The organism is Kitasatospora sp. NPDC096140 (assembly GCF_040303045.1).
In the GTDB taxonomy this organism is placed as follows: domain Bacteria; phylum Actinomycetota; class Actinomycetes; order Streptomycetales; family Streptomycetaceae; genus Kitasatospora.
In genome coordinates, this window is the sequence record NZ_JBEOUW010000005.1 from 194542 (window position 1) to 251702 (window position 57161).

Annotated in this window: 48 protein-coding genes (1 of these 48 running past the window's edge); 20 read left to right on the top strand and 28 right to left on the bottom strand. The window is 74.9% G+C overall.

Annotated elements, in window-relative coordinates:
* Positions 1-66: 66 nt before the first annotated feature.
* The 3 genes from ABT048_RS06970 to ABT048_RS06980 are packed head-to-tail and all read right to left on the bottom strand — an operon-like array spanning position 67 to position 1707.
* A complete protein-coding gene (locus ABT048_RS06970) occupies positions 67-915 on the bottom strand; it encodes a helix-turn-helix domain-containing protein (protein WP_350520249.1) in 849 nt (282 codons plus the stop codon).
* A 26-nt stretch (positions 916-941) separates the two neighbouring features.
* On the bottom strand, positions 942-1472 hold the full coding sequence (locus ABT048_RS06975; protein WP_350520250.1) for a DUF6879 family protein: 531 nt from the start codon (positions 1470-1472) through the stop codon (positions 942-944).
* Entirely contained in the window at positions 1447-1707 is a 261-nt protein-coding gene (locus ABT048_RS06980; protein WP_350520251.1) for a hypothetical protein, read from the bottom strand. The genes ABT048_RS06975 and ABT048_RS06980 overlap by 26 nt, the downstream gene beginning before the upstream one ends.
* Positions 1708-2016: 309 nt before the next feature.
* Here ABT048_RS06980 and ABT048_RS06985 point away from each other — a divergent pair, with 309 nt between their 5' ends.
* Entirely contained in the window at positions 2017-3084 is a 1068-nt protein-coding gene (locus tag ABT048_RS06985; RefSeq protein ID WP_350520252.1) for a bile acid:sodium symporter family protein, read from the top strand.
* Here the strand turns inward: ABT048_RS06985 and ABT048_RS06990 are convergent.
* The 6 genes from ABT048_RS06990 to ABT048_RS07015 form a co-directional block, all read right to left on the bottom strand.
* Positions 3050-3517 carry a hypothetical protein gene (locus ABT048_RS06990; protein WP_350520253.1) on the bottom strand — a complete coding sequence of 156 codons (468 nt, stop codon included), beginning with the start codon at positions 3515-3517 and terminating at the stop codon, positions 3050-3052. The genes ABT048_RS06985 and ABT048_RS06990 overlap by 35 nt on opposite strands.
* A gap of 34 nt (positions 3518-3551) precedes the next feature.
* The gene (locus tag ABT048_RS06995; protein ID WP_350520254.1) at positions 3552-4226 is read right to left on the bottom strand and encodes a ribonuclease FAU-1 family protein; all 675 of its coding nucleotides are present in this window, start codon (positions 4224-4226) and stop codon (positions 3552-3554) included.
* Positions 4223-5065, bottom strand: coding sequence for a hypothetical protein (locus ABT048_RS07000; protein ID WP_350520255.1), 843 nt, complete (start codon positions 5063-5065; stop codon positions 4223-4225). The genes ABT048_RS06995 and ABT048_RS07000 overlap by 4 nt, the downstream gene beginning before the upstream one ends.
* Positions 5062-6864 (bottom strand): GMC family oxidoreductase, encoded by a 1803-nt coding sequence (locus ABT048_RS07005; RefSeq protein ID WP_350520256.1) that lies wholly within the window; start codon positions 6862-6864, stop codon positions 5062-5064. The genes ABT048_RS07000 and ABT048_RS07005 overlap by 4 nt, the downstream gene beginning before the upstream one ends.
* Positions 6861-7319, bottom strand: coding sequence for a hypothetical protein (locus ABT048_RS07010; protein ID WP_350520257.1), 459 nt, complete (start codon positions 7317-7319; stop codon positions 6861-6863). The genes ABT048_RS07005 and ABT048_RS07010 overlap by 4 nt, the downstream gene beginning before the upstream one ends.
* Positions 7320-7680: 361 nt before the next feature.
* The gene (locus ABT048_RS07015; protein ID WP_350520258.1) at positions 7681-8727 is read right to left on the bottom strand and encodes a TIGR03617 family F420-dependent LLM class oxidoreductase; all 1047 of its coding nucleotides are present in this window, start codon (positions 8725-8727) and stop codon (positions 7681-7683) included.
* A 246-nt stretch (positions 8728-8973) separates the two neighbouring features.
* Here ABT048_RS07015 and ABT048_RS07020 point away from each other — a divergent pair, with 246 nt between their 5' ends.
* Positions 8974-10467, top strand: coding sequence for a carboxylesterase/lipase family protein (locus ABT048_RS07020; RefSeq protein ID WP_350520259.1), 1494 nt, complete (start codon positions 8974-8976; stop codon positions 10465-10467).
* Between the two features lie 109 nt (positions 10468-10576).
* Here ABT048_RS07020 and ABT048_RS07025 read toward each other — a convergent pair whose 3' ends face one another.
* Both ABT048_RS07025 and ABT048_RS07030 read right to left on the bottom strand, forming a co-directional pair.
* Positions 10577-12151 carry an adenosine deaminase family protein gene (locus ABT048_RS07025; protein ID WP_350520260.1) on the bottom strand — a complete coding sequence of 525 codons (1575 nt, stop codon included), beginning with the start codon at positions 12149-12151 and terminating at the stop codon, positions 10577-10579.
* Positions 12152-12304: 153 nt separating this feature from the next.
* Positions 12305-12976 (bottom strand): type 1 glutamine amidotransferase domain-containing protein, encoded by a 672-nt coding sequence (locus ABT048_RS07030; protein WP_350520261.1) that lies wholly within the window; start codon positions 12974-12976, stop codon positions 12305-12307.
* A 184-nt stretch (positions 12977-13160) separates the two neighbouring features.
* Here ABT048_RS07030 and ABT048_RS07035 point away from each other — a divergent pair, with 184 nt between their 5' ends.
* Positions 13161-14069 (top strand): LysR family transcriptional regulator, encoded by a 909-nt coding sequence (locus ABT048_RS07035; protein WP_350520262.1) that lies wholly within the window; start codon positions 13161-13163, stop codon positions 14067-14069.
* On the opposite strand, the gene ABT048_RS07040 is transcribed toward ABT048_RS07035, so the two are convergent.
* From ABT048_RS07040 to ABT048_RS07080, 9 genes are all read right to left on the bottom strand, one after another.
* Entirely contained in the window at positions 14063-14638 is a 576-nt protein-coding gene (locus tag ABT048_RS07040) for a hypothetical protein (RefSeq protein WP_350520263.1), read from the bottom strand. The two genes, ABT048_RS07035 and ABT048_RS07040, sit on opposite strands and share 7 nt — an antisense overlap.
* Before the next feature lie 255 nt (positions 14639-14893).
* Positions 14894-15730 (bottom strand): ABC transporter permease subunit, encoded by an 837-nt coding sequence (locus tag ABT048_RS07045; RefSeq protein WP_350520264.1) that lies wholly within the window; start codon positions 15728-15730, stop codon positions 14894-14896.
* Positions 15727-16752 (bottom strand): ABC transporter ATP-binding protein, encoded by a 1026-nt coding sequence (locus tag ABT048_RS07050; RefSeq protein WP_350520265.1) that lies wholly within the window; start codon positions 16750-16752, stop codon positions 15727-15729. Before ABT048_RS07050 ends, ABT048_RS07045 begins: the two co-directional genes overlap by 4 nt.
* 184 nt (positions 16753-16936) lie before the next feature.
* Positions 16937-18373 carry an RtcB family protein gene (locus ABT048_RS07055; protein WP_350520266.1) on the bottom strand — a complete coding sequence of 479 codons (1437 nt, stop codon included), beginning with the start codon at positions 18371-18373 and terminating at the stop codon, positions 16937-16939.
* 117 nt (positions 18374-18490) lie between these two features.
* Positions 18491-18898, bottom strand: a complete 408-nt coding sequence (locus tag ABT048_RS07060; protein WP_350520267.1) for an archease — start codon at positions 18896-18898, stop codon at positions 18491-18493.
* 240 nt (positions 18899-19138) lie between these two features.
* Positions 19139-20383 (bottom strand): styrene monooxygenase/indole monooxygenase family protein, encoded by a 1245-nt coding sequence (locus ABT048_RS07065; protein WP_350520268.1) that lies wholly within the window; start codon positions 20381-20383, stop codon positions 19139-19141.
* 93 nt (positions 20384-20476) lie between these two features.
* Positions 20477-21229, bottom strand: coding sequence for a thioesterase II family protein (locus ABT048_RS07070; protein ID WP_350520269.1), 753 nt, complete (start codon positions 21227-21229; stop codon positions 20477-20479).
* Between the two features lie 301 nt (positions 21230-21530).
* Positions 21531-22121 carry a ricin-type beta-trefoil lectin domain protein gene (locus tag ABT048_RS07075; RefSeq protein WP_350520270.1) on the bottom strand — a complete coding sequence of 197 codons (591 nt, stop codon included), beginning with the start codon at positions 22119-22121 and terminating at the stop codon, positions 21531-21533.
* Positions 22122-22274: 153 nt separating this feature from the next.
* A complete protein-coding gene (locus tag ABT048_RS07080; RefSeq protein WP_350520271.1) occupies positions 22275-23312 on the bottom strand; it encodes a helix-turn-helix domain-containing protein in 1038 nt (345 codons plus the stop codon).
* A gap of 227 nt (positions 23313-23539) precedes the next feature.
* Here ABT048_RS07080 and ABT048_RS07085 point away from each other — a divergent pair, with 227 nt between their 5' ends.
* Positions 23540-23746, top strand: coding sequence for a hypothetical protein (locus tag ABT048_RS07085; protein ID WP_350520272.1), 207 nt, complete (start codon positions 23540-23542; stop codon positions 23744-23746).
* 2 nt (positions 23747-23748) lie between these two features.
* On the opposite strand, the gene ABT048_RS07090 is transcribed toward ABT048_RS07085, so the two are convergent.
* A complete protein-coding gene (locus tag ABT048_RS07090; RefSeq protein WP_350520273.1) occupies positions 23749-24450 on the bottom strand; it encodes an AAA family ATPase in 702 nt (233 codons plus the stop codon).
* A gap of 251 nt (positions 24451-24701) precedes the next feature.
* Between ABT048_RS07090 and ABT048_RS07095 the strand changes: the two genes are divergently transcribed.
* Together ABT048_RS07095 and ABT048_RS07100 are read left to right on the top strand one after the other, a co-directional pair.
* On the top strand, positions 24702-26291 hold the full coding sequence (locus ABT048_RS07095; RefSeq protein ID WP_350520274.1) for an AMP-binding protein: 1590 nt from the start codon (positions 24702-24704) through the stop codon (positions 26289-26291).
* Between the two features lie 149 nt (positions 26292-26440).
* Positions 26441-26620, top strand: a complete 180-nt coding sequence (locus ABT048_RS07100; protein ID WP_350520275.1) for a hypothetical protein — start codon at positions 26441-26443, stop codon at positions 26618-26620.
* Positions 26621-26644: 24 nt separating this feature from the next.
* Here the strand turns inward: ABT048_RS07100 and ABT048_RS07105 are convergent, their stop codons facing one another.
* The 3 genes from ABT048_RS07105 to ABT048_RS07115 form a co-directional block, all read right to left on the bottom strand.
* Positions 26645-27634 carry an ABC transporter ATP-binding protein gene (locus ABT048_RS07105; protein ID WP_350520276.1) on the bottom strand — a complete coding sequence of 330 codons (990 nt, stop codon included), beginning with the start codon at positions 27632-27634 and terminating at the stop codon, positions 26645-26647.
* Positions 27635-27842: 208 nt separating this feature from the next.
* Positions 27843-30656 carry a hypothetical protein gene (locus ABT048_RS07110; RefSeq protein ID WP_350520277.1) on the bottom strand — a complete coding sequence of 938 codons (2814 nt, stop codon included), beginning with the start codon at positions 30654-30656 and terminating at the stop codon, positions 27843-27845.
* Positions 30653-33946 (bottom strand): FtsX-like permease family protein, encoded by a 3294-nt coding sequence (locus ABT048_RS07115; RefSeq protein ID WP_350520278.1) that lies wholly within the window; start codon positions 33944-33946, stop codon positions 30653-30655. The genes ABT048_RS07110 and ABT048_RS07115 overlap by 4 nt, the downstream gene beginning before the upstream one ends.
* A gap of 408 nt (positions 33947-34354) precedes the next feature.
* Here ABT048_RS07115 and ABT048_RS07120 point away from each other — a divergent pair, with 408 nt between their 5' ends.
* Positions 34355-35089, top strand: a complete 735-nt coding sequence (locus ABT048_RS07120) for an ABC transporter ATP-binding protein (protein ID WP_350520279.1) — start codon at positions 34355-34357, stop codon at positions 35087-35089.
* A 302-nt stretch (positions 35090-35391) separates the two neighbouring features.
* Here the strand turns inward: ABT048_RS07120 and ABT048_RS07125 are convergent, their stop codons facing one another.
* A complete protein-coding gene (locus ABT048_RS07125) occupies positions 35392-37008 on the bottom strand; it encodes an alpha/beta hydrolase (protein ID WP_350520280.1) in 1617 nt (538 codons plus the stop codon).
* Positions 37009-37231: 223 nt separating this feature from the next.
* Positions 37232-37822, bottom strand: a complete 591-nt coding sequence (locus tag ABT048_RS07130; RefSeq protein ID WP_350520281.1) for a TetR/AcrR family transcriptional regulator — start codon at positions 37820-37822, stop codon at positions 37232-37234.
* Between the two features lie 185 nt (positions 37823-38007).
* Here ABT048_RS07130 and ABT048_RS07135 point away from each other — a divergent pair, with 185 nt between their 5' ends.
* From ABT048_RS07135 to ABT048_RS07175, 9 genes are all read left to right on the top strand, one after another.
* A complete protein-coding gene (locus ABT048_RS07135; protein WP_350520282.1) occupies positions 38008-39207 on the top strand; it encodes an FAD-dependent monooxygenase in 1200 nt (399 codons plus the stop codon).
* Between the two features lie 84 nt (positions 39208-39291).
* Complete coding sequence (locus ABT048_RS07140; protein ID WP_350520283.1) at positions 39292-39813, top strand: MarR family winged helix-turn-helix transcriptional regulator; 522 nt, start codon at positions 39292-39294, stop codon at positions 39811-39813.
* 213 nt (positions 39814-40026) lie between these two features.
* Positions 40027-40530, top strand: coding sequence for a hypothetical protein (locus tag ABT048_RS07145; RefSeq protein ID WP_350520284.1), 504 nt, complete (start codon positions 40027-40029; stop codon positions 40528-40530).
* Positions 40527-41393, top strand: a complete 867-nt coding sequence (locus tag ABT048_RS07150) for an NmrA family NAD(P)-binding protein (RefSeq protein ID WP_350520285.1) — start codon at positions 40527-40529, stop codon at positions 41391-41393. The genes ABT048_RS07145 and ABT048_RS07150 overlap by 4 nt, the downstream gene beginning before the upstream one ends.
* 437 nt (positions 41394-41830) lie before the next feature.
* The gene (locus tag ABT048_RS07155; RefSeq protein ID WP_350520286.1) at positions 41831-45721 is read left to right on the top strand and encodes a Pls/PosA family non-ribosomal peptide synthetase; all 3891 of its coding nucleotides are present in this window, start codon (positions 41831-41833) and stop codon (positions 45719-45721) included.
* Complete coding sequence (locus ABT048_RS07160) at positions 45703-47094, top strand: M1 family metallopeptidase (RefSeq protein WP_350520287.1); 1392 nt, start codon at positions 45703-45705, stop codon at positions 47092-47094. The genes ABT048_RS07155 and ABT048_RS07160 overlap by 19 nt, the downstream gene beginning before the upstream one ends.
* 168 nt (positions 47095-47262) lie before the next feature.
* On the top strand, positions 47263-48666 hold the full coding sequence (locus ABT048_RS07165) for a serine hydrolase domain-containing protein (protein ID WP_350520288.1): 1404 nt from the start codon (positions 47263-47265) through the stop codon (positions 48664-48666).
* A gap of 433 nt (positions 48667-49099) precedes the next feature.
* A complete protein-coding gene (locus ABT048_RS07170) occupies positions 49100-49960 on the top strand; it encodes a GNAT family N-acetyltransferase (RefSeq protein WP_350520289.1) in 861 nt (286 codons plus the stop codon).
* Positions 49957-50835, top strand: coding sequence for a lysophospholipid acyltransferase family protein (locus ABT048_RS07175; RefSeq protein ID WP_350520290.1), 879 nt, complete (start codon positions 49957-49959; stop codon positions 50833-50835). The genes ABT048_RS07170 and ABT048_RS07175 overlap by 4 nt, the downstream gene beginning before the upstream one ends.
* Positions 50836-50858: 23 nt before the next feature.
* On the opposite strand, the gene ABT048_RS07180 is transcribed toward ABT048_RS07175, so the two are convergent.
* Entirely contained in the window at positions 50859-52508 is a 1650-nt protein-coding gene (locus tag ABT048_RS07180) for an MFS transporter (RefSeq protein WP_350520291.1), read from the bottom strand.
* Between the two features lie 125 nt (positions 52509-52633).
* Between ABT048_RS07180 and ABT048_RS07185 the strand changes: the two genes are divergently transcribed.
* From ABT048_RS07185 to ABT048_RS07195, 3 genes are all read left to right on the top strand, one after another.
* A complete protein-coding gene (locus ABT048_RS07185; protein WP_350520292.1) occupies positions 52634-53416 on the top strand; it encodes a TetR/AcrR family transcriptional regulator in 783 nt (260 codons plus the stop codon).
* Between the two features lie 190 nt (positions 53417-53606).
* Positions 53607-54560 (top strand): prolyl aminopeptidase, encoded by a 954-nt coding sequence (gene pip / locus ABT048_RS07190; RefSeq protein WP_350520293.1) that lies wholly within the window; start codon positions 53607-53609, stop codon positions 54558-54560.
* A 97-nt stretch (positions 54561-54657) separates the two neighbouring features.
* Entirely contained in the window at positions 54658-55656 is a 999-nt protein-coding gene (locus ABT048_RS07195; RefSeq protein ID WP_350520294.1) for a YdcF family protein, read from the top strand.
* 189 nt (positions 55657-55845) lie between these two features.
* Here ABT048_RS07195 and ABT048_RS07200 read toward each other — a convergent pair whose 3' ends face one another.
* On the bottom strand, positions 55846-56394 hold the full coding sequence (locus ABT048_RS07200) for a PaaI family thioesterase (protein WP_350520295.1): 549 nt from the start codon (positions 56392-56394) through the stop codon (positions 55846-55848).
* A 218-nt stretch (positions 56395-56612) separates the two neighbouring features.
* Between ABT048_RS07200 and ABT048_RS07205 the strand changes: the two genes are divergently transcribed.
* A protein-coding gene (locus tag ABT048_RS07205) for an extracellular catalytic domain type 1 short-chain-length polyhydroxyalkanoate depolymerase (RefSeq protein WP_350520296.1) crosses the window boundary here: on the top strand, positions 56613-57161 show its start. It continues 963 nt past the right edge of the window; only the first 549 of its 1512 coding nucleotides appear in the window; its start codon is at positions 56613-56615; the stop codon falls past the right edge of the window.

Consider the following 57161-nt stretch of genomic DNA (forward strand, 5'->3'; position numbering starts at 1 on the left):
CGACGCGTTCGACGGTAGGGAGTAACCGGGCGGCCACTCAACGCGATTGCGGCTGATTGCGGATTCTCAATCGAGAGCGGCAATCGCGGAGGCGATCAGCGCACGGGCGGAAGCCCCGTAGACGGCCATCTTGGTCAGCTCGGCAAAGGCGCGGTGGTAGTCCGCGAGTTCGCGCGGCTGGACGACGCTGATCTCCGCGGTCAGTGTCTCCACTGCTGCCTCCTGGTTGTCGAAGAGGTAGAACGCCTCCAGCGGCCAGAGGCGGCGCTGCGCGGTGAACGGGATGATGCCGAGCGAGACAGATGCGAGCGGCATCACCGCAAGCAGGTGTCCGAGCTGACCGGCCATGGTGTCCGGGTCGCCGATGCGGTACCGAAGGACGGTCTCCTCGGCCAGGACGACGAAGCGATGGCCGCCTTCACACAACAGCCGACCCCGCTCCAACCGGACCGCCACCGCCTCGGCGACGTCGTCCGGGGTGCCTTGGAAGTCAGTGATGCTGCGCATGAGCGCGGTCGCGTACGCCTCGGTCTGCAGGAAGCCCGGCACCACATTGGAGACGTACGCCCGGCACACGGCGCTACTCGCGTGCTGGGCCAGAGACTCATCCTGGACCTGGCGCATGCCGTTGCGGTGGAGCTTGCGCCACTCCAGGTACATCAGTTCAACCGCCCGGGACGAGGCGATCAGGTCCGCCGCCTGGTCGTCCGAGCTGCACGCCGTACACCAGATGCGGATGTCATCCTCGGACGGGGCGGATTTCCCGCTCAGAATGCGCGATGTCTTCGACGGGTGCCACTGGCACCGGGCGGAGAGCTCTTTGCCGTCGAGTCGGGCCTCCAGCATCAACTCCCGCAGGCGCGACGCGACCGCGACCCGAGCCGCTTGGGCGCTGGACGATGGGGATGCCGCCATGAAGTGCCTGCTCGGTGCCTCGGTCGTCAGACGGTGAATCGCTCGTGCGGAGTCCCGCGCTCCCACACTGCTTCGAACGCGGACACGCAGAGCTCCGCCACGGCGGCGGTCTCGGTGTATGAGGTACGCGGGTCGGCCCAGTCTCCGTCACCGGTGAAGTGGTTGAACCGAACGGCATGACCGTCGAACACCCAGAAGTCATTACCGGGTAGCGCCAGGTCGGAGGCGTTGTGGCGGGGGAGCCAACGGACGTCTTCACCGGCGGAGATGTTCACCGGCGTCATGGCATGCAAGTACCGCGTGTAGAGGGTGACCGGCTCGGAAACAATCCGGGCTCGACGAACGGCCACGCCTCGCGTCGTCGCCTCTCGGACCATGGCCGTCCACTCGTGCCAGTATTCCGACTCCGGGTCCAGGTCCGACTTACCCGTCTCCCGGAAGCGCTCGATGGCCTGCTCCTCGTCGGGGACTCCGTAGGAGTCACGCATCTCCAGGTGGACCGCCGAGTGCTGCGCAGAGTGCAGGAGTTGATCAAAGTCCGGCACGCTCAACCACATCGCAGGCCTCCCTCAAGATCGGCACCATTCGTGCCGGGATTCGGATCAGGGTCTCGCCCTCAGGGACGCCGGGTGTGTGACCAAGTGCCCACGCGGTTCCGCTGATCGTGGCCACCAGCTCTTCACCGGCATCCCAGCTCTGGACAACGATCTCCCCTCGCGCGTGGTCCACCCACACGGTCGGCGAGCCCTCTTTCCCGGTCTCGGGGTCGATCCCGATGAAATCTAGCTCCATGGCACCCTCCTGTATCAAGCCGGTTGCGCACTGTTGCGCCTGCACCCTTACGGACGGCGCATGGATCGTCAAGAGCGCACTGTAGGCGGATGGATGCATTCCGTTGTGGGTGGCGGGGGGGGGGGGGGGGGGGCCGCCACGCCCCGCGGGGGGGGGGGCGGCGCCGCGCGGGGGGGGGGGTGCCGCCCCCCCCGCCGGGGGGCGGCGGGCGGGCGGCGGCGCCCCCCGCCCGGGGCGCCCCCCCGCCCCCCCCGGGGCCCCCCCCCCCCGCCCGCGGGGGGGCTGCGGCCGCGGTGGCTCGATCCCTACGTGGCCGCGTTGGCCGGGACGGTCGGCCTGGCCGCACTGTTCCCGGCCTCGGGCGGAGCGGCCCGGGTCGCCGAGGCCGCCTGCGACCTCGCGGTGGCGCTGCTGTTCTTCCTCTACGGCGCCCGACTGTCCACCCGCGAAACGCTGGCCGGGCTGCGGCACCTGCGGCTGCACGGACTGGTGCTCGCCACGACCTTCGGCCTCTTCCCGCTGCTCGGGGCGGCCACCGCGCTGCTCACGCCGGCTCCGCTGACCGGGCCGTTGCAGACCGGGGTGCTGTTCCTCTGTCTGGTCCCCTCGACGGTGCAGTCCTCGGTGGCGCTCACCGACGCCGCCGGGGGCAACGTCCCGGCGGCGATCTGCGCGGGCACCTACTCCAGCCTGGCGGGGCTGGTCCTCACCCCGTTGCTGGCGGCCTGGCTGTTGGGCTCGCACACCGAGCTGTCCGCCGACGGGCTGCTGCGGATCGGGCTGCAACTCCTCGCGCCGTTCCTGCTGGGGCAGCTGCTGCGGCCGTGGATCGGCGGTCTCCTGGCCCGTCACAAACGGGTGCTGACGCCGGTGGATCGCGGTTCGATCCTGCTGGTGGTCTACACGGCGTTCAGCGCGGCGGTGGCCCAGGGCATGTGGGGCCTGGCCACGCCGACCGCCCTGCTCGGGCTGCTCGCGGTGCTCCTCGCCCTGCTCGCCGCTGCCCTGGCGGCCACCGGGGCCGGGGCGCGACTGCTGGGGCTCGACGGACCGGCTCGCATCGCGGCGGTGCTGTGCGGATCGCAGAAGAGCCTGGCCAACGGCCTGCCGATGGCCACCGTCCTGTTCGGGCCGGAGGCGGGGCTGCTGGTGCTGCCGCTGATGCTCTACCACCAGCTCCAGCTGGTCGTCGGCACGGTGCTGGCCGGACGGTGGTCCAGGGCGACTGCCACGGCGGCAGACCCCCCGGCGGCCAAGCCGACGGCCGACCCAGGGGCAACTGAAGCAGGCCCGGACCGGCTCGGCGGGCACGAACCGGCGACGCCGACCGATCCGGCCGCGCTCACCGGGCGGGGCGCGTCGCCAGCGCCCGGGTGATGCCCCGGCGCAGCGAGGTCGAGGCCCCCGGCAGATGTCCCAGCCAGTTGAGCCGCTCGACTGCCGGCTCCGGCCGCCGGGCCAGTTCCAGCACCGCCGCGTACGGGCGGTCGCCCTCCCTCAGCCGGACGGCCAGCACGTCCACCAGGCCGTCCAGGTCCGGGCCGGTGAGGGCGGGGTGAGCGGCGACCAGCTGGAGCAGGAAGTTGTCGTTCCAGGTCGTGTGGCGCCGGGTGGAGAGCGCGACCAGCACCTCGGCGGGCGTGGCGGCGTTCCGGGCGATCGCGTGCCAGACGAACGGCAACTCGGCTCGGCCGGCCAGTTCGCGCAGCACCTCCGGGTTCGAGGTCCGTTCGGCCAGCCGGCGGTAGTCCCCGCCGTCGTGCAGGTGGCGCAGCGCCTCGACGTCGTCCATCCGGTCGGTGTCGTCCATGTCGAGGCGTGACCCTAGCAGGCCGGCCCCGGGCTCACCCGGTGGGGGTGCTGAGCGCGGCGGGCGGCAGGACGGGCAGCGGGCCCGGGGGCGGCAGCGTCCAGGTGTCCGGGTCGGGGGCGAACGGCCCGCTGTGCTCCAGGGCTTGAGTGAGGGCCAGCTCACGGGCGCGTTCCAGCTTCCGGTGGGTGGCCGTGTCGATCAGGCCGAGGCGTCGGGCCTGGGCGTACTCGTCCTCGTCCTTCCAGGCGTGCATCGACAGATCGGGGGTGATCACCAGGTCGAGGAAGAGGTCGAGGGTGTCGATCCCGATGGCCGTCCGCCGGTACGGGCGCTCGAAGTTGACGTACCAGTGCAGCGGTCGGCCCTCGGGGGTCAGGAAGCGGTGCACGCTGTAGTGGTCCCCGGCCGTGAAACGGCTGAGGACCACGGTGTCGCGCCAGACCCAGTGGTCGAGTTCCCAGTGGCCGGCGGCGAGGTCCTCGATGCCGAGCTTGCGGGCCGCGTCGTCGCCGGCGCGCAGCGAGGCGGTCCAGCTCCGGGGGGCCAGCATCGCGGTGCCGGGGCGGGCGGTCAGGGTCAGGGTGGCCCCGTCGTCCGCGAGGACGGTGTACGGCATGGCCGTCCAGACCCGGCCGTGGGCGATGTCCCGGCGGACGGCGGTGCTGCCGGCGGTGTGGCGGCCGGCGGTGACGCGGCCGGCCGTCATCGGACGTAGTAGGCCCGGTTGTGGGCGGCCACCGGCGGGGACTGGTAGGTCCAGACCCCGGCGGCGGGGGCGTCGGCGATCAGGTGGGCGAGGTCGCGGGCGGACTCCTCGGCGGGGTTCCCGAGGTCGAGCCGGACGCGCTCGGCGGTGCGGTCGTCCAGGGCGTAGTAGCGGTACGGCTGGTACACGTTGAGCGGACCGGCGAGCAGCTTGCCCTCGTCGTCCGTGCCGTAGCCGGTGATCGGGGTGTTGTTGACCGCCTCGGGGGTGAGGCCGACCAGGTTCACGTCCAGGGTGAGGAGTTCCTCGTCGTGGCGGTCCAGACCGTCCGGACCGAGGGTGGCGCGGCGGCAGGTGACGGACCAGCGCTCGCGCACGGCGGGCGCGTTGAGGGAGGGCAGCGTGGTCTCGAACCAGCCCGGGTGCTTGGGCTCGGCGTAGAGCCGGCGTCCGGCGTCGATGGCGAGCGGGTTGTCGCAGAGCACGTGCAGCCGGGCGATGCCGAGCAGCTTGGTCTGGTCGTGACCCCGGGCGTACTGGCCGTAGTCGACCACCGGGATCCGGTCCTCGGCGAACACCGGGTGGGCGATCAGGTTGATCTCCAGCTCCTGGGTGATGCCGCCGCCGTTCGGGTACTGGGCGAAGTAGAGCTGGTAGTTGAGCGACACGCAGGCCCCGCCGTCGAAGGAGGCGGCGTTCAGCCCGGGGTGGCGCTTGCCGAGCAGTTCGCGCGCCCGCTCGCGATCGACCAGGTAGTCGACGCCGATGTTGTGCAGCGCACCGTAGTGGAACGGCAGGTGGTAGGGCTCCGGGACGGGCGGCAGCGGCAGGCCGGTCATGTGGACTCCGAGGACGAAGGAGGTTCGGGAGTGCGGGAGGAGGGGGCCGGGGACGTCACCTGGGCGGGTCGGTGCAGTTCCAGGAGGTCCCGGTGCATCCGCTCGGCGCTGCGCAGTGCGAGCGCGGCCATGGTGAGCGAGGGGTTGGAGGTGCCGAGGGAGGGCATCGAGCCGCAGCCGACGGCGTACAGGTTGGGGTGCTCCCAGCAGCGCTGCCAGTGGTCGACCACGGAGGTGGCGGGCGAGTCGCCCATGACGTGGGTGCCGCCGGCGTGGCCCGCGCCGCGGTAGCCGTGGACGGCTCCCCGGTGTTCTAGCCGGCCGGGCCAGGAGTCCGCCGGATAGGCGGTGTGGTCCTCGGCGCCCAGCAGGGCGAAGAGCTGGTCCGAGACGGCCCGGGCGGAGGCCATGCCCTCGCGGACGTAGTCGGAGAGGTCGTAGCGGATCGCCGGGGCGGGGAGACCGAGCGGGTCGCGCCGCTCCGGGTCGAGGGTGACCCGGTTGGCCGGGTCGGCGGGCTGCTCCAGCTCGAACTGGAGCGAGAACTGACGGCCCAGGCGGTCACCGAGGCGCTCGCGCAGCTCCTTGCCGCGCAGTCCGGTGGCGAGCAGCGCGGCGGCCTCCGCCTCCGGCGCCCGGCCGGCCCAGGACCAGCCCCAGTTGCCGATCTCGATCCGGAACGGCGCCCGGTGGCCGCGGCCCGGGCCGAAGCGGAAGGCCTCCAGGCCGCTGGTGGAACCCGGCCCCCGGAAGGGGCCGACCGGGCGGGGCATCAGGCCCCAGGTCAGCAGGGCCGGGTGGTCCATGAGGTTGCGCCCGACCTGGTCGCTGCCGTTGGCCAGACCGGAGAGGAACAGCAGCCGGGCGTTCTCGATCGCGTGCGCGGCGAGCACCACCAGGTGCGCCTCCACCCGGTGGGTGGCGCCGCCGGAGCGGTACTCGACGGCCGTGGCCCGGCCGGTCCGCGGGTCGGCGAGCACCCGGCTGACGACGGCCCCGGTGCGCAGCTCGACCCCGGCAGCCCAGCGGGCCTGGGTGCGCAGCGGGGTGTACTTGGCACCGGTCGGGCAGGCCGGGACGCAGCCGGCGCTGCCCGCGCAGAGCGGTCCCTGCGCGGTGCCGGGGCTGGTCGGTGTCCCGTTGCGGGCGTGCGGGGTCGCGGTGACGGCCAGCCGGGCGGGGCCGGGCACGGCGGGGTCGCGGACGGTACGGCCGTCGAGGGCGTCGGCCAGCTGCCGGTCGAGGAAGCTGGCGGGGATGGCGCGCATCGGGAAGGCGTAGTCGTCCGGGATGGGCAGTCCGACGGCGCTGCGCTGCTCCTCGGCGTCGGCGGCGACGCCGAGTTCGCGCTCGGCGTCGCGGTAGTGCGGCTCCAGGTCGTGGTAGCCGATCGGCCAGTTGCGGCCGTGCCCGAGGTCGCCGGTGCGGAAGTCCTCGGGGTGCATGCGCGGGGTGAGTCCGGTCCAGAGGAGGCCGGTGCCGCCGTTGGCGCGCAGGTAGCCGCTCGCGTAGGGCAGCGGCCCGTACTGGCGGAGGTGGCCGGTGGCGGTGAAGCCGCCGCCCGGCAGCCCGGTGAGGTCGGTGACGTCCGGTGACGGTGCCTCGGGGCTGTGCGGGTAGGGCGAGGTGGGCGGCCCGCCCCCGGCCGCGCGGTGGGCGGCGGAGGCCTCGGCGCCGGTGGGCGCGGCCCGGCCGGCCTCCAGGACGAGCACCCGCCGGCCCTGCGCGCCGAGCCGGTGGGCGACCAGTGAGCCGGCGAAGCCCGCGCCGACCACGACGGCGTCCCAGCGCACGCTCATCGGCCGTCGCCGCCTCGGGGCGCGTCAGGGCGGGGTGTCCCGGCCCGGGGTGTCCCGGCCGGGGAGGGCTCGATCGCGGGTGTCCCGCCCGGGGGTGCCTCGGCCCAGCTGCCGTGCCCGGGCGCGGCGGCGCCGGGCGGGGTGGCCCGGAAGGTCCGCCAGACCAGGCCCTGGTCGTGGGCGCGGGTGGAGCTGGGCGCCTCGCCGGGCCAGGCGCCGACGTACCAGAGGTGGACGAGGGCGTGCTCGTCGCGGACCCGGTGGGCCAGCACGGTGCGGTGGTGCTCGTCCACCATGCCGGTGGCGCGCAGCTCGGGCACGTCGAAGCCGGTCAGCTCGGCGCAGACGCGCAGGAACTCGTCCGGGTCGGCCAACTCGTCGGCCTCGTCGGCCTCGACGGGGTCCCAGCAGTCCGCCAGGTCGTAGTCGGCCGGGCGGTCGTCGGACAAGGACACGCGGGCACCCCCACGATCGGCAGCGGCTGGCCGGGGAACGGATGGCCAAGACATGACAGGCCGGGAACTCCACGCCCCATCGCACGGTCCGGCCTGCCATCGCGATCCTGCCTCCCGCCCTCACCACCGGAAACCCGCTGCACGAATCTGCCCGGACTTGATCGCCTACTGCCCAATCGACGGCCGATTGCGTTCGCGGTGCACCTGTTTCCGTTCGGCCGCGGGCGGAGTCCGCCGGGGACCAGCCGGGCCGGCAGAGGGACGGACCGCGAGGCGGCAAGGGACGGCGAGACGGCGAGACGGCGAGACGGCAAGGAACCGCAGGACGGCGGGACGGCGACGGGCGGCCCCACCACGCGCGTCAGTCCAGGGCGCGCACCGCCGCCAGGACGTCCAAGCCCAGCTCCGGGTCGGCGCTCTCGGGCTGGCTGACCGAGAGCCGGGTGACCAGGCCCGCGTACCGGCGGCGGATCTCCCGGGCGACCTCCTCGACCGGCCCGGACACCGCGAAGGTGTCGAACACCTCGTCGTCGACCAGCGCGGCCATCTCCGCCCAGCGCCCGCGCACCGAGTGGGCGTGCAGTTCCTCCTGCAGGCCCTCCCAGCCGTGCTGCGCCAGCACCGGACGGTAGGCGGGCGTGGAGGCGTAGAAGGCGAGCCGCTCGCGGGTCGCGGCCCGGTTGGCCGCCAGCTCCTCCTCGGTGCGGCCGGTCGCGGTGAGCACGTTGCCGACGACCTCGAACGGGCGCTGCGTCCACACCGCGCCCTCCGCCTCGGCCCGCGACCGCTCCTCGGTCAGCCCGGGCAGCACCTGCTCGGCCAGGTACGCGGTGGAGGAGAACGGGTGGCTCAGGAAGCCGTCCGCCACCGCCCCGGCGGTGCGGGTCATCAGCGGTCCGACGCCCGCCAGCAGGATCCGCGGCACGCCGGCCGGGACCGGGTCCGGCGAGAAGACCGGCGTCATCACCGTGTGGGTGTAGAACTCGCCCCGGAAGCGCAGCCGTTCACCGGTCTGCCAGCTGTGCCAGATCGCCCGCACCGCGTGCACGTACTCGCGCATCCGGGCGGCCGGACGGTCCCAGGGCATCCCGAAGCGCTTCTCGATGTGCGGCTTGACCTGCGAGCCCAGCCCGATGACGGCCCGTCCGCCGGATGCCGCGTGCAGCCCCCAGGCCTGGTAGGCCAGGGTCATCGGGGTGCGGGCGAAGGCCACCGCGATGCCGGTGGCGAGTTCGATCGACGTGGTCCGGTCGGCGGCGCGGGCGAGCTGGAGGAACGGGTCGTACGCGGTCTCGGCGACCACCAGCCGGTCCATGCCCCGGCGTTCGGCCCGCTCGGCGGCGGCCAGGATGCCCGCCGGGTGTCCGAAGTCGGTGGCGTCGAGGCGGAAGGTGGCGGGTCGGTCCATGGTGGTGCTCCTGGTCGCGGGCTGCGGTGCTACCCGGGTCAGCCTGCCACGCTCCCGGCGCTCCGTGCTCCCCGCCCCGCCCGCATCCCCCGCCACCGTGTCCCCGCCCCCGGCCACCGCCGCCGCCCACTCCCGGCCCGGACACTCCTCCGATCGGCCGCCCTCGCGTCGGCGAACGGTGGCAGCATCTCGAACAGCACCGCCCGCGACGCCCCGCGGGCGGCGCTCCGAGGGAGGAGTGTCCACATGCTCACGCAGCCCGTCGTCCGCACCACCGAGGGGACCGTCCGTGGCTTCCTGGACCGGGGGCTCGCGGTCTTCCGCGGCATCCCGTACGCCCAGCCGCCGGTCGGACCGCTCCGCTTCGCCGCCCCCGCCCCGCCCGAGCCCTGGGACGGCGTCCGCGAGGCCTTCGAGTTCGGCCCCGTCGCGCCGCAGTCCGGTCCGCTGCCCGCGGGCGAACCGTCCACGGGCACCGACTGGCTCACGCTCAACGTCTGCACCCCGCACCCGGACAGCGGGGGGCTGCCGGTGCTGGTCTGGCTCCCGGGCGGCGGCTACATCTCGGGGACGGCCAACGACCCGATGTACGACCCGGTCGAGCTCGCCCGCGCCGGACTGGTCGTGGTGAGCGTCAACTACCGGGTGGGCGCGGAGGGTTTCGCACTGCTGGAGGGGGCCCCGGCCAACCGGGGCTTCCTCGACCAGATCGCGGCGCTGGAGTGGGTGCGGCGCAACGTCGCCGGGTTCGGCGGCGACCCGGACCGGGTGACCGTCGCCGGCCAGTCCGCGGGCGCCGGCTCGATCGCCGCACTGCTGACCGTGGACGGGGCGCGCGGCCTGTTCCGGCGGGCCGTCACCCACAGCGTCCCGGGCCGGTTCTGCACCCCGGCGCTGGCCGCCGAGGTCACCGCCGAGCTCGCGAAGCAGCTCGGCACCACCCCGACGGCCGCCGCGCTGGCCGAGGTCGACCCCTGGCGCCTGGCCGCGGCGGTCACCGACCTCGGCACGGCGCTCCCGCAGCACCTCGCCCGCTGGGGGCGGCTCGCGCAGGCCGGCATCGCCACGATCCCGGTGGTCGACGGCGAGGTCCTGCGCGGCACGCCCTGGTCGGCCCTCGACTCCGGCCGGGCGGACGGCATCGAGCTCCTGGCCGGTCACACCCGCGACGAGTTCCGGCTGTTCAGCGTCCTCAGCGGCCGACACGGCAGCTACACCGAGGAGGAGGCCCGCCTCGCCCTGGAGCTGTACGCCCCGTGGCCGACCGCACCGGACGAGTACCGCGCCGCGTATCCGGGGGCCACCGCCCCGGACCTCCTCGAAACGGTGAGCTCCGACGCGCTGTTCCGGATGCCGTCCCTTCGGCTCGCCGAGGCCAACGCCGCGGCCGGCGGCACGTCGTACCTCTTCGAACTGACCTTCCCCGCCCCCGCGGCGGGCGGCGTGTTCGGCGCCTGCCACGCCCTGGACGTCCCGCTGGCGTTCGGCACCCTGGGCAGCCCCGCAGGACGTCGGCTCCTGGGCGACCCGCCCTCCCCGGAGGCCGTCCGGGTCTCGCAGGAGCTGCAGCGGGCCTGGGTCCGCTTCGCCACCACCGGGGACCCGGGCTGGCCCGCCTTCGAGCCGGACGGGCGACTCACCCGGGTCCTGGACGCCCGCTCGGAGACCGTCCGGTACCCCGAACAGGCCTCCGGCCGGATCTGGGCGGGGCACCCCCTCACCGCCGACGACCTCCGCTGACACGGCCCGCCGTCCGGCGACGCCCCGGCGGACGGCGGTCACCCGGCGACGGGCAGTCGACGGAGGTCACCCGGCGACGGGCAGTTCACGGGCGGCCACTCCACGGCCGTCAGATGTCGTGCCGCACCACGGCCGCCTCGAACTCCCGGAAGCCGCACTCCTGCTGCCACTCCTGCTCGGCCTTGGGGCTGGCCGCCAGCAGCGCCTCGCAGCCCGCGCTCGGGTGGTCGCCGCCGAGCACGTCGGACGCGCACTCCGGCACGGGCTCGAAGCGGTCCCGGTCCTGCCAGAGGCTGCGGCCGGGCAGGAAGCCGTACTCCAGCGAGGTGCGGGCCAGGTTCCGCAGGTCCCGGTAGCCCAGCGCGTAGCGGGTGGTGGCCTTCTGGTACTCCTCGGTGATGTCGCCGCGCGAGACCCCGGGGTCGTCGGTGGCCAGGGCGGTCGGCACCCCGTGCCGCCGGTAGAGCGGGAACGGGTGGTCCGGGCCGGAGACCTGGAGGATCTGCTCGTTGCTGGTCAGCGGCACCTCGATCAGGGTGTGCCGCTCGGCCAGGGTGTTCAGCAGCTCGGCGGAGTCGTCCTCGTGCACGACGTCCACGCCGTGGCCGATCCGCTCGGCGTGGCCGGTCAGCACCGCCTCCCGGATGTGGAAGCGCAGGTCCTCGGGCTTGACCAGGCCGGGGACCAACTCGCCGGCGTGCAGGGTGATGTGGGCCTTCGGGTAGAGCGGGTGCAGGAAGTCCAGCATCCGCATCTGCAGATCGTAGTTCTCCAGCGAGGCCGGGGCGTCCTCCGGCTGGACGAGGTTGACCGCGACGAACCGGTCGTCCTGACCGGCCAGTTCCATGCCGAGCATCAGCTGGGTGAACACCCGGGCGGGCGTCGAGGTGCGCGCGGCCTGGGAGATGAGCCGGACGGTGACGGAGCAGCCCTTCGCCGGCCGGTCGGTGTCGCAGTTCTGGGTGTCCTCGTACTCCTCGAACATCCGGTCGGCCTCGGCGCGGGCGTCGGCGACGACCTGTGCCATGCCGCCGTCGGCGAGCAGCTTCTCGCGCATCGCCGCGAAGTCCGGGTCGAAGCCGACCTTGGCAGCGAGCGCCGAACCGCTCACCGAGGCCGGCGTGAGCATGGTCTCCAGGTAGCTCTGCTGCTGGTCCGCCATGGTGTCGGTGACCTCGGCGAGCATCCGGCCGGGATGGCGCCAGCTGGCCTCGCCGAACTTCAGGAAGGTGGCGAAGAAGTGGTCGTGGCCGGACTCGGCGCCGGGCACGAAGTCCTGCATCGACCAGGCCCTGATCACCTGCCGCCGGAAGTCCGGGTCGGACTCCGCGTCGGCGGCCGGACGGGCGGTCGCCGAACACGGCGCCACCTGCGCCGTGAGGGTCGCGGTGTCGATGCAGAGCCCGTCCTCGGTGGCGAGCCGGATCAGCAGCTCGGTGGAGACGGCTCCGGAGAGGTGGTTGTGCAGGTCGCCGCCCTTGGGCAGCTGGTAGAGGAAGCGCCGCAGCGCCTCCGGGTCGTTGCGGACGCTGTCCAGGTAGGCGTCCACCCGGTGCTCGGCGCCGCCGCCCGCGACCTTGGCGGCGGGCAGCGGCGCGGCCTGGGCGGCGGCGGGGAGCAGTGGTGCGATCAGCGCGGCACAGGCGGCGACCGCGGCGACGGTGGTACGGCGTAGCGTGATCATGGCCGTATGCTCGCGGGCGGCCACCGCCCCCGTCGGCGTCTGCGGAGCCTGTCCCGGACACACCACCCGGACGGGCGATCGGTGGGTACGCACGGTACGACGCGTACGTACGGCCGACCGCTCAGCCGTCCGGATCGGTCCGGGGCGCCGCTGCTACGCCGAGAGCCGGTCCAGCAGTCCGGCGGCCACCAGGGCCGAGGAGGCCGGGTTCTGACCGGTCACCAGGTTGCGGTCGACGACCGAGTGCGGCGCCCAGGGCTCGCCCTCCTCGAAGTCCGCGCCGAGCGCGACCAGCCGGTCCTGGAGCAGCCAGGGCGCGCGCTCCGCGAGGCCGGCCTGGGTCTCCTCGGCGTTGGTGAAGCCGGTCAGCCGGTACCCGGCGAACGGCGAGCCGCCGTCCTCGGTGCGGGCGGCGAGCAGCGCGGCCGGGCCGTGGCAGACCACGCCGAGCGGTCGGCCGGAGGCCAGCGCGGCGGTGAGCAGCCGGCCGGAGTCGGCGTCGACCGCCAGGTCCTCCATCGGGCCGTGGCCGCCGGGGTAGAAGACGGCGTCGTAGTCGGCCGGGTCGACCTCGGCCAGCACGCGCGGCCGGCGGAACTCGTCGATCGCCTCCAGCGCCCCGGTGATCCCCGGGTCGGTCAGGCTGGCCCGGTCGGCGACCGGGACGACGCCGCCCGGGGTGGCGACGGTGACCCGGTGGCCGGCCGCGGTGAAGGCCTGGTACGGGACGACGGCCTCCTCCGCCCAGAAGCCGGTCGGGTGCTTGGTGCCGTCGTTCAGCGTCCAGACGTCCGAGCCGGTCAGGACGAACAGGATGTCGGCCATGGTGGGTGCCTCCAGGTGGCTGCGGTGGTGCGGTCCCCGCCGCGACGACCCCGCCGCGGCGCTCACGTCGTCGACGCTAGACCGGGCGAGCCCACGGGAACCAATGGGCCACGCGATGCGGGGCATCGGAATTCCGATGGCTCCCACGGGCGGCCCAGCCATCGGGATCCCGTAGGCTCGCGCTATGAGCGATCGGCTGCTGCCGGGCTCCGGCCCGCTGGACCTCAACCAACTGCGGACCTTCCTCGCGGTGCACCGCGCGGGCTCCTTCACCGCGGCCGCGCACCTGCTGGGCCTCTCCCAGTCCACGGTGACCGCGCAGATCCGCGCGCTGGAGCAGCGACTCGGCCGGGAGCTCTTCGAGCGCCGGGCTCGCGGGGTCAGCCCGCTGCCGTACGCCGACGACCTCGCCGCCCGCCTGGCGGAGCCGCTGGACCGGCTGGCGGGTGTCGCCGACGGGCGCGGCGGCGGCGTGCCGGAGCCGGTCCACCTGGCCGGGCCGGCGGAGTTCCTGGGCACCGTCCTGCTGGCGGAGCTGGCGCCGCTGGTCGCCGAGGGCGTCCGGCTGCGGGTGACCGGCGGGCTGACCGACCCGCTGCTGGAGGAACTGCGGGCCGGGCGGCACGACCTGGTGGTCGCCACCCGTCGCCCGCGCGGCCGGACGCTGCTCGCCGAGCCGCTGGCCGACGAGGAGTTCGTGCTGGTCGCCGCCCCGGTATGGGCCGAGCGGCTGTCCGGCCGGGAGCTGCCCGAGGCCCTGGCGGACGTGCCGCTGCTCAGCTACGCCGAGGACCTGCCGATCGCCCGGCGCTACTGGCGGCACGTCTTCGACCGGCGGCTGCACGCCCGGGCCGCGGTCACCGTGCCGGACCTGCGGGCGGTGCTCGCCGCGGTGACGGCGGGCGCGGGCTGGAGCGTGCTGCCCGGCTACCTCTGCCGGGCCGAACTCGCTTCCGGCGCACTGGTGTTGCTCCACGAGCCGGCCGACCCGCCGATCAACACCGCCTACCTGGTCCGGCGCCCGGCCGGCTCGGCCAACCCGCACGTCGCGCTGGTCCGCGAACGCCTGCTGGCCGCGGCCCGGGCCTACTGAGCCCGCGGCTGCCCGTCCGGCCGGCCACCCGTCCGGCCTCCCGACCAGCGACCCGGCCGACGGCGCCACGGCGAACGGCCCTGCGGTGGACGGCGGAGCAGCAGCGCCGCCGCGACGGCGAGCAGCAGGCCGCAGGCGGACCACAACACGATCTCGGTGCGCCCGGCGGGTCGCTCGGGGAAGCGGGCATCCGGTGCGACCGGCTGCGGGCCGAACCGGGACGTCAACTCGCCCGCGTCGAGGGTGACCTGCTTGACCGCCGACTCGCCGAACGCCGCGGTGGTGTCGATGTGCACGCTCGACACCGGGTAGGGGAAGCGCTGCCAGAACACCCCCGCCTCGGAGCGGGCGAGGGCCATCGCCTCGTCCCGGTCGTGCTCCTGGCCCGAGTACCGGACGTCCAACCGGTAGCCCGTGGCCGTCCGTTCGCCCACGCTGAAGCAGGCGAAGGACGGGAGGTCGTCCTGCAGCTCCTGCACCCCGGGGAAGCCCGGGGCGCACGGCCCGTTCCAGTCCGGGGCGGTGGCGGCAGCCCAGCCGGCCAATGCCGCGACCGCCAGTGCGGTCACCACCGCCCTCCAGGGCGTCCGTCGGGCCGTCGGGCGCCGTCCCCCGAGGGGTGGGGCCGGTCTGTGGTCGCTGCTGTCCATCGGTCCGTCCGTGCAGGATGATCGTCGCCGCCGGGTCGGCGGGGGTACAGCATGCCGGAGCCGCCCGGCGGCCGGTCCGTCGGGGTGCGGTCGGTGCTCTCGGTGCGCCGGACGGGGCACGGCCGGGCACGCCACGCAGGGGCGGTCGGCCCGGCGGACCGGCCGCCGGCGCGCTCAGATCGCCAGGTCGCGCCGTTCCAGCAGCCGGAACGCCGCCAGGAGCCCGAGCAGGCCGACGCCGATCAGCAGGCCCAGCGACACCCAGGGCACGCCGCCGTGGCCGAGCACGTCGCCCGGGGCGTAGTAGTGGAACGGGCTGAGGTAGCGCAGCGGCCGGGCCGGGGACCAGGCCAGCGCGACGAAGTTCAGCGCGAAGCCGACCGCGCCGAAGGCGACCGCGGCGCCGATCACGTACGCCCGCCGCCGGCTGAGCGCGGACACCGCCAGCACCGGCCCGGTCAGGCTGAAGGCGAGGGCGCAGCCGAGCAGTCCGGCGGTGAACACCGCGCCCTCCGGGACGGCGGCGCGCAGCTTCGGGGAGAACGCGACCCCGAGCGCGATGGTCAGTGTGGCGGCGGCGTTGAGCAGCACCGAGGCGGCGACCATGGCGCCGGCCCGTTCGGCGAGCAGCCGGCGCCGGGAGACCGGGCGGGTCATCAGCAGCTCGATGGTGCCGGACTCGACGTCGGCCGCGACGGCGGCGGCGCCGAGCGAGCCGATCACGGTGAGCTGGAGGGCGATCCAGAACGGGTGGGTGAGCCCGGCGCCGAGCAGGCCTGGGTAGCTGGCGATGGACACGTCGCCGTTGGAACCGCTGAAGGCCCGGAACGCGCCGGGCGGGTTGCGACGGGCGGCGCCGAACAGGTCGCCGGGCGCGATGGTCCCGGCGATCACCACGATCAGGGTCTCGAAGACGACCATGCCGAACAGCAGCGAGAGCAGCATCCGGCGCCGCCGGTGCAGGGCGAGCCAGACCAGGGGGAGGCGGCGACTGACGGTACCCGGGTTCACGGCTTGTCCTCCGTTTCCGGGCGGTGACCGTCGCCCGCTGCTGCCGGCCGGTGGTCGTCGCCCGCCGTACCGTGGCCGCGGTCGTCGCCCGTCGCATCGTGGCCGCGGTCGTCCTCCGAGCGGTAGAGGTCGAGGAAGGCCTCGTCCAGGCCGGCCTCCTCGACGGTCAGGTCGGCGACCGGCAGTTCGGCCAGCAGGGTGCGCACGGCCCGGACCACCTCGTCCGGCGGCACCAGCAGTTCGACCCGCCGGCCGTCCCAGCGCGGGGACCACCGCTCGGCGGCGCCCAGCGGCCGGGCGCCCAGGTCGTCGGCGAAGACCAGCCGGACCCTGCGGGCCCGCGCCTGGCGCAGTTCGGCCACCGAGCGGACGGTCACCAGCCGACCGTGGCGCACGATGGCGACCCGCCCGCAGGTGCGCTGCACCTCGGGCAGCACGTGGCTGGAGAGCAGGACGGTCCGCCCGGCCGCGGCCTCCTCGGCGAGCAGTTCGTAGAAGGTCTCCTGGACCAGCGGGTCGAGCCCTTCGCTCGGCTCGTCCAGCACCACCACCGGGGGCCGGTGCTGCAGCGCCTGGACGAGGCCGAGCTTCTGCTTCATGCCGCGCGAGTACTCCCCCACCGGGCGCGCGAGGTCGGCGCGGGAGAGCTTCAGCCGCTCGCACAGCTCGTGCCGGCGCGGCACCGGGGCGCCCTGGAGGGCGGCGAGCAGGTCGAGGGTCTGCTGCCCGGTGAGTTCGGGGTAGAGCCGCAGTTCGCCGGGCAGGTAGCCGATCGAGGGGGCGACCCGTCGGTGGTCGGCCACCGGGTCCAGGCCGAGCACGCGCACCTGCCCGTCACTGGGGCCGAGCAGGCCGACCAGGCAGCGCAGGGTGGTGGTCTTCCCGGCGCCGTTGGGGCCGAGCAGGCCGAACACCTCGCCGGCCTCGACCGACACGTCCAGTTGCTCGATGCCGACGGTGTCGCCGTAACGCTTGGTGAGCGAGCGCAGTTCGATGACCGGCCCGGTTCCGTTCCCCGGCATGACCCACCTCCAGTGACGGGTGCGTCGGACATCAAAGCGCTCGCGGCGGAGCCTGTCGAGAGACCCGGCCGGGGCAACCGGGTGCGGATCGGCCCCGGACCGGCCCCGGACCGGCCGACGGGCAGCGACTCCGGACGGGCTCCTGCTGCGGTCGGACGCCCGTTCCGGGCCGGCCCGCGCCGTGTCACCCCTTGCACACGCCCAGCGGCACCAGGCACGCGACCCTCCGGGCCAGCCCGGCGGCCTCGGTGACGGCGGCCACCGCGTCGACGTCCTTGTAGGCCTCGGGCGTCTCCTCCGCCAGGGCGCGCCACGAGGCGGGGCGCACCGCGATGCCGCGCGCCTCCAGGTCGCTCTTGAGCCGTTCGCCGCGCACCGTGCGCAGCGCCTGGTGCCGGCTGAGCACCCGCCCGGCGCCGTGGCAGGCCGAACGGAAGGCCTCGTTGTCCGGCAGCCCGACCATGACGTACGAGGCGGTGCCCATGGTGCCCGGCACCAGCACGGGCTGCCCGACGTCGGCGAGGTCGGCGGGCAGGTCGGGGTCGCCGGGCGGCAGCGCGCGGGTGGCGCCCTTGCGGTGGACGCACAGGTTCCGGGGGACGCCGTCCACCTCGTGGGTCTCCAGCTTGGCGAGGTTGTGCGAGACGTCGTAGACCAGCTCCAGCCCGATGCCGAGCGCGGTGGCGAAGGCCCGGCGGGCCGCCTCGGAGAGCAGTTGCCGGTTGGCCCGGCCGTAGTTGGCGGCGGCGGTCATCGCGCCCAGGTAGGCGCGGCCGCGGGGCGAGTCGACGGGGGTGCAGGCGAGTTGGCGGTCCGGGAGGTCGATCGCGTAGCGGTGCAGTTCGCGGTCCATGGCGCGCACGTGGTCGGTGCAGATCTGGTGGCCGAGGCCGCGCGAGCCGCAGTGGATCATGACGCAGACCTGGCCGGGCCGCAGTCCGAAGGCGGCCGCGGTGTCCTGGTCGTACAACCGGTCGACCGCCTGCACCTCCAGGAAGTGGTTGGCCGAGCCGAGACTGCCGACCTGCTGCAGCCCCCGCTCGACGGCCCGGGTGCTCACCTCGCCGGGGGCCGCGCCGTCCAGCACCCCGCGGTCCTCGCAGCGCTCCAGGTCGCGCGGCACGCCGTGGCCGTGCTCGACGGCGTACCGGGCGCCGCCGAGCAGCAGGTCGTCCAGCTCCTCCGGTCCGGAGAGCTGCCAGAGGCCGCCCCGGCCGAGGCCGCGCGGGACGGTCTTGTCCAGCAGGTCCATCAGGCGGCGGATCCGCTCGTGGTCGAGCTCGTCCCGGGTGACGCCGGCCGCCAGCAGCCGCACCCCGCAGGAGATGTCGAAGCCGACCCCGCCGGGCGAGACCACCCCGCCCTCGTCGACGTCGGTGGCCGCGACCCCGCCGATCGGGAAGCCGTAGCCCCAGTGCACGTCGGGCATCGCGTAGGAGGCGCGGACGATCCCGGGCAGCGTCGCCACGTTCGCCACCTGCTCCAGCGCCTTGTCGCCGCCGGCCTGCGGCAGCAGCGCCTCGGAGGCGAACACCACTCCGGGCACCCGCATCGGCGGGCGCGGCTCGATCCGCCAGCGGTGATGGCCGGCCTCGGTCAGTGCGATCTGCATCTCGCTCATCCCGCTCCCGCTTCTGGGACGCTCCGGCACCCCGGTGCTCAGGTGCTCAGCCGCGCCCGCATCGGCTGCTCGGACGCCCTGCCGCTCGGACGTCCTGCCGCTCGGATGCTCAGCCGCTCAGACGTCCACGGTGACCAGGCAGGTCCAGCCGTCCGGCCCGGCGCGCAGGTCCAGGTCGTGCAGCGAAACGGCCTTCGGCACGGCGCCGACCAGCACGGCGGTGGCGGCGTCGGCCATCCGGAAGCGGACCGCCACCGTCCGGGCGCCGTCCAGTCCCTCGATGCGCGCGATCGCCAGCGCGACGGGCAGTTCGCCGTAGGCGTCCATCCGGTAGATGACCTCCTCCAGGACCCCGGCGAGCAGGTCCGCGTCGCTCACCCCGAGGACGGTGCAGGCCCGCTCGCCGACGACCTGCGCGCCGGTCAGGTCGGCGAAGCTGCCCACGACGGCGTGCACCAGCTCGCCGATGCAGCCCTCGGCCGTCGGCGCCCAGGCCTCCACCCGCAGGTCCGCCGTGTGCGGCACGCTCCGGTGACCGCGCCCGGACCGGCCGGCGGGCTCGCGTCCGTCCACGAGCGACGCCTCCCGCACCCGTTGCCGTCCTCCCTCCAGCGTCGTCCCGCGGGCGGTCCGGCGGCAAGTGCGGCGGCAAGTGCGGCGGTCCCCGGCGGACGGAAGCACCCCCGGGGCCGGGCCGGGGCCGCGGGCCGGGGGCCGGGGACCGGGGGCGCGGCGGCCGTCGGGCGGGCGACGAGGGGACGGCCCCTACCGCGGGCCTCCGAACGAGGCGAGGTAGCCGGCGGTCAGCTCGGGGGTGGCCAGCCAGGCGGCGTGGTCGCTCGGCTCGGCGTAGGTGTTGGCGAGCCGGCGGGCGACCTCCTCGTGTGCCGCGGCGGCCGCGAACACGCCCTGCACGTGGTCCGGCACGGTCAGCATCGTGGCCGTGAAGTCGACGGTGTGGCGGGCGTGTTGCTGCCAGAATCGCTCGGCGGTCCGGCACATCCAGTCGGCCGTGAACGGGGCGTCGCCGTGCTCGACGACGGCCCGCCGGTAGGCCTCGGCCGCGCGGGCGGCGCTGTTGGCGCCCTGGCCGGTGATCGGGTCGTTCACCACCACGGCGTCGCCGAGGCCCAGCACGTGCACGGCGTCCACGCCCGAGCCCAGCTCGGCCACCGCGCGCCGGACCGTCGGGGTGACGGCGCCGAAGAGCCCGGCCCCGCCGTCGGTCGGCTCGGCCTCCGTCCAGAGCTCCGCCTCCCACGGCAGGTACTCGCCCAACAGCGTGCGGATCCGGGCCAGTTGGACGTCGGGCGCCGGGGCGTCGCCGAACGCGTCCAGCGGGCTGCCGGGCAGCGCCTCCCAGAGCAGGATCGCGCACGGGCCGGAGAACGTGAGCGCCGGCTGCAGGTACAGCTCGCCGAGGCCGGGCAGGGCGTGCATCCGCGCGGTCGGAGCGGCGGCCGGGTCGGGCGCGCCGACGCCGTGCGCGTAGAGGCAGGACAGCACCCGTTGCGGCCGGTCGAAGGGCGAGCGGGCGGCATCGCGGCCGAAGATCCCGGCCAGCTCGCCGAGACCGGCCGCGACCACGGTCAGCTCGTGCCGACGGGCCAGTTCGTGCAGGCCCTCCCGGTCCAGCGAGCGGTACTCGACCCGGGCGCCGCGCTCGACCAGCAGCTCCAGCCAGTCGGCCAGCTTCAGCCGCTGGTCCACCGACCGGGCGGGCTCGTCGAGCGTCATGGTGAACTCCAGCGCCCGTACGGCGGGCGGCGCCGCCAGCACCGCGTCGACGGAGGAGACGGCCGGCGTCCGGTCCGCCCAGAGGTCCAGCCCGGCGGCCGCCTCCAGTCGCAGCGCCGGTCCGAACATCGCCTGCGTGGACAGCACCCGCCCGCCGCGCACCTGCTCCGGGGTGCGCTCGGCGACCAGCGTCACCTCGTACCCGTCCGCCACCAGCCCGAGCGCGAACTGCAGGCCGGCCTGACCGGCTCCGACGACGGCGATCCGGCGCAACTCGGCCTCCCGGTGGTCCGTTGACGACTCGTCAAGCTCGCACAGTAGCCGAGCGGGCGGCTTCGGTCACCCGTACGGACCGGTCCGGCGGGCTCAGCCGCGCAGGTGGGCGACGAGCAGTCGGACGACCTCGGGGGTCCGGTCGGCCAGGTAGAAGTGCCCGCCCGGGAAGACCCGCAGGTCGAAGCCGCCGGTGGTGTGCCGGTCCCACTGCCCGACCTGTTCCGCCGTGGCGTTCGGGTCGCTCTCCCCCACCAGGCCGGTGATCGGCACCGACACGGTCGCGTCCGGGGCGCAGCGGTACGTCTCGATGGCGGTGTAGTCGGCCCGCAGGGCGGGCAGGACCAGCTCCCGCAGCGCGGGGATGTCGAGGATCCGTTCGTCCGTGCCGCCGAGTTCGACGATCCTGGCGAGCAGTTCGTCGTCCGGCAGCTTGTACATCTCGCTGTCCCGGGGCAGTGAGGGCGCGCGGCCGGCCGAGACGAACAGCCGCTCGGGGCCCTTCACGCCGTGGCGCTCGAACCGCCGGGCGGTCTCGAACGCGACGGCCGCGCCCATGCTGTGGCCGAAGAAGACGAGCGGCCGGTCCGTCCAGTCCAGCAGCTCGCGGTACAGCTCCTCGGCGAGCCCCGCCACGGTGCTGATCGGCGGTTCCATGAAGCGGTTCTGCCGGCCGGGGTACTGGACGGCGAGCACGTCGGCGTACGGTGCCAGCGCGTTGGCGTACCCCAGGTAGTAGCTGGCCGAGCCGCCGGCGTGCGGGAAGACCACGACGCGGGCGGGCGCGGAGTCGGACGGGTTGAACCGGCGGAACCACGGGTTGTCGACGGCGGCGCTGCTGGGCATGCGGGGTGGGGCCTCTCTCCGTGACGGAATCTGCCGGTCCCAGTCTGGCAGCGCGCGGGGTGGCTGCGGGTGTTGTGGTGATCACGCGTGCCGGGCGTGGCGGCGCCGATCGACGACGCGGCGGGACACCCGTTCGGTGTCCCGCCGCTCGTCCCGGCACGGTGTTCGTCCGGCACGCCGTTCGTCCGGCACGGTGCCCGTTCCTCCGGCACGGTGTTCGTCCGGCACGGTGCCCGTTCCTCCGGCCCGCGATCAGGTACCGGTGGGCCGGGCGGGGATCAGGCGCCGTCGGGCCCGGGGATCAGGCGCCGGCGATCTGCCACCACTGCTGGGACTGGAAGTTCTTCGCCCACAGCTGCGCCCGGGCACCGTCCCCGCGCACGTTGGTGTCGCGGTCCACCACGGTGTTCAGGTTGTTGTTGAACCGCTGGTTGTAGATCGCCAGGTCGTTGGCGCGCATGAACCACTTCTGCTGGCTGCTGCTGTTGCACTGCCACAGCTGCATCCGGGTGCCGTTGTTGCCGCCGCCGTTGGTGTCCGCGTCCAGGCACATCCCCCGGAAGCGCACGCTCTCGATGCTGTAGTCGTCCCAGGAGATCCACTCCTGCTGGGTGGTGCCGTTGCAGCCCCAGACCTGCACCTTGGTGCCGTTGCCGCCGGCGTTGGCGTCCGCGTCCAGACACTGGCCCGGGGTGACCTGGTAGAGGCTGTGGATGCGGATGTAGCCGCTGGCGAGCGCGGGCGCCGCCCCGGGCGTGCGCGCGGCGCTCTGCCCGAGCGTCAGGCGGTCGGCCGGTGCGGCGGGAGCGGCGGCCGAGGCGGCGGTGGGCAGCAGCGGCACGGCGAGCGCGGCGGCCGAGGCCAGCACCGCGGCAGTGGTGCGGATACGCATGGTTCCCCCTGATGCATGGGACCGCGACCGGGCCGATTGCCCGGTGGCGCGGACGAGCGGCACCCAACCTAGGCGGGCGCCGACAGCATCGGAATCCTTTGACCGTACAGGTCAATTGTCGCTTGCAGTAAGGGAGTTGACACCACAACGGGGTCACGGTGCCGGACCGGAGCGGCCAGGTCCGGCCGCCAGCGACTCGCCCAGCGGGGAGCGCCGGTAGAGCACCGCCCGGCCGCTGCGGGTGCGCTCCAGCAGTCCGGCCGCCGCCAGTGCCCCGAGGTGGCGGCTGACCGCGCCCGGCGTGACCCCGAGCCGCTGGGCCAGGGCGGTGGTGGTCGTCGGCGTGTCGAGCAGGCCGAGCACGCGGGCGCGGGGCACGCCGATGAGGTCCGCGAGCGCGGCCGACGCCGCCGCCGCGCCGGTGTCCGGCCCCTCGACCCGCTCGGTCCCCTCGGCCATGGTGCCGCGGCCCCGGGCCGGGTAGACCACCACCGGCGCGCCGCCCGCCGCGGCCTCGCACAGCGCACGGTCGGCGAACAGCGTGGGCATCAGGACCAGCCCGCGCCCGGCCACCGGCTCCCGCCGGGCCGGCGCGGGCGCCCCGCGCGCGCCGCCGCGGATCCGCAGCGCGCCGTCCGCCCAGGAGATCCCCGGGTCCAGGTCGGCGAAGAGCCCGACCGGGCCGCACTCGGCGAGCCGCCGCCCCCGGTAGGCGAGGTCGGCCTCCAGCACCGTCCGGGCGCGCGGCCACCAGGCGGGCTCCAGGCAGCGCGTCCAGTACTCGCCGAGCGCGGAGACCAGCCGGCCGCGCAGCGCGTACGGATCGTCGAGCAGCAGGTCGAGCACCGGCGGCAGCGGGCTCCCGTCGCACGCGTAGGCCGTCCGGAAGCCGGCGGGCAGCCGGTCGGGCGGTACGGCGGCGAGCAGCGGCAACTCGTCCTGGATGCAGGGCCGGCAGCCGCGCGGGCGCGGGGTCAGCACGTCCGGCGCGAAGCCCCTCGGCGTCACCAGGGCGTCCAGCAGTTCGGTGTCCAGGCCCGCGTAGTCGCGCGCCCAGGAGGCCGCCCAGCCACGCTGCTCGGGGAACCCGCCGGGTCGGCCGCGCAGTCGCAGGCTGCACACCGTCTCGTGCAACGGGGAGTACCCGCACCGGGTGACGGCGAGGTCCTCCACCCCCAGGAGATAGACCATCACCGGATCCACGCTAGGAGGGCACCCGAGGCTTGGGAACACCCGCGCGACCGCCGGTCCTGCCCCGGGAATCCCCTCCCGTTCCGGCCCGAACCGGTGGCATCATGGCTCCCATGAGCGAGCCCGACACCGAGTGGATCACCATCGCCGCCCACCGGAGCCTGCCCGGCCGTCCCACCCTGCCGGCCGTCGTCCGCGCCTGACTGCGTGACCGGGGCATCGACTGGATGCCGTTCTCCGAGGGCGCCGTGCGCTACGGCCTGACCTGCGGGACCGGCCCGGACGGCCGCCGGCAGTGCCGGGTCGAGGTTCAGGTCGCCGCCGAGGCGCTGCGCCCGCTCGGGCTCCACCCCGAGCAGCCCTCCGCCACCGTCGACGGACCGTCCCCGCCCGGCTGGTGGCACGCGGAGGCGGAGCGCCGCGCCCGCCGCTGAGGTCAGCCCGCCCCCGGCACCCCGCCGCCGTCACCGTCGCCGGCACCGGCGCCTCCACCGAGGCCGGCGCCGGCGTCATCCAGGCCGAACCGCACCGCCGCCGCCCGGGACCTTGAGACCGCGTCCAGCAGCAGCACGGACGAGGCCTCGGGCGTCGGCATCGGCCCGGCCGACCGCGCCTGCCGGGGGAAGGCGGCCAACAGCCGCTCCAGGCCCCGGTGGTGGCGGGCGAACACCCGGGCGGAGGCGTGCCGGCCGCGGGCCCGCTGGCCGTCCAGCGCGGTGGCCGCGCCGACGTCCAGCAGCACCAGGTGCAGCTCGCGGCCCCGGCGGCCCGCCTCCCGGGCGAGCCAGCGCCGCATCCAGGCGCGGCTGCCGCAGTCGTGCACCAGCAGCGGACCGCCGCGCCGCACCGAGGCGCGCAGCAGCCGGAAGTGCTCCAGCCGCGCCCACGGCCGGTACACCGCGTACGGCAGGCCGGCCGGCATCACCGCCTCGCAGGCCTCGTGCACCGTCCGCGGGTCCACCGCGCGCACCGCCGCCCCGGACCACCGGCGCAGCAACGTGCTCTTCCCGGCGCCCGGCAGGCCCGACACCACCACCACGGCATCGGCCGGGTAGGCCACCACGAAGCCCGCCCCGGCCTCGCCCCGCAGGTCCACCACCCCGCGCGGCACCACGACCGCATCCACTCCGCTGCCCACCGGTCTCCCCGTTCACGTCCGACCGGGAACCCTAACAATCCCGGCCGGCCCGCCCGGCCGGCCCCCGCGGTACCCGCCGCCGGGCCGGGCCCGGACCCGTACGGCGCCCGCGCTCCCGGCGCCCGGCTCCCGAGTACCCGGCGCCCGGCTCCGGCCGGTCGGCGATGCTCGTGGGGCTCCGGTCGACCGCCGTGCATCTCCGGGGCCGCCCGTCCACTAGGCTGACGCACCCTCAGAAAGGGGGCAGGGCCGTGGTCGAGACGGGTCCGACGTACACCGGGCTGGTACTGGACGGGCTGGCGCGGGATCCGGGGCGGGTGGCGATCCGGTCCGGGGACGGCACCGCGCTCACCGCGCAGGCCTGCCTGGACGCGGTCCACCGCGGCGCCCGGGCGCTGGCACGGGTCGGGCTGGGGCGCGGGGACGGCGTGACGGTGCTGGCCGGGAACCGGCCGGAGGCGCTGCTGGTCCGACTGTCCGCGAACCTGCTGGGCTGCCGGGTGGCCATGCCGTACCCCGACGGGCCGGTCCTGGAGCAGGTGGCGCTGGCCGAGTTCGCCGGGACGTCGGCGCTGGTCTTCGATCCGCTGCGCTGCCGGGCCGCGGCCGAAGGGATCGCGCGCGCCGTGCCCGGAGCCCGCCTCCTCGCCCTCGGCCCGGCACCGCTGGGGCTCGGGGAGGACCTGCTGGACCTCGCCGCCGACTGCTCCCCCGCCCCGCTCGAACCCCGGTACCGGCCGGAGGACGTGATGGCGGTGCGCTTCACCGGCGGCACCACCGGCCGGCCGAAAGGCGTGCTGCGCCGCTTCGCCCGGCCGCCGCGCCCACCGCTGCTGTCCGGCTCGACCTTCCTGCTCTGCACGCCGCTCTGCCACGGCGGCGGGACGACGGCGGACCTCGCGCTGGCCGCGGGCGGCACGGTGGTGCTGCAGGACGGGTTCGACGCCGGGTCCGTGCTGGCGTCGGTGGAGCGGTACCGGGTGTCCCGGTTGTACCTGCCGCCGCACCTGCTCTACCGGCTGCTGGACCACCCGCTGCTGCCCGTGACCGACACCGGCAGTCTGCGGCGCGTCGGCTACACCGGCTGCCGGCCGTCGCCGCGGCGGCTGGCGGAGGCGACCCGGCGGCTGGGCCGGGTCCTGCACCAGACCTACAGCCTGACGGAGTGCGGGCCGGTCGCCCGGCTGAGCCCGGACGAGCACCTGGACCCGCGGCTGCTGTCCACCGCCGGCCGGCCGTACCCGGACACCGGGGTGCGGATCCTGGACGAGGACGGTGCGCCGCTGCCGCCCGGCCGGACCGGGGAGATCTGCGTCCGGACGCCGACCGCCATGGTCGGCTACTGGCGCGATCCGGAGTCGACCGCCCGGGTGCTGCGCGAGGGCTGGCTGCACACCGGCGACCTGGGCAGCCTGGACGCGGCCGGCTATCTGACGGTGGCCGGGCGGCGGGATCCGATGGCGATCGTCGAGGGGCACAATGTGTTCCCCAGCGAGGTGGAGGAGCCGCTGCGCGCCCACCCGGACGTCCGGGAGGCGGTGATGTTCACGACCACCGACCCGGACCGGCTGGAGCGCGTCCACGCGGCGGTGGCCCTGGCGGACGGCTCCCGGACGACGGCGGACCAACTGCGGCGCTGGAGCCGGGAGCACGGCACACGGTGCGCGCCGGACACCGTCCTACTGCTGCCCGCCATCCCGTTGAACGGCCTCGGGAAGCCGGACCTCGGCCTCCTGCGCGCCCTGACGGACGCCGAAGCCCGCACGGCGGACGGCGCCCTGACGGACACCGACGACACCGGCCGGGCCGCCGCCACCGCAGGGGCGTGCGAAGGAGCGTGACGCGCCCCGCGAGTGCTCCGAGCGCCCACACGGGCAACCTCTCGCGCGGCACCCGGCGGGAAAACCGTCCGTGGGCACTCGACCGTGCGGGCCCACCTGCCGATACCTCCCGGGCAACGTTCCCCGCACCGTACCCGGGAGGCACGACCTTGACCTGGCTCCGCGTCCTGACCGCAGTGGGCATCCTCGCCGTGGCGGCCAGTGCCCTGATCGTCTTCGCCCGGTGCACGGCCGCCCCCCGCGGCGAGCGTGCCGCCCCGGAGGCGCCGTCCGATCTCCGGACGGACGCCGAGGACAGCGGCCTCTTCCGGCGGATGGGCGACGGCTGACGCCGCCCACCCGCCGGAGGGCGGTCAGTGCCCCGCGATGTCGTCCGGGCGCACCTCGATGTGGTCGGCCGCGAGGTCGACCGCGACGCGGTGCTCCATGCCCAGCGCCTCCAGGAACTTGACCGGCAGCTGGACCCGTCCGGTGCGGTCCAGCATCACGTACTCGCGCTCGTTCACCGACTCCTCGCCGTGCTCGTCCGTCACGGTGCGGCGCAGCACCTCGCTGCTGGTCCGCCCGTCCCGGATGGCGACCGTGCGGCGCACCTCGCCCGCCACCATCGGGTCGTGGGTGACGATGACGACGGTGGCGCCGAGTTCGCGGTTGACGGTGCGGAAGGCCTCGAAGATCACTCCCGCGGTCTCGGAGTCCAGCTCACCGGTGGGCTCGTCGGCGAGCAGCACCGGCGGGTTGTTGGCCATCGCCACCGCGATCGCCACCCGCTGCTGCTGGCCGCCGGAGAGCTCGGAGGGGCGCCGGCGGGCGAGGTCGCCGATCTCCAGCGCCTCCATCAACTCGGCTACCCGGGCAGTCTGTTGCTTCGATCCGCCGGCGCCCGACCGGCGGCCGCGCAGCTGCATGGGCAGGGCGATGTTCTCGGCGGCGGTGAGGAACGGCAGCAGGTTGCGGGCGGTCTGCTGCCAGATGAAGCCGACCACCTCGCGCCGGTAGCGCAGCCGCTCCTTGGCGGACATCTCCAGCAGGTCGCAGCCGGCCACGGTGGCGGTGCCGGCGGTCGGCACGTCCAGCCCGGCGAGGATGGTGAGCAGGGTGGACTTGCCGCTGCCGGAGGCGCCGACCAGGGCGACCAGGTCGCCCTGCCGGATGGTCAGTTCCAGGCCCTGGAGCGCCTGGACCTCGACGCCCTCGGTACTGAAGATCCGGACCAGCCGGTCGCAGACGATGGCCGCGCCCTCGCCGTACGCCTTGGGCGAGGCGGCGGCGAGCGCCCGCTGCCGGAGTTCCTGCAGGCTGGGGGTCGCGACGGCCGTCGGCCCCTGGGGGGTGCTGTTCACCGCTCGTCTCCTGTCTCGACGGTCTGGCTGCTACCGACGGTTCCGCCGGTTCGGACGGTTTCACCGGCACGGCCGGTTTCGCGGGTACGGACGGTTTCGCGGGTACGGACGGTTTCGCGGGTACGGACGGTTTGGCGGGCAAGGACGGCCCCGCCGGGCCGGCTCCCGGCGTCCTCCACTGCCGCGGCCCGCGCCGCGGGTTCCGCCGTCACGCCTGTTCCCCCGCCCGCAGTTCGGTGGCGATCTGGCGCCGGCCGGCGATCAGCGTCTCCAGCACCACCCCGAGGCCGACCAGCAGGGCCAGGCCCGCGGTGGGCAGCAGCACCGGCATCAGCGCGGGGGTGATGACCTCCCCGACCCTGGCGCCGACCAGCGTCGAGATGTCGAAGCCGCCGCCCAGCAGGGCGACCGCCGCCACCGCGACCAGCCCGCCGCCGATGGCCGCCGCCAGGGTCTGCGGCAGCGCCTCGATGACGATCAGCGCCAGGCCCTGACGGGGCCGCAGGCCCATGGTGCGCAGCCGGGCGAGCACGGCCGTACGGTCGGGCGCGGCCCGGAACAGCGTGAGCAGGACGGCGAGCAGGGCGTACCCGGCTCCGGCGGCGGCCGCGTACCAGAACAGCCGACCGGCGGCGTGCTGCAGCGGGTCGTCGCCGAGGGTGGCGGCGGTCTCCCGGCTGCTGTGCACGGTGTATCCGGCGGGCAGGCCGTGGGTGGCCTTGCCGCCGGCCGCGGCGTCGTCCGCGATCAGCTTGGCCAGGCCGACCGGCCGGGCCCCGCTGTTGTCCCGCAGGGCCGTCCTGACCCCTTCGGGGTCGACGTCGCCGACGGCGAACCACTGGTTCACCCGCCTGGCGTCCGGCAGTCGCTCCCAGGCGGGGCCGGCCGGAACGACCACGAAGGGCTTTCCGGGGTCCGGCAGCGCGGGGGTAGCGCCGACCGTCGCGGCGACGGTGAGGCGCAGGTCGTTGCCGTTGGGCGTGCGCACCTGGGAGGACCCTTCGGCCAGGCGTTTGGCCAGGTCGCGGCTGACCAGGGCGGGCACCGGGGTGTCCCGGCCGCCGGCCGCCCCGGCCAGCTTCGCCGGGTCGAACTCGCCGGCTCCCAGGGTCCGGGCGATCTCTGCGTACGCCGCCGGATCGACGACCATCACCAGGTAGGCCTCGGTGTAGGTCTGGTCGGCGCCGAGGATGCGGGTCTTGGGCTCGACCCAGACCGCGGTCGAGGCGCGGACGCCCGGCAGGGCGCCGGCGGTCTTGGTGAACTCGTCGGTCAGGCCGGCGTAGCCCGGGAGGGAGACGCCGATGTCCCCGCCCGTGGCGATGCGCGCGGCGCGGGTCCGCACGTGGTCGACGGTGTCGAGCACGGTGGCGCCGAAGCCGGTCGTGGTGACGGCGATCAGCAGGGCGAGCAGCGGCAGCACGGACGGCTTGCGGCGGCCCGAGCTGTCACGGGCGGCGCGGGCCAGCCCGAGGAAGCCGATCAGGCTGCGGCCCCGGCCGGCCAGGGCCGCCAGCCAGCCGACCAGCACCGGTTCGATCCGGGCCAGCAGCAGCCCCCCGGTGACGGCGAGCAGGAGCGGGGCGGCGACCAGCAGCGGATCCACGCCGGCGTCGGCGCCGGTGCCGACGCCCCGGCGCCGGACCTCCGCCACGGCCGCGGCGGTGACCGCCAGGACGGCGAGTTCGCCGACCAGTCGGCGCCGGCCGCCGGCCGCCCGCCGGCGCGCCCACAGCAGGGCCGTCCGGGCCGGGAAGGCCAGCAGCGCGATCAGGGTCGCCACCAGGGCCGTCAGCACCGAGCGGTCCCAGCGGGGGGTGGGCAGCAGCACCAGGGCGAGGGCCGTTCCGAGCACGGCGGCCGGCAGGACGGTGACGGCGCCCTCGCCGATCAGCCGTCGCAGCACCCCGGCGGCGGAACCGCCGCGGGCCCGGAGCAGCCTGATCTCGGCGGCGCGCCGGTCGGTGGTGAGGGCGGCGGCCAGGAACAGCACCACGGTGGCGACGCCCGCCACGCCGGCCGGGCCGATCGCGCTGAGCGGCAGCGCGGCCCGGTAGCGCGCGTCCGCCCGGCTGAGGATTTCCGGCAGGTTGGAGCTGGTGTGCAGGTCGGTGCGCCCGGTCGCGCCGACCAGGGCGGTGGCGTCGCGGCCGGTCAGGAGGGAGCTGATGGCGCTGCGGGTGCGGTCGATCCGGTCGGCGTGCAGCGACGCGGGGTCGACGGGCAGCCGCCAGAAGATCTCGGCGCTCGAACCCCAGTGCGCCATCGCCGGCAGGCTGCCGCCGTCGACGAACCCGCTGGTCGTCCAGTGCTCGTTGTCGGGGTCGGTCCGCAGGCAGGCGCGGACCGAACAGCCTAGGTCGTCCCAGAACGGGTCCAGGGGGTCGTTGGCCTGGTAGAAGCCGACCACCACGGTGGTCCGCTTGACGCCCGAGCCCTCCTCGCCGTTGTCGATGACGTCGCCGAGCTTGATGCGGATCGTCTCGGCGGCCTTCTTGCTGATCACGATCGGCAGCGGGCTGCCGGTGACGCCGGGGGTCGGCCAGGTGCCGTCGGTGAGGGTGGCCCGGCCCGGCAGTTCGTGCAGGTAGAGCAGGCTGAGGTCCGGGAGGGCCTTCTCCGCGATCCGGGCGTATCCCGGGTTGCCCATGGTGCGGGGGCTCAGGGCGCGGGCGCCGTGGGCCTCGCCCGACCGGTCCGGCGTGAGTGCACGGCCGACCGTCTCGACCAGGGTCTGCTGCACCCGGTCGAGCTTTCCCGCGTCGTCGTCGGCGAGGACCTTGGAGGTGGTCTGCAGGCTGCTCTGGACGAGGCCCTTCTGGCGGACGAAGTCCTGGAGCGCCGCGTCCGCGCCCCGGTCCGCGATGCGGGGGAAGGCCGCGGCCAGGAACACCGTGACGAGCGTGAGGGCCGCCATGAGCAGCGCGGCGAGCGGGTTCGCCCGCAGCCTGGTGCGGACCCAGCCGGCGGGGCGGTGGGCGGTGTCGGTGGTGGGCACGCGGGTGCCGGCCTGGGTGGTCACATCTCCTCCACGTGGCGCAGCCGATTGGCCACGTCTCGACGGCGACGTCCGATGAGGAAGGCCGACAGCAGCGGGGCGACGGCGATCGCCGCCGCGAACAGCAGGGCCTGGCCGACGGGCAGCGTGATCAGCGCCTCGGGCCTCGGACGGCGGGCGGCGGGCGTCAGGACGACGAACGGGACGATCAGGTGGACGAGCAGGGCGCCGAGGGCCAGTCCGACGACCCCGCCGAGTCCGACCAGCAGCGCCTGTTCGGCGGCGACGGTGCGGGTGACCTGCTTGCGCGGCGCGCCCAGGGCGAGCAGCAGCGCGGAGTCCCGGGCTCGCTCGTGGGCGGAGCCGGCCACGGCGGCGACGAAGCCGATCGCGGCGAGCAGGGCGGTGACCAGCGCGATGGCCATCAGCGCGTTCTGCGGGGCGGCGCCCACCGGGTCGCTGAGCATCCCCTCGGAGACCTCGTCGTACAGCCGGACGTCCTGGGAGCCCGGGGCGGCCCGCAGCGCGGCGGCCAGCTCGGCCGGGGCGCGGTCGCCCGGCGCGGCGGCGGGCAGCCACCACTCGGCGCGGCTGGGCAGGGTGCGGCCCTGGGCGGCCAACAGGCGCGCGGTGGTGGCCAGGTCGACGACCAGGGCGTCGGGCCCGGTCGCCGGCACGGCCGGGACCGCCCCGGTGATCCTGACCTGGACGACGGCGCCGGCGATCGGCACCCGGACGACGTCGCCGACCGAGGCGCCGACGAGCTTCAGGTAGTCCCGGGTGGCGACGCCGCTCAGGACGTTCGGCGCCTCCGCGCCCGCGATGCCGACGACGGCCCGCAGGGGGACCTTCTCCGAGGCGTAGTCGACGGTGATCAGCCGCGCGGCGTCGGCCGGTTCGGGCCGTACGGTGACGGGCGGCGCGGCTCCGGGCCGCAGGGCCGGTCCGTCGACCACGCCCCCCTTCCAGGAGAGGCCGGCCGGTACCGGGACGTCGGTCGCGGGCCCGTCCGCGCTGTCCGAGACGGCCAGCCGGCCGACGGTCACCTCTCCGACGACCCGGTCGCCGAAGGAGACGGTCGCCCCGACCAGGGTCAGCGGCGCGGCGGCGGCGCCCACCGGGGCGTCGACGAGCGCGCTCAGCGGGGCCGAGACGCGCTGCTCGCCGCTGGCCGGGAGGTCGACGAACGGGGCCTTGTGGACGTAGCCGAAGCGGTCCCGCAGCAGCAGCGTCACTTCCGGCGGGGACGGGAGCGGCGGGCGCGCGCTGCTGGTGTCGAACACCTGCCGGAGGGCCAGGTCGGCGTCGATCCGCAGCGGACGGCCGGGCAGGGGGACGCCGGCCTGTGCGCCGGTCGGCGCGGGCTGGGCGAGCGTGCCGAACACCTTCGCCGGGTCGGCCCCGCCGAGCAGGTCGGCGCGGAACGGGACGCGGCCGGCGAGGGCGGCGGAGTCCACCGCGAGGATCTGGCCGGTGCCGTTCGACAGCGTCTGCTCCTCGCGGTCGACCGGGATCAGCCGGTCGCCACCGGGCAGTGCGTCGTAGTGGCCGCCCTGGCCCATCAGCGAGGTGCGCGCGGCGGAGACGCGCAGGCCGCCGGCCGTGTCGAAGGAGGCCTGGTCGCGCTGGGAGGCGGTCCAGGTGGCGTGCTGGCCGAGCGCGAGCACTCCGGTGGCCACGGCCATCACCAGCAGCAGCACCGGTCCGGTGGCCCGGGCGGGCTGACGGGCCAGCTGCCAGCCGACCATGGCCGGGCCGAGGCCGTCGCCGCGGGCGGCGACCCGGGCGCCCAGCCGGGCGACCACGGGCAGCAGCCGCAGCACGATCAGGGTGCCCGCGCACAGTGCCAGGGTGGGGGTGGCGACCAGCAGCGGGTCGACGCCGAGGTCGCCGGAGGAGTCGGCGGACAGCCCGCCGCCGTACTGGTCGAGTTGCTGGTAGGCGAGCGCGGCCAGGGCGAGCACCGCGAGGTCACCGCCGTTGCGGGCGATGCCGGAGACCACCGCCTGGCGGCGGCCGGCCCGGCGGCGCAGGGCGGCGCCGGCGCCGCGCAGCAGGCTCGGCACGGTGGCCAGGACGACGCAGCCGACGGCGCAGACCAGGGCCACCGGCCAGAGCGTCCAGCGCAGTTGGGTGTCCAGGGCGACCTGGTGGGACCGGCCGAGGCCGGCCAGGACGCGGACCAGGAACGGTGTGAGCACGGGGGCGAGCACCGCGGCGGGGAGGGCGAGCAGCACCGACTCCAGAGCGGTGAAGCCGCCGAGCCGGCTGCCGGAGGCGCCGCGGGCGGCGAGCAGTTCGTTCTCCCGCTCCTGGCGAGCCGAGATCAGCCGGACGACCAGCAGCAGGGCCGCCGCGGCGAGCACGGCGAGTTGCAGGGCGCCGATCAGCAGGGTCGACCTGGCGACCATCAGACTGGCCTTCAACTCACGGACCACATCCGGGAGTTCCGTGCTCGCGGCGAGGCCGGAGGTCTTCCGCAGATCGTCGGCCAGGAGCTGGGCCCGGCCGCCGATGGCCTCGGCCGCGCCCTGGTCGACGCCCGCGAAGTCGGCGTCGAGCAGCCAGCCGCGGCTGCTCTGCGGCAGGCCGCCCGCGGTGAAGGCACTCGGGTCGACCAGCATCGGGCCGTAGGTGGTGAACCCGCCGGTCTGGATCTCGTGACCGCCGACCGGGTCGATGTGCCAGTACGGGGCGAACGGGTCGGCGGCCCGGTAGGTGCCGGTGATCCGGACGGTCAGCGGCTTGCCGTCCACCCGGTCGGCGAGCCGGACGTCCGTGGGCAGGGCCTGGGCCGTCAGGCCGAGGCGGGCCAACACGGCCTGCGGGACGGCGACCTGCGGAGCGGCGGACTGGACCGGCCCGCCGACGGCCTCGGGCCAGGCGCCGGCGGTGAGCCGCACCCGGGTGCGGTCGAGGTCGGCGAGGACCGTCAGGTCGACCTTGGCCGCGCCGGACTGACCGGCCGTCGCGCTTCCGGCCGGGGCGGCGTCGCCGCCGCCCGGGAGGCCGTAGGAGCGGCTGCGCAGCAGGCTGTCGGTGTGGACGGGCAGCCCGCCGAAGAGCTTCTGCCGGTAGGAGGCGAGCGCCTCCTCGTCCTTCTGCCGTTCTTCGAGGCCGTGTTCGGCGGTCACCACCACGGTGGTCCGGGCATGGCCCGGCCCCTGGAGCGTTTGCCGCAGACCCGCCTGACCGACGCCGCTGTTGAAGGTCACCAGGGCGGTCAGCACCGCCGTGGTGATCAGTACCGTCAGCAGGACGGCAGCAGCCAGCGGCAGTCGTCCGCGCAGTCTGCGCACGACGAAGCCGAGCATCGAGTTCCTCCCCCGGATTACGTCCCCGGTAGCGTCGACCGGCCCCGCCCATCGATCCGTTCCGGGCACAAATCGGCCACGGGCGGACACTTCGAGGGCGCACCGGCGCATTGATCACCGGCATTCGATCACCGGATAGCGGACGATGCTGTCAGAAACAGTCCAGGAACGGAAGGGACTTGCGCGAATCAAGTAAGCAGTGAGCAAATTCCATCATTGATAGCATCCCGGCCGGGATGCCCCATTGAAATGCCATGCACACTTCACAACTCCGGCTCCGTCACGCTCCTTCGACCGGCACACACTCCGTCCGCGCGGATTCCGTTCCCGGAATCCTGAACCCGCGGAGCCGCCGCACCCGTAGAGCCGAACGGAACCGGGCAACCACGCCCACTGGGGGGACGACGCATGACGCAGGACCAGGCCGCCACCGTCACCGCCACGACCACCGCGCCGATGGTGGCCGTGACCGATCTCCGACGCAGCTTCGGCACCGGCGAGCGGGCCGTGCACGCCCTGCGCGGCGTCTCCTTCACGATCGGCCGCGGCGAACTCACCGCGCTCAAGGGCCGCTCCGGCTCCGGCAAGACCACCCTGCTCAACCTGGTCGGCGGCCTGGACTCCCCCACCGCCGGCGGCATCTCCCTCGACGGCATCGACCTCGGCGGGCTGAACGAGGACGGACGGCTCGCCCTGCGGCGGGAACGGATCGGCTTCGTCTTCCAGTCCTTCGGGCTGATCCCGATGCTCACCGCCGCCGAGAACGTCGGCGTGCCGATGCGGCTGCGCAAGGTCGCGGCGGCCGCGCGCGAGGAGCGGGCGCACACCCTGCTGGCCCTGGTCGGCCTGGCCGACCACGCCAACCAGCGCCCCGGCGAACTCTCCGGCGGCCAGCAGCAGCGCGTCGCCATCGCCCGCGCGCTGGCCAACGAGCCGGGCCTGATCATCGCCGACGAGCCGACCGGCCAGCTGGACTCGGAGACCGGCCGCTCGATCATGGAGCTGCTGCGCGCGGTGGTGCGCAGCGAGGGCGTCACGGTGCTGGTCGCCACCCACGACCCGACGCTGATGGAACTCGCCGACCGCGTGATCGAGCTCCGGGACGGGCGGATCGTCGAGGCGGAGGCGGAGCAGGCCGCGTAAATCGCGGGAATCCGATCCGATCGGCAGCCGGCTGGTTCGTGTGCCGACCCGGCAATTCGACCGGGGAAGAGCTGCGGGGAGAGGGTGTGACGATTCGCCACCCCGTCCCCCAGGATGTTCGACGGCGATCTTCCACTGATTTCCCCGAAAGCTCAGGGAGTTCCAGGAGTGCTCCGGACCGGAAAAACGGTTGTGGTGGCCGGCGCCCGCCGACCACCACAACCGTCACCTCGATTCGTGAGGCCCGGGGATTCTCAGGCCCTCAGGCCTTCACGCCTTCAGGCCCTCACACGTCCGGGCCTTCAGACCGCCGGGAAGATCTCCGCGTCCGGCTTCAGCAGCTGGCCCGGCTTCGGCGCGGTGCCGTCCACCAGGTAGCGGGTGACCAGGTCGTTCAGCGCCTTGCTCCGGCCGACGGCGCAGTGCTCGATCGAGTCGACGCTGACCAGCACCGCGTTGCCCAGCTCCTGCTGCATCCGCTGCGCGAACTTGTACTGGGTCGCCGGGTCGTAGAGGTTGCCGATGACCATCACGGTGTTGGAGGTCTTCTTGTTCCACGGGCCGGAGAAGCGCTCGGCGTCCCGGGCCGGGGCCGGCCAGCTGGCGCAGGCGGGCGCGTCGAAGGCCTGGTAGCGGCCGAAGGTCGGCGACTCCTGCTCCCAGGTCTTGGCCACGTTGGCGAACACGCGGTCGTTCGACGGGTACGGCTTGTCCTGGCAGTTGACGCCCATGTAGGAGTCGTCGGCGGTGTACTCGGAGTCCGCCGGGGCCTCCCGCAGCGCCCGCGGCAGGTTCACGGTGAGGAGGTTGGCGTCCTCCTCCGCGACGTTCGCCTTCGGGGCCAGCAGGGTGGCGGCGTTCGGCTTCTGCAGCACCTGGTACGTCGCCTGCAGCGACTTGGCCAGCGGGGCCAGCTTGGCCTGCGAGTACAGCGCGCCGGCGACCTCGCTGGTGAAGCTGGACAGCGTCACCTGGGTGCCGTTCGCCAGCGTGATCGGGCTGGTCCGCAGGTGGTCGCGGAGCTCGTCGAACTTGGCCCGGGTGTCGCCCTCGCCGAAGGCGCAGCGCGGGGCGCCGGCCGCCTGGCAGCGCTTCAGGAACTCGTCCAGGGCCAGCTCGAAGCCGCCCGCGCGCTGGCGGTCGTACTCCAGGCCGTTGTGCAGGCGCAGGTTGGGGTCGACGTTGCCGTCGATGATGACCGCGCGGACCTTGTTCGGGTACATGTTCGCGTACGTCGAACCGATCAGGGTGCCGTAGGAGAAGCCGGCGAAGGTGAGCTGGGAGTCACCGACGGCGCGGCGCATCCGGTCGAGGTCGCGCACCACGTTGATGGTCGACATGTGCTCGATCAGCGGGCCGGCGTTCTTGCTGCAGGCGTCCGTGTAGTCCTGGTCCGCGTCCAGCGTCTCGTTGACCTCGGCCTTGGTGACCGGAACGCCGACCATGCGGTTGTTGACCGCGTCGGCGTCCTCCTGGGTCTTGAAGCACTTGAGCGGGTTGCTCCGGGCCACGCCGCGGGGGTCGAAGCCGACCAGGTCGAACTTCGCCTGCACCTCGGGGCCGAAGCGGCTGGTCGTCGCCCACAGGTAGCCGCTGCCGCCCGGGCCGCCCGGGTTGAGGAACAGCGAGCCGATCCGCTTCGACGGGTCGCTCGCCCGGCGCCGCATCATCGCGATGCCGATCTTCTCGCCCGACGGGTTGTCGTAGTCCAGCGGCACGGGGTAGACGGCGCAGTCGTAGATGCCCGGGTCCGGCTTGCTCGGGTCGGGGTTGCACGGGGTCCAGGCAACGGGGTCGACCTTCGCCTCGGCCAGGCCCGGGGCCTGGTCGACCGGCGCCGCCGACGCGGCGACGGCGGAACCGGTGACAAGTGCGAGAGCGCAGGCGACCGCTCCGGCCATCGTGGATATGCGGGACAAGGAACCTCCTCGGTCCTGAAAAGGGCTGCCCCAGACTGTCAGTCGGAGATCTCCGTGTGAAGACCTCGGGGCAGCGCAAATTCTCCGCACACCATTCCGTTGACCGCAGATTATTCTGTGAATGAACCGACTTGACGGTTGGTTGACCTGACGATTGGTCAATCGAGGTCGATCCGCGCGGTCGCCGCCGGGTACGGGGGCGAGGGCGGGGGCGAGGGCGGGGTCAGACCGCGGCCGCCCCGCGCAGCGCGGCCGCCACCAGCCCCCGGATCTCGTCGGCCCCGGGCTCTCCCCCGCCCACCAGACGGTCGAAGACCAGACCGTCGATGCAGGCGAGCAGCGTGGCGGTCCGTCCGTCCGGGTCCGACACGCCCCGCTCGGCGAGGAAGGCCCGGACGGCGGCGCGGCCCGCGTTCTCCCGCGGCACGAGGATCTCCCGCAGTTCGGGATCGCGCACGCTCTCCACCGCGCACGCGTAGCGCGCCAGCGAGCGCCGCCGCCCCTCCCCGGACAGCCGACGCCGCATCAACTCAGCTATGCCATCGACCAGTTCCTCCACGGAGCGGACGGGCACCAGCTCGCCCATGACCTGCAGCTCCCCCTGGTCCAGCTCCACGAGCCGGCGCACCAGCGCGGTGAGCAGCGCCTGCCGGGTCCGCAGGTAGGCCGAGGTGGTGCCGGTCGGCAGCCCCGCCGCCGCGTCCACCGCCCGGTGGGTCAGCCCGCGCACCCCCAGGTCCGCGAGCACCCCGATCGCCGCGTCCGCCAACACCGTCCGCCGGTCCGGCCGCCCCTGCTCCTCGTCTCTGCGCATCCCCCCTTTCTACCGGCACCACCCCCGGGGCCCGTACGGGCGGCGTACGGCGGTCCCGGTCCTGCCCGCGCGCCCGGAACCGGCCCGCGCTGCGGTCCTCCCTGGCCCCGCCGAGGCTCCCGTAGGCCCGTAGTACGCTCCTTCTACATCTGTAGAAAGCAGCGTGTGGCACGGGAGGGCCGGGCATGGGCAGCAACAGTGCAGTGGTGGTCGGGGGCGGGATCGGCGGGCTGGCGGCCGCGATCGGGCTCCGGCTGGCGGGGTGGGACGTGACCGTGGTCGAGCGGGCGGCCGTCCTGGACGACGCGGGGGCCGGCATCTCCCTGGCCGCCAACGGGATGCGCGCGCTCGCCGCCCTGGGTGTCGGTGCCGCGGTCGAGGCGGCCTCGCGCCGCCAGTACACCGGCGGCACCCGCACGCCGGACGGCCGTCGGCTCGCGGCGATGGACGGGCGGGCGCTGGAGCGGGAGCTGGGCGCGCCGATCGTGGGCATTCCGCGCGCCGCCCTGCACCGGATCCTGCGCGAGGCCCTGCCGGCCGGGTCCCTGCTGGTCGGAGCCGAGGTGACCGACCCGGACACCTCTCACCCCGCCCGGGTCCGGGTCACCCACGGGGCCACCACCCTGGACGCCGACCTGCTCGTGGCGGCCGACGGGATCAACAGCCGCATCCGGCGCCGCCTCTTCCCCGCCCATCCCGGGCCGGTGTACAGCGGCTCGACGGTGCTGCGGGCGATCACCGAGCGCCCGGTCGACGGACTGGCCGCAGACTTCGAGCTCAGCTGGGGCCACGGCGCCGAGTTCGGCCACATCGCCTTCCCGGACGGCACGGCCGAGTGGCACGCCGTCCTCAACGCCCCGGCCGGGGTCCGCTACCGCGACCCGCTGGCGGAGGTCCACCGCCGCTTCGGGCGCTGGCACGAACCGGTCCCCGCGCTGCTCGCCGCCACCCGCCCGGAGGCGGTGCTGCACCACGACGTCCACGAGCTGGCCACCCCGCTTCCCTCGTACGTCGCGGGCCGGATCGCCCTGCTCGGCGACGCCGCGCACGCCATGACGCCCCACCTCGGCCAGGGCGCCTGCCAGGCCCTGGAGGACGCGGTGACCCTGGCGGCGGCCCTCGCCGGCGAGCGGACGGTCGAGGACGCGCTCGCCCGCTACGACGCGGTCCGCCGGCCGCGCAGCCAGACCGTCGCCCGCGACGCCCGCCGGGCCGGCCGGATGGGCCAGCAGCTCGCGAACCCGCTGGTGGTCGGCCTGCGCAACGCCGCGATCCGGCTCACCCCGCCCGGCGTGATGGTCCGCACCGTCCTGAAGCACGCCGACTGGACGCCGCCCCGGATCGCGCCCCGCGCCGCCCAGGGCCCGTCCGGCCGGGCCCAATAGGCCCCGGCCCGGGCTCCGTGCCGCCCGGGCAAGGTTCGGTCCCGCACTTGACGGGCCATCCGATTAGGCGCCATATTACTTCTCGTGACGCAGCATCCCGAGGCCCACCACGGCGCTCCCACCCTCGACCAGGCCCGACGCCAGATCTCCCGCTACGGCCTCACGGCCGACCCGCAGGCGGTCCTGGTCGCGGCCCGGCTGATGGCGGCGGGCGCCCGGCTCGGCCAGGCCGGCGAGGTGCACTTCGGCCGCTTCGGGCTCTCCACCGGCCGCTACCGCCTGCTGGCCGACCTGGAGGACCACGGCGGCGAGAAGTCGCCCTCCCGGCTCGCGGCGAGCCTCGGCGTCTCCCGGGCGACCGTGACCGGCCTGGTCGACGGCCTGGAACGGGAGGGCCTGGTGGCCCGCCGCCCGTCCACCGAGGACGGGCGCGGCAACGTGGTGATCCTCACCGCGCGCGGCGCCGACCGGCTGCGCGAGGTGGCACCCGAGCACTTCGCCCGGATGCAGGCGATGGTCGCCGGCCTCTCCGTCGAGGAGCGCACCACCTTCCTGGACCTGCTGGCCCGGGTGGTCACGGGCATCGACGCGCTGACCGCGGACTGACCCCGGACCGCTCGCGAGCCGGCCCCGACCGGCGCGAACCGCACCCCCGACCGGCGCGAACCGCACCCCCGACCGCACCCCCGACCGACCCCGTAGGCGGGCCGCCCGACGGCCCGCCCTTTCTCAAGCCCCATTGGTTAGGCACCTAAGCACAAATACTTAGGCACCTAATGAGATCCACCGGAACAACCACCCCGAACGTGAGGACACCCCATGAGCAAGAAGGCCCCCGGCGCTCCCCCGCCGTTCGTCCTGTGGCGCGAGGTCCTGGTCGCCTACCTCATGCCCGCCGTGACGGCCGGCCTCGGCGGAGCCGTCACCGGGCAGCGGCAACTGGTGGTCGCCGCGCTCACCACCATCGGCGGCACCTCGGCCCTCGTGGCCGCCGCGCTCGGCGCCGTGCTGCGCCGCCGCCCGCCCCGCACCCGGCCCGCCCGGATCCCGCGCGCCGTGGCGGCGGCCGCCCTCGGCTTGGCCGCCGCCGTACTGGGGCTCGCCGTGGGCCTGGCCGCCGCGCGCTGGCTCCCGCACGTCCCGGCCCTCGCCGACAGCCCGTGGCCGAAACGGCTGCCGATCGACCTTCCGGTCTCCGCCGCCATCGCCGCCACCATCACCACCTGGCGCTGGCGCGGGAGCCGTCGCACCCGCGAACCGCAGCACCCGCTCCACACCGCACCGCGACACACCGCACCCCGACCCGAAAGGCAGACATCATGATCGTCATCATGGGCGCCGCCGGCGCCACCGGCGGCGCCACCCTGCGCAGCCTCACCGCCCTCGGCGCCCCGAGCCGCGCGCTCAGCCGCGACCCCGCCCGCCTGGCCGCCGGACTGGACGAGCGCACGCTCGCCCTCACCGAGCCGTTCCCGGCCGACGCCGCCGACCCGGCCTCCCTGCGCACCGCCTTCCACGGCGCCCACCAGCTCTTCCTCACCATGGCCAACAGCCCGGACCAGGTCCGCCACGAGCTGAACGCGATCGACGCGGCCCTCGACTGCGGGGTGGAGCACATCGTGAAGGTCTCCGCGCCCGCCGCGGAGCCGGACTCCCCGGTCGCGGTCTCCCGCGGCCACCACCTGATCGAGGAGCGCCTGCGGTCCTCCGACGTCACCACCACCGTCCTGCGCCCGTACGCGTTCATGCAGAAGCTGCTGCTCCTGGCGCCCGGCATCGCCGCCGCCGGGGTGGTGCACGGCGCGACGGGCTCGGCGCGCTGCAACTACGTGGACGTCCGGGACATCGGCGACCTCGCCGCCGACGTCCTCACCCGTCCGGACCTGGCGGGCCGCGCCTATCCGCTCACCGGCGGGCGGGCCTACAGCCACCCGGAGCTCACCGCCCTGCTCGGCGAGCTGCTCGGCCGCCCGGTCCGCTACCTCGACCTCGCCCCGGCCGAACTGCACGCCCACCTGGTCGCGCGGGCCGGGATGCCGGACTGGCTCGCCGCCCACGTGGTGGAGATCCAGCGGCTCGCCGTGGTCCGCCGGGAGACCCCGGACGGCTCCTACACCCTCGCCACCGGGCGCAGTCCGCGTACCCTGGAAGCCTTCCTCCAGGAGCACCTGCACCGCTTCCGCTGACCCTCCCGCCCCCGGTGGCGGGCCCGGACCGACCGGGCTGCAGGGCCGAAAGGCGCCCGGACCGACCGGGCCGCGGGGCCGAAAGGGGCCCACGGACGGCCGAAACGCCGGGCCCGCCACCCGGAGGGAGCAACATTCGCTGTGGTGTGGATCACGATCGAAAATACGATCTGACGAACCGTCAATTCGACTGACCGGTCGTCACACTGGTTTGACCGAGCCCGAGTTGCTATCTGACGTCACGTCAGATTCACGCTCCTCCGGCCGAGTTGGCCACACACGTCCTCCTGCAGCGCCGAAGATACGGAGCTACCATCGGTCAGGTTGTCCGCTCCGGCCCCGGAGTGGGGTCACCCGGTTACGGCGAGTGGTCCCACCGCCCCCAAGGGCCGGGCATCGATCGGAACGGGGCGAGGACGAGGAGCGCACGGGCTGCCATGACAGCTGAACCGAGCCAGTCGAACGAACCCGGCCGACCGCTGCAGACCGCACGGCCGCCGCGCGCCCTGTTCCCGGGCCGCCCGGCCGCCGCGCCGCGCACCCTGGTGGACGTCCTGGACGCCACCGTGCGCGCCCACCCGGACGAGCCGGCCCTGGACGACGGCCGTGCCGTGCTCAGCTACCGCGCGCTGGCCGCCGAGGTCGAGCAGCTGCGCCGCCGCCTGGCCGCCGCCGGGATCGCCCCCGGCGACCGGGTCGGCGTGCGGGTGCCCTCCGGCACCAACGACCTGTACGTCTCGATCCTCGCGGTGCTCGCCGCCGGGGCCGCCTACGTGCCGGTCGACGCGGAGGACCCGGACGAGCGCGCCGAGCTGGTCTTCGGCGAGGCCGGTGTCGCCGCCGTGCTGGGCGCCGACCGTGCCCTCGCCACCACGGCCGAGCGCGCGCCCGCCGTCGGACGCCGCCCCACCCCCGCCGACGACGCCTGGATCATCTTCACCTCCGGCTCCACCGGCAAGCCCAAGGGCGTCGCCGTCAGCCACCGCAACGCCGCCGCCTTCGTCGACGCCGAAGCCGCGCTCTTCCTCCAGGACGAGCCGATCGGCCCCGGCGACCGGGTGATGGCCGGCCTGTCGGTGGCCTTCGACGCCTCCTGCGAGGAGATGTGGCTGGCCTGGCGGCACGGCGCCTGCCTGGTGCCCGTGCCCCGCTCGCAGGTGCGCAGCGGCGCCGACCTCGGCCCCTGGCTGGCCGAGCAGGAGATCACCGTGGTCTCCACCGTCCCGACCCTGGCCGCGCTGTGGCCGGCCGAGGCACTGAACGAGGTGCGGCTGCTGATCTTCGGCGGCGAGGCCTGCCCGCCCGAGCTGGTGCAGCGCCTGGTCACCGAGGGCCGCGAGGTGTGGAACACCTACGGCCCCACCGAGGCCACCGTGGTCGCCTGCGCCGCGCTGCTCACCGGCGACGGCCCGGTGCGCATCGGCCTGCCGCTGGACGGCTGGGACCTCGCCGTGGTGGACGAGGCCGGCGAGCCGGTCGCCCCCGGCGGCACCGGGCAGCTGGTGATCGGCGGGGTCGGCCTGGCCCGCTACCTCGACCCGGAGAAGGACGCCGAGAAGTACGCCCCGCTGCCCTCGCTGGGCTGGGAGCGCGCCTACCGCAGCGGCGACCTGGTCCAGGCCGACCCGGCCGGCCTGCTGTTCCTCGGCCGCACCGACGAGCAGATCAAGCTGGGCGGGCGCCGGATCGAGCTCGGCGAGGTCGACGCGGCCCTGCAGGCCCTGCCCGGCGTGGCGGGCGCGGCCGCCGCCGTACGGACCGCGCGCGGCGGCAACCAGCTGCTGGTCGGCTACCTGGTGGTCCAGGACGGCTTCGACCGCGAGCAGGCCGTCGAGCGGCTGCGCGCCGAGCTGCCGGCCGCCCTCGTCCCGCTGCTCGCCACCGTCGAGGCCCTGCCCACCCGGACCTCCGGCAAGGTGGACCGGGCCGCCCTGCCCTGGCCGCTGCCCGACCTGGAGACCGCCGGCCCCGGCGAGCAGCTGTACGGCACCGAGGCGTGGCTGGCCGAGCAGTGGTCCGAGATCCTCGGCATCAAGGTCGGCGGCGCGCGCGACGACTTCTTCGCGATCGGCGGCGGCAGCCTGGCCGCCGCCCGGCTGACCACCCTGCTGCGCACCCGCTACCCGAGCGCGGCCGTCCTCGACATCTACCAGAACCCGACGCTGCGCAAGCTCGCCCGGCACCTGGAGCGCACCGCCGCCGACAGGGCCGAGGCCCGCACCGTCACCCTGGTGCCGACCCGGGCCAAGCTGCTGCAGCTGCTCCTGCTGATCCCGCTGTTCACGGTGGTCGGCCTGCGCTGGACGGTCGCCCTGCTGGCGGCCGGGAACCTGCTCACGCACCTCGGGGACTACCCGTGGGCGCCCACCGCCTCCTGGTGGTGGGTCGGCGCGGGCGCGCTGGCCCTGTACACCCCGGCGGGGCGGCTCGCGGTCTCGGCGGGCGGCGCCCGGCTGCTGCTGCGCGGCCTGCGCCCCGGCAGCCACCCGCGCGGCGGCGCCGTCCACCTGCGGCTCTGGGCCGCCGAGCGGCTCGCCGAGCTGAGCGGCGCCACCTCGCTGTCCGGCGCCTGGCTGGTGCGCTACGCCCGCGCGCTGGGCTGCAAGGTCGCGTCCGACGTCGACCTGCACTCGCTGCCGCCCGTCACCGGGATGCTCAAGCTGGGCCGCGGCTGCGCGGTCGAGGCCGAGGTGGACCTGTGCGGCTACTGGCTGGACGGCGACCGGCTGCTGATCGGCCAGGTCAAGGTCGGCTCCGGCGCCGTGGTCGGCACCCGTTCGACGCTGCTGCCCGGTGCCCGGATCGGCAAGCGCGCCCAGGTGGTGGCCGGCTCCAGCGTCACCGGCCAGGTGCCGACCGGCCAGCGCTGGGGCGGCGCGCCCGCCGCCAAGCTGGGCCGCGCCGAGCGCACCTGGCCCAAGGAGCGCCCGCACCGCCGGGCCCGCTGGGCCGCGCTGTACGGCGCCAGCGGTGCCGTGCTCGGCCTGCTCCCGGCACTGCCCGCCCTGGCCGGCCTCGCCGTGCTCTCCCGCTTCGTCCACGAGGGCGACGCGCTCGGCCCGGCGCTCGGCGGCGCGCTGCTCGGCCTGCTTCCCGCGACCCTCGCGTACGGCGCGGTGTACGCGGGGCAGCTGCTGGCGCTGGTCCGGCTGCTCAGCATCGGTCTGGTGCCCGGCACCCACCCGCTGCACGGGCGGGTCGGCTGGCAGGCCTGGACGGTCACCCAGCTGATGGACCGGGCCCGTGAGGTGCTCTTCCCGCTGTACGCCGGGCTGGTCACGCCGCTGTGGCTGCGGGCGCTCGGGATGCGGATCGGCCGGCACGCCGAGGTCTCGACGGTGCTGGCGCTGCCCAGCCTGACCACGGTCGGCGACGGCGCGTTCCTGGCCGACGACACCCTGATCGCCCCGTACGAGCTGGGCGGCGGCTGGGTGCGGCTCGGCGAGGCGAAGGTCGGCGAGCGGGCCTTCCTCGGCAACTCGGGGATGACCGCGCCGGGCCGTTCGGTGCCCAAGCGCGGCCTGGTGGGCGTACTGTCGGCGACCCCGGCGAAGGCGAAGAAGGGCGGCTCGTACCTGGGCATGCCCCCGATGCGGCTGCCCCGTTCGGCGGACCAGGCCGACCAGAGCCTGACGTACGAGCCGCCGGCCCGGCTGCTGTGGGCGCGCGGGCTGGTCGAGGTGGCCCGGGTCGTGCCGGTGCTGGCCTCGGGGGCGCTGGGCCTGCTGACGGTGGCGGCGCTGTCCTGGCTGGCGGCGGGCTCGCCGCTGACCGCGGCGCTGCTGTCGGGCCTGGTGCTGCTGGGCGCCGGCGCGGTGGCCTGTGTGGTCGCGGTGGTCGCGAAGTGGCTGCTGGTCGGGCGGTTCCGGGCGGTGGAGCACCCGCTGTGGAGCGGCTTCGTGTGGCGCAACGAGCTCGCGGACACCTTCGTGGAGATGCTGGCGGTGCCCTGGCTGGTCGGCGCGGTGCCGGGCACGCCGGTGCTGAACCTGTGGCTGCGCGGGCTCGGCGCGAAGGTCGGGCGCGGCGTCTGGTGCGAGAGCTACTGGCTGCCGGAGGCGGACCTGGTCACCCTCGGCGACGGCGTCAGCATCAACCGGGGCTGCGTCGTCCAGACCCACCTCTTCCACGACCGGATCATGCGGATGGATACTGTGGTCCTCCGCGAGGGCGCCACCCTGGGCCCGGGCGGAATCGTGCTGCCCGGCAGCACGGTGGGCGCGCGCAGCACGCTGGGCCCGGCCTCGCTGGTGATGCGCGCCGAGTCCGTCCCCGCCGACACGCGGTGGCTGGGCAACCCCATCGAGGTGTGGCAGACCACGTCATGACCGCCTCGACGACCACCCGTCCCGGCCCGCAGGAAGCGCACGTCCCCGTGAAGTCCAAGCACGCCCCCGCGGCCGCCGGCGCCCCGGACCCGTACTTCCCGAACAGCGGCGACCACCGCTACCGGGTGCACCGCTACGAGCTGACGCTGGACTACCGGCCCGGCCCCAACCGGCTGGCCGGCTCGGCCCGGCTGAGCGCGGTCGCGGACACCGCCCTGGCGGAGTTCGCGCTCGACCTGGCCGACTTCCGGATCGGGCGGGTGCTCGTCGACGGCCGGGCCGCCCGCTACACCCACCGCGCCGGCAAGCTCCGCATCCGCCCGGCGAAGCCGCTCGCGGCGGGCGCCGCGTTCACCGTCGAGGTGCACTACACCGGCAACCCTCGCCCGGTGCGCAGCCCGTGGGGCGGCCTGGGCTGGGAGGAGCTGACCGAGGGCGCGCTGGTGGCCAGCCAGCCGGTCGGCGCGCCGTCCTGGTTCCCGTGCAACGACCGGCCGGCCGACAAGGCGACCTACCAGATCGCGGTGACCACGCCGTCCCCGTTCACCGTGGTGGCGAGCGGCCGGCTGCTGACCCGCACCACCCGGGCGTCCAGCACGACCTGGGTGTACGAGCAGAGCGCGCCGACCTCGACGTACCTGGTGACGGTGTCGATCGGCCACTACCGGGCAGTGCCGCTGGCCGCCCGGCCGGCCGTGCCGCAGACCGGGCACGTGCCGGAGCGGCTGGCCGACGGGTTCGCCCGGGACTTCGCCCGGCAGCCCGAGATGCTGAGCTACTTCGGCGAGGTCTTCGGGCCGTACCCGTTCGGCGAGTACGCGGTCGTCCTCGCCGACGAGGAACTGGACGTCCCGGTGGAGGCGCAGGGCGTCGCCACCTTCGGCACCAACCACCTCGGCGGCGGCTGGGAGCGCGAGCGGCTGATCGCGCACGAGCTGGCCCACCAGTGGTTCGGCAACAGCGTCACGATCGCCGACTGGCGGCACATCTGGCTCAACGAGGGCTTCGCCAAGTACGCGGAGTGGCTCTGGTCCGAGCACGCCGGCGGCCCCGCCGCGGCCACCCGCGCGGCCGTCGCGCACACGCTGCTCGGCGGGCAGCCGCAGGACCTGATCCTCGGCGACCCGACCCGGAAGCTGATGTTCGACGACCGGCTGTACCAGCGCGGCGGTCTCGTTGTGCACGCGCTGCGGCGCACGCTGGGCGACGACGCGTTCTTCGCGATGCTGCGGGACTGGACGAGCCTCAACCGGCACGGCGTGGTGAACACCGCCGACCTGCGGGCGCACGCCTCCCGGTACACCACCACCCCGCTCGGCCCGCTCTTCGAGGCCTGGCTGGAGCGGCCGGAACTGCCGCCGCTGCCGGGCTGAGCCCGCGTCGGGGCGGGGCGGTCACCCGGCCGGACGTGCGACTCGTCCGGTCGGGGGCGTGGCTGGTCCGGTCGGGGGCGCGGGTCGTCCGGTCGGGGCGTGGCGGGTCCGGTCGGGGCGCGGTATATCCGGTCGGAGGCGCGGCCGGACTGGGCTACTGTCCGTCCAATGTCGACGACATTCGAAGACCACATGACCGACCTGCCCGCCGAGCTGCTGCCGGTCACCCGCCGCGCCCTGCTGCACCGGGTCGCCGTCGCCCAGGCCGAGGGGCGCGCGCCCGCCGTGGTCGCCGGGGTGGTGCGGGACGGGCAGCCGGTGTGGAGCGGCGCCCGCAGCATGATCGACGGGCACGCGCCCACCCCCGACGTCCAGTTCCGGATCGGCTCGCTCACCAAGACCTTCGTCGCCGTGCTGGTGCTGCGGCTGCGCGACGAGGGCCTGCTCGACCTCGCCGACCCGCTCGCCCGCCACCTGCCCGGCACCGCGGCCGACGACGCGACCGTCGCCCAGCTGCTCTCGCACTCCTCGGGCCTCGCCGCCGAGACCCCCGGCCCGTGGTGGGAGCGGACCGAGGGCTCGCTGCGCCCCGGCCTGGCCGACCTGCTGGAGGCCGAACGCCCGCTCAAGCACCCGGCCGGCCGCCTCCTCCACTACTCCAACCCCGGCTACGCGCTGCTCGGCGCGCTGGTGGAGAAACTGCGCGGCGAACCCTGGGGCGAGGTGCTGCGCCGCGAGGTGCTGGCCCCGCTCGGCATGGACCGCACCACGCTGCTGCCCGAGCACCCGCACGCCGGGGGCTTCGCCGTCCACCCGTGGGCCGACGTCATGCGACCCGAACCGCTCACCGACACCGGCCTGATGGGCCCGGCCGGCCAACTCTGGTCCACCGGCGCCGACCTGGCCCGCTGGGCGGCCTTCCTCGCCTCGGGCGACGACAAGGTGCTCGCCACCGGGACGCTCGCCGAGATGCGCCGCCCCGTCGTCGCCCCGCTCGACGACGGGTGGACCACCGCCTTCGGCCTCGGCCTGCAACTGCACCGCCACGAGGGCCGGTTGCTGTACGGGCACTCCGGCTCGATGCCCGGGTTCACGGCGGGCCTCTGGGTCAGCGCGGCCGACGGACTGGCCGCGTACGCCCTCGCCAACGCCACCAGCGGCCCCAGCACCCCGTTGCTGGCCGCCCAGTTGATCGCACTCACCGCCGAGCACGAGCCCCGGCTGCCCGAACCCTGGCGGCCGCTGCCCGAGGTCGACCAGGAGCTGCTGGCGCTCACCGGCCCCTGGTACTGGGGCGCCGCCCCGAACGTCCTGCGGCTGCGGCCCGGCGGCGTCCTGGAGCTCACCCAGCTCGCGGGCGGCACCCGGGGCTCGCGCTTCCGGCCCGAGCCGGACGGCACCTGGACCGGCCTGGACAACTACTACGCGGGCGAGACCCTGCGGGTGGTCCGGCGCTCCGACGGCACGGTCAGCCACCTCGACGTCGGCTCCTTCGTCTACACCCGCGAGCCGTACGGCCCGGCCGACGCCGTCCCGGGCGGCGTCGAGCCGGAGGGCTGGCAGGCGATGTGAGCGGGATGCCTGCGGGCACCGGGTGAGCAGGATGCCCTGCGGGCACCGGGTGAACCAGGATGCCCTGCGGCACCGGTGAGCAGGGTGGGCCGGCCCTGGTCCCCGGGGTGAGCGGGGTGACGACGGGGGCGAGCGAGGTGCCGGGGTGGCCGGGGTGACCGGGTCCGCGGGGGCGTACGGGAAAGGCAGCCGTACGCCCCCGTTGTCCACCCCCTGCGGGCGAGCGCCCGGTGCCGAGCAGGTGACCGGCGGGCCACGGGTGGTCCCATTCAACAGGTGCACATCTGCGCTCCGCCGGGCCGCAACGTGAATGCCAACCGACTCGGAAAAACATACCGAGACCGGTTCGCGTCCATGCCCAACCACCTGCGGACCGGGACGGTGCCCTGGTGATCCTCGGCACCGCCGATCGTGCTGCCCTGGAGGGTCCGCCATGACCACCGTCCCCACGTACGCTCCGTCCGCAGTAGCCCCCACCCACGACGCCCCGACGGTCCCGGCCCCCCGCCGCCGGCCCGCCCTGGCCGTGGCCCCCGCCACCGTCACCGCCACTCCCGCCTACACGGTTTCCCTCGCCCGCGACGAGGACGACGTGCGCGCCGCCCAGCGACTGCGCCACCAGGTGTTCGGCGCCGAGCTGGGCGCCGTCCTGCACAGCCCGGTCGCGGGCCTGGACGTCGACCCGTTCGACGAGTACTGCGACCACCTCCTGGTCCGCGAGGGCGAGCAGGGCACCGTCGTCGGCACCTACCGGCTGCTGCGCCCCGAAGCGGCCCGGCGGGCCGGCGGGCTGTACTCCGAGGGCGAGTTCGACCTGTCCGCCCTGGCGCCGGTCCGCCCCGGCCTGGTCGAGCTCGGGCGCTCCTGCATCCACCCGGACCACCGGGGCAACGGCGCCGTCATCAACCTGATGTGGGGCGGCATCGCCCGCTACCTCGCCGACACCGGCAACACCTGGGTCGGCGGCTGCTGCTCGATCGGCCTCGACGACGGCGGCGCCACCGCGGCCCGGGTCTGGGACACCGTCAGCGCCAAGCACCTGGCCCCCGTCGAGTACCGGGTCGCCCCGCACCGCCGCTGGGACTCCACCGGTGTGCCGCGCGCCGAGCGGGGAGCCCTGCCGGCCCTGCTCCGCGGCTACCTGCGGCTCGGCGCCTGGGTCTGCGGGGAGCCCGCGTACGACCCGGACTTCGACTGCGCCGACCTGTACGTGCTGCTCTCGCTGGAGCGCACCGACCCGCGCTACCTGCGGCACTTCCTCGCCGGAATGCCCGGCACGGGCACCGCGTCATGAGCGTCTGGCTTCCCACGGCGACCTGCCGGCCGGAGACCTGCCTGGCCGACCCCTCGCCGGAGGTCTCCCACGCCCGGCGGGTGCTGCGACTGACGGCCTGTCTGGCGGTGGTCGTGGCGGGGGTGGCGCTCAGCCTGCCGGTCCGCCTCATCCCCCACGGCGGGCGGGAGCGGCTGATCCGGCTCTGGGCCCGCGTCGTGCTGCGCACGCTCGGGGTGACCGTCCACCTCGCCGGGCCCGGCACCGGGTCCGGGCCCGGGTCCGGGTCCGATTCCGGGTCCGGGTACGGGTGGTCCGGGGGCGCCGCGCCCGGTGGCGGGGGCGGGGTGCTCGTGGTGGCCAACCACGTGTCCTGGCTGGACATCCCGCTGCTGGCCGCCGGACGGCCCGGCCGATCGCTGGCCAAGACCGAGGTCCGGCGGTGGCCGGTGCTCGGCCCGCTGGTCGCCTGGGGCGGCACCGTGTTCCTGGACCGCGACCGGCTGCGGACGCTGCCGCAGACCGTCACCGCGGTGGCCGAGGTGCTGCGCGCCGGCCACCCGGTGATCGTCTTCCCGGAGGGCTCGACCTGGTGCGGGCGGGAGAGCGGTCGCTTCCGGCCCGCGCTGTTCCAGGCCGCGGTGGAGGCCGGCGCCTGCGTCCAGCCGGTGACCATCCGCTACCGGCTGGCGGACGGGCGGCCCACCAGCATCCCCGCCTTCATCGGGGACGACGGGCTGCTCACCTCGCTCTCGCGGGTGGTCGCGGCGCGCGGGCTGGTCGCCGACGTGACCTTCCTGCCGCCGATCCCGCCGCCCGCCCCGCGGCCCACCCGCGCGGGCGCCCGCCGCGACCTGGCCCGCGCGGCACAGGCGGCGGTCGAGGGGATCCACTGACCGGCCGCCACGACGGCGGCCGGTCAGGCCCGGTGGGCCCCGGCCCCGTGGGCCTCGGCCGATCCCGCCGAGGCCGGCGACTCCGCCGGGTCCGCCGGCTCTGCCGAGTCCGCCGGCTGCGGGCGCCGGGCGGCGACGGCACCGCCCGGGACGACCGGTCGCGCCCGGCCGAGCAGTACGGCGACCAGGACGGCGGTGACGGCGAGCGCTGCCGCGCCGCAGAGCACGGCGAGGTGAATGCCGTCGATGAACGCACCGTCCACCGCGTCCCGGACCGGGCCGGGAAGGGGAGCCGACGGCGCCGCCGCCCCGGGGCCGCCGGCGCCGTGCAGCGCGCCGGCGGGCGCGTCCGCGATCGGGCCGACCGCCTCCGGCGGGACGCCGAGCCGGTGCAGGGCGGCCGTCAGGGAGTCCGTCAACCGGTTGGTCAGCACGGCGCCCAGCACGGCGATCCCGAGGACACCGCCGAGCTCCCGCAGCGTGTTGACGGTCGCCGAGGCCATCCCCGCCTGCGCCGGGGAGACCCGCATCATCACCGCGATCGACACCGGGGTGAAGGTCAGCCCCATTCCGAGGCCCATCGCGAACAGCGTCCACAGGTACTGCGGGTAGCGGGCGTGGTCGCCGTACAGCGCCAGGCCGCCGAGGCCGGCCGCGCACAGGGCGAGGCCGAGCACCAGCGGCGGCCGGGGGCCGTACCGCGCGGTCAGCCGGCCGGACAGTGGCGCGGCGACCACCAGCATCGCGGTCATCGGCAGCCCGGCGTAGCCGGCCGCGGCCGGGGACCACCCGAGGGTGCCCTGCATCATCAGCGGCAGGAAGAACAGCGCGCCGAACATCCCGAAACTGACCGTGAATCCGCTGAGCAGCGCGCCGCCCAGTGCCCCGTCACGGAACAGTCGAAGCTCCAGCATCGGCTCGGCGAGGCGCAGTTCGAGCACCAGGAAGGCGCTCAGCAGGACGACGGACACGGCGCCGCAGCCGAGCACCCGGTCATCGGTCCAGCCCCGGGACGGCCCTTCGACCAGCGCGTAGACCAGCAGTGCCAGGCCGGTGGCGGACAGCGCGAGGCCGCCGAGGTCGATCCGGCGCGGTCGCGGCGGGATGTCCGGCAGGACGCGCACCGCGAGCAGCAGCCCGGCCGCACCGATCGGCACGTTGATCCAGAACACGCTGGCCCAGCCGAGGTGCTCGACCATCGGGCCGCCGACCACCGGGCCGACCGAGAGGCCGAGCGCGGAGACCCCGGACCAGGTGGCGATGGCCCCGGCCCGCTCGCGCTCGTCGGTGAAGACGTGCCGCAGCAGGGCGAGGCTGCCGGGGGTGAGCAGCGCCGCCCCGACGCCCTGGAGCATCCGGGCGCCGACCAGCACGCCGATCGTCCCGGCGAGGGCGGCGAGGGCCGAGCCCGCCGTGAACAGGGCGAGGCCGAGGCGGAACACCCGGGTGCGGCCGTACCGGTCGCCGAGCGCGCCACCGGTCAGCACGAGGGCCGCGTAGACCAGGCTGTAGCCCTCGGCGATCCACTGCAGGCCGCTGATCCCGGTGTCCAGGTCCTGCCCGATGCGGGGCAGGGCGTTGTTGACGATGACGTTGTCCAGCATGGACATGAACATGGTGACGCAGAGCGTGAGCAGCGCGAGCCGCCTCCGGCGGGCGCTCGACCCGTCCATGGATTCCCTCCCGAGCAAGAGCCCCTAACACCGTTAGGGGCTGATTCGACAGCCACAGAGTGCCCCTAACGGTGTTAGATTGCAAGTGGGACATCCACGACGGCACGGGAGGCGTCCGCACGGCCATGGCGGAGAACGACACGACCACGCACGGGAACAACGCGACCGCACGAGGGAGCGGTTCGACCACGCAAGGGAGCGGCGCGACCGAACCGGCGAACGACGCCGCCGCCCCGGAGAAGAGCCCCGGGACGCCCGCCCTGACCCGGGAGGTCCTCGCCCAGGCGGCCCTGCGCGTCCTGGAACGGGACGGTCTCGCCGGGCTCTCGATGCGCAAGGTCGCCGCCGAGGTCGGCGTCAAGGCGGCCTCGCTGTACTGGCACGTGCGCAACAAGGAAGAGCTGCTCGACCTGCTCAACGACGCGATCATGGCCTCGGCCGAGCCCCCGCCGCGCGAGGGCGACTGGCGCGTGCAGCTCCGCGGCTACTGCTGGCGCCACCGACAGCTCCTGCACGACAACCGGGACGCCGCGAAGGTCGTCGCCGGCCGCCTCGCCCCCGGCCCCCACCTGTTCGGGCTGCTGGAGGACCAGCTGGACCGGCTGCGGGAGGCCGGGTTCTCCGATGCGCACGCCGCCCTGACGACCTACCTGCTGAGCTCGTTCGTCCAGGGCTTCGTCCTGCAGGAGCAGTCGCCGATCTCGGCCGCCGAGGCCGGCGGCGCCAGCCGGCTCGACGCCGTCACCGCCGTTCGCGACCGCTTCCGCGCCCTGCCCGTGGAGGTCTTCCCCAACCTGGTCGAGCTGGCCGGGGACCTCACCGAGCCCGACCTCGACGTCCGGTTCGAGTTCTGCGTGGAGCGCATCCTCGACGGCCTCGCGACGCTGCTGCCGCCGGAACGGCGCTGATCGGACGGGGCCGGGCCGGGGCGAGCCTTGCCGGGCCGGCCCGGGTCGAACCGGGCCGGGGCGGGCCGCAGCGGGCCGGGCCGGGCCGGGTGCACGGGCCCGGCCCGATGCTTCCGACCGCCCCACCCGTACCGGGACTGCGGGGTAGGCTCGCCGGGCGCCCGCCCGTACGACCACGGAGGAGTCACCGATGCCCGGCCCGTACCCGCTCTACGAACCGTACGCCCAGGGCCTGTTGGACGTCGGCGACGGACAGCGGATGCACTGGAACGCCTCCGGCGACCCGACCGGGACCCCGGCCGCGGTGGTGCACGGCGGGCCCGGATCCGGCCACAACCCGGGCTCCCGGCGGTACTTCGACCCGGAGCGCTACCACGTCGTCCAGTTCGACCAGCGCGGCTGCGGGCAGAGCCTGCCGCACGCCGCCGATCCGTCGACCGGGATGGAGCACAACACCACCGGTCACCTGATCGCCGACATGGAGCGGCTGCGGGCGCACCTCGGCATCGACAAGTGGCTGCTGTACGGCGGCTCCTGGGGCTCCACGCTGATCCTCGCCTACGCCGAGGCCCATCCGGAGCGGGTCTCCGGGATCGTGATCTGCGGGGTCACCACGACCGACGCCGACGAACTCGGCTGGCTCTACCGGGGCGTCAGCCGGCTGATCCCCGGCCCCTGGGAGGAGTTCCGGGACTTCCTGCCCGCCGCCGACCGGGACGGCGACCTCCTCGCCGCCTACAGCCGACTGCTCGACAGCCCCGACGAGACTGTCCGACGGGCCGCCGCCAACGCCTGGGCCGCCTGGGAGGACGCCGTCATCTCGCACGAGGCGCTGGGCAAGCCGAACGCGTACTCCGACCGCCCCTCCGACGCCCTGATGGCCTTCACCCGGATCACCGCGCACTACTTCGCACGCGGGGCCTTCCTGGAGGACGGTCAACTGCTGCGCGACGCCGGGCGGCTGGCCGGGATCCCGGCCGAACTGATCCACGGCCGGCTGGACCTCGGCGCGCCGCTCGGCATCGCCTGGAAGCTCGCCAAGGCCTGGCCCGACGCCCGCCTGACCGTCGTCGACGAGTCCGGGCACACCGGGAGCCCGCGGATGACGGAAGCGGTCCTGGCCGCGATCGAGCGCTTCGCCTGAGCCCCCGGGGCCCGGCCGGCGGGCCGCGATCCGCGAGGGCACGGCCGACCCGTTCGTCCCAAGTGGCCCATACCAATGACCCCCTACGATACGACGCATGATCGCCTACGCCCCGGCCGCCCTGTTCTTCCTGTTGTTCGGAGTCGGGGTGCTGCGCGACCGCCGCCGGTTCAGCAACGCCGTCCTCCTCGGCATCGCCGTCTCGCTCCTCTCGCTCGCCCTGCTCACCGAACTCCGCAGAGCACCCAGCCTGGTGGTGGAGGGCGTGGCGGCCGCGATCATCCTGCTGCCGGCCTTCGGCACCGTGGCCCTGGTCTGGTTCCTGATCGCCAACGGGATGACCATGATCCGCAAGGAGGGCCGGCGGCCCGCCAACCTGCTGTCACTGCTCGCCGGGCTGGGCATCATCGCCGTCACCCTGCTGCTGCTCGCCGCTCTCGCCACCGGCTCCCGGCGGCTCGCCGTCCTGGCGGGCACCGCCGTCCTGGTGGTGCTCTACGTCTCGTTCCTGTTCGTCTGCTTCGTCGGCTACGCCTTCCTGTACAGCCGTCACCGACCGCGCCGGAACGTCGACTTCGTGGTCGTCCTCGGCTCCGGGCTGATCGACGGCGAGCGCGTCCCCCCGCTGCTGGCCAGCCGGCTGAACCGGGGCCGCGAGGCGTACGAGAAGCAGGCCGCGCGGGGCAACCCTCCGGTGCTGATCACCTCGGGCGGCCAGGGACCGGACGAGAAGCTGCCGGAGGCCCACGCGATGGCCGACTACCTGACCGAACGCGGCTTCCCGGCCGAGCACATCGAACGGGAGGACCGCTCGCGCACCACCGAGGAGAACCTGCTCCTCAGCAAGGCCGTCATGGAACGGGCCAAGCCCGACTACCGGTGCGTCGTGGTCACCAACAACTTCCACGCCTTCCGGGCGGCGCTGCTCGCCCGCAAGACCGGCGTCAACGGGCACGTCCTCGGTTCGCCCACCGCCCGGTACTACTGGCCGACCGCGACCATCCGCGAGTTCGCGGCGGTGTTCCTCGCGCACAAGCTCGTCAACTTCGGGATCTGCGGCCTCCTCGCGCTCTGCGGGGTGCTCGCGGCGCTCTGAGCCGGCCCTGGTTCCGGGTTCCGGGTTCCGGGTTCCGGGTTCCGCCGGGGTGCGTAGGGTCCGCCGGGGTCGCGTAGGGCTTCGTCGGGGTTCACAGGGCTCCGTGTGGCTGCGCCGGCTCGTGCCCCGGCTGCTTCTGCGGCCGGGGCACGGTCGTCCCATCGAATGCTCGCCCGCTCCTCGGACCCGTCAGACCGCCGGACGGGGGGCCAGGACGGCGCACGTGGTGGTGGCGTGCGCGTAGAGCTTGCCGTTCTCCGTGCCGATCACCCGGGCCTCGGCGGTCGCCATCGTCCGGCCCAGGTGCAGCACCTCGGCCTCGCAGCGCACCGGCGCCGAGTCCGCGAACAGGGGCCGCAGCATGTGCACATTCAGCTGGGTGGTCGTGTAACCCAGCCCGGCGGGCAGCTTGCTCAGCACGGCGCAGCCGAGTGCCGAGTCGAGCAGGGTGGCCAGGTAGCCGCCGTGCACGGTGTTCATCGGGTTGTGGAGGTGGTCGCCGAAGTGGCCCTCGAACACGGCCGTTCCCGGCTTCACCTCGGTGAGGTGGAAGCCCATGGTGCTGCAGATCGAGGGCTCCGGGATCCGCCCGGCGATCCACTCCAGCAGGATCTCCTCTCCGGTCAGGTGGGAGTACTCGGCGATCGGCGGGCCGGCCGTCCAGGTGTGGGTCCGGGTGCGCAGCTCCTGGCCGTCCGGGCGCTGCTGCTCGTCGGAGTCGATCTCGGAAGTCGTCATGTGATCAACCTGCCCGGTTCGGTGATCCGTCTCAAGTGCCTTCCGGTGTACGGCGGGTCAACCTCCGTTCGACCCGCGCCCGGCGCGATGGTCGAACCATGGCGGATCGCGCCATGCGCGGGCGGCGGACCTCGGGTGACCACCACATGGCTCCGGGGTGCGCGGCGCGCCACGCTGCACGGGATCCGCCCCCGCTCCTCCCCCACCCAGGAGTACCGATGCCCCTGCGCCCCTTCGCCGCAGCGCTGTTGGCCGTTGCCGCCCTCGCGGTCCCCGCCGCCGCGCCCGCCGGCGCCTCCACCTTCACCGCCGCGACCGCGACCGCGACCGTCCCCGCCGCGACCACGACCACCGCCGCGGCCGCCGCGGCCGCCGCCGTGAGCGGGACGTTCCAGCAGGTCACCGGGTTCGGTCCGAACCCGGGCAACCTGGCGATGTACACCTACACCCCCGCCGCGCTGCCCGCCGGCGCGCCCCTGGTGGTCGCCCTGCACGGCTGTGTGCAGAGCGCCACCGACTACTACCGCGACTCCGGCTGGACCACGTTCGCCGACCGGTACGGCTTCGCCGTGGTGTTTCCGCAGACGAGCAGCGCCAACAACAGCCTGTCCTGCTTCAGCTGGTTCGACGCGGGCAAGGACGCCCGGGGCGTCGGCGAGGCCGAGTCGGTGGTCGAGATGGTCACCAAGGCCGAGGCCCTGTACGGATCGGACGCCCGGCGGGTGTTCGTGACCGGGCTCTCCGCGGGCGGCGGGATGACCGCCGAC

What these genes read in the sequence shown, in the direction of transcription:
- ABT048_RS06975 (WP_350520250.1), bottom strand. Translation starts at nt 1,472, where the DNA reads ATGTGGTTGAGCGTGCCGGACTTTGATCAACTCCTGCACTCTGCGCAG.
- ABT048_RS07165 (WP_350520288.1), top strand. Translation starts at nt 47,263, where the DNA reads ATGTCGACGACATTCGAAGACCACATGACCGACCTGCCCGCCGAGCTG.
- ABT048_RS07150 (WP_350520285.1), top strand. Translation starts at nt 40,527, where the DNA reads ATGATCGTCATCATGGGCGCCGCCGGCGCCACCGGCGGCGCCACCCTG.
- ABT048_RS07030 (WP_350520261.1), bottom strand. Translation starts at nt 12,976, where the DNA reads ATGGCCGACATCCTGTTCGTCCTGACCGGCTCGGACGTCTGGACGCTG.
- ABT048_RS07170 (WP_350520289.1), top strand. Translation starts at nt 49,100, where the DNA reads ATGACCACCGTCCCCACGTACGCTCCGTCCGCAGTAGCCCCCACCCAC.
- ABT048_RS07185 (WP_350520292.1), top strand. Translation starts at nt 52,634, where the DNA reads ATGGCGGAGAACGACACGACCACGCACGGGAACAACGCGACCGCACGA.
- ABT048_RS06990 (WP_350520253.1), bottom strand. Translation starts at nt 3,517, where the DNA reads ATGGACGACACCGACCGGATGGACGACGTCGAGGCGCTGCGCCACCTG.
- ABT048_RS07005 (WP_350520256.1), bottom strand. Translation starts at nt 6,864, where the DNA reads ATGAGCGTGCGCTGGGACGCCGTCGTGGTCGGCGCGGGCTTCGCCGGC.
- ABT048_RS07055 (WP_350520266.1), bottom strand. Translation starts at nt 18,373, where the DNA reads ATGAGCGAGATGCAGATCGCACTGACCGAGGCCGGCCATCACCGCTGG.
- ABT048_RS07020 (WP_350520259.1), top strand. Translation starts at nt 8,974, where the DNA reads ATGCTCACGCAGCCCGTCGTCCGCACCACCGAGGGGACCGTCCGTGGC.
- ABT048_RS07000 (WP_350520255.1), bottom strand. Translation starts at nt 5,065, where the DNA reads ATGACCGGCCTGCCGCTGCCGCCCGTCCCGGAGCCCTACCACCTGCCG.
- ABT048_RS07075 (WP_350520270.1), bottom strand. Translation starts at nt 22,121, where the DNA reads ATGCGTATCCGCACCACTGCCGCGGTGCTGGCCTCGGCCGCCGCGCTC.
- ABT048_RS07085 (WP_350520272.1), top strand. Translation starts at nt 23,540, where the DNA reads ATGCCGTTCTCCGAGGGCGCCGTGCGCTACGGCCTGACCTGCGGGACC.
- ABT048_RS07035 (WP_350520262.1), top strand. Translation starts at nt 13,161, where the DNA reads ATGAGCGATCGGCTGCTGCCGGGCTCCGGCCCGCTGGACCTCAACCAA.
- ABT048_RS06995 (WP_350520254.1), bottom strand. Translation starts at nt 4,226, where the DNA reads ATGACGGCCGGCCGCGTCACCGCCGGCCGCCACACCGCCGGCAGCACC.
- ABT048_RS07050 (WP_350520265.1), bottom strand. Translation starts at nt 16,752, where the DNA reads ATGCCGGGGAACGGAACCGGGCCGGTCATCGAACTGCGCTCGCTCACC.
- ABT048_RS07180 (WP_350520291.1), bottom strand. Translation starts at nt 52,508, where the DNA reads ATGGACGGGTCGAGCGCCCGCCGGAGGCGGCTCGCGCTGCTCACGCTC.
- ABT048_RS07145 (WP_350520284.1), top strand. Translation starts at nt 40,027, where the DNA reads ATGAGCAAGAAGGCCCCCGGCGCTCCCCCGCCGTTCGTCCTGTGGCGC.
- ABT048_RS07080 (WP_350520271.1), bottom strand. Translation starts at nt 23,312, where the DNA reads ATGGTCTATCTCCTGGGGGTGGAGGACCTCGCCGTCACCCGGTGCGGG.
- ABT048_RS07070 (WP_350520269.1), bottom strand. Translation starts at nt 21,229, where the DNA reads ATGCCCAGCAGCGCCGCCGTCGACAACCCGTGGTTCCGCCGGTTCAAC.
- ABT048_RS07175 (WP_350520290.1), top strand. Translation starts at nt 49,957, where the DNA reads ATGAGCGTCTGGCTTCCCACGGCGACCTGCCGGCCGGAGACCTGCCTG.
- ABT048_RS07120 (WP_350520279.1), top strand. Translation starts at nt 34,355, where the DNA reads ATGACGCAGGACCAGGCCGCCACCGTCACCGCCACGACCACCGCGCCG.
- ABT048_RS07015 (WP_350520258.1), bottom strand. Translation starts at nt 8,727, where the DNA reads ATGGACCGACCCGCCACCTTCCGCCTCGACGCCACCGACTTCGGACAC.
- pip (WP_350520293.1), top strand. Translation starts at nt 53,607, where the DNA reads ATGCCCGGCCCGTACCCGCTCTACGAACCGTACGCCCAGGGCCTGTTG.
- ABT048_RS07130 (WP_350520281.1), bottom strand. Translation starts at nt 37,822, where the DNA reads ATGCGCAGAGACGAGGAGCAGGGGCGGCCGGACCGGCGGACGGTGTTG.
- ABT048_RS07195 (WP_350520294.1), top strand. Translation starts at nt 54,658, where the DNA reads ATGATCGCCTACGCCCCGGCCGCCCTGTTCTTCCTGTTGTTCGGAGTC.
- ABT048_RS07200 (WP_350520295.1), bottom strand. Translation starts at nt 56,394, where the DNA reads ATGACGACTTCCGAGATCGACTCCGACGAGCAGCAGCGCCCGGACGGC.
- ABT048_RS07155 (WP_350520286.1), top strand. Translation starts at nt 41,831, where the DNA reads ATGACAGCTGAACCGAGCCAGTCGAACGAACCCGGCCGACCGCTGCAG.
- ABT048_RS07025 (WP_350520260.1), bottom strand. Translation starts at nt 12,151, where the DNA reads ATGATCACGCTACGCCGTACCACCGTCGCCGCGGTCGCCGCCTGTGCC.
- ABT048_RS07115 (WP_350520278.1), bottom strand. Translation starts at nt 33,946, where the DNA reads ATGCTCGGCTTCGTCGTGCGCAGACTGCGCGGACGACTGCCGCTGGCT.
- ABT048_RS07135 (WP_350520282.1), top strand. Translation starts at nt 38,008, where the DNA reads ATGGGCAGCAACAGTGCAGTGGTGGTCGGGGGCGGGATCGGCGGGCTG.
- ABT048_RS06970 (WP_350520249.1), bottom strand. Translation starts at nt 915, where the DNA reads ATGGCGGCATCCCCATCGTCCAGCGCCCAAGCGGCTCGGGTCGCGGTC.
- ABT048_RS06980 (WP_350520251.1), bottom strand. Translation starts at nt 1,707, where the DNA reads ATGGAGCTAGATTTCATCGGGATCGACCCCGAGACCGGGAAAGAGGGC.